This window comes from Bacillus cereus group sp. MYBKT14-1, from assembly GCF_051915185.1.
Taxonomy (GTDB): Bacteria; Bacillota; Bacilli; order Bacillales; family Bacillaceae_G; genus Bacillus_A; species Bacillus_A cereus.
Genome location: NZ_JBQAEF010000014.1, coordinates 57672 through 106878, shown reverse-complemented (window position 1 = coordinate 106878; position 49207 = coordinate 57672). Strand labels below are relative to the sequence as shown.

Sequence of the window (49207 nt, the reverse complement as noted above, 5' to 3'; positions counted from 1 at the left end):
TTTAGGTTTTACTATTTCTTGCGCTTTCGGTTCTTCTTTAACTTTTACTACTTTTGCCTCTTCTTTAGGCTTTACTATTTCTTGTGCTTTCGTTGTTTCTTTCGCTTTTGCTACTTTCTGCGTCTTTACTTCTTTCTTTTCTTTAACTGATTTTTGTACTTTCGCTACTTGCTTCGTTTTCTCTTCAGTTTTCTTTTCAGTTGGTGCTGTACTTGATAGGAAAGAAACGTTTGCATAAGCAGTTTTTCCTTTATACTCAAATTGCAACCATCCGTCTTTTACTTGATGCGTTGATTCAATTACATCATCTTTTTTTAGTCTACCAAGAATTTCTGAATCTGTGTTTGCTTCAGTACGTACATTTAACAAATTCGCCGTTACATGATATACATCTTTTGTAAACTCCGAACTTACAAACACTTCTTTACCATCCAACTCAATTTTTGACCAGCCATCTTCGGTATTTATGACTTTTAACTCTTGCCCATTCTTTACTTTTTCGACCACTTTTGATTCTGTAGTCGGTTTTTCACGTACGTTAAGTACATCTGCTGTTACGATTGTTTCTGCGGTAGCAGTTGTGGTAAACGCTCCCAATCCAAAAACAGTTGCTGTTGCTGCGCCAATTACTTTTTTCATATTAGCCTCCATTAAATTTTTTTGAATTTTATCAAATGCCTCCGTAAAATTGTATAATTTTACATAATATCAAAACATTTGCAACAGTATATTAATATTGTTTAATATACTGTTATTAAAACTCCTTACTCCAATACTATCAAATTCTCATTTCTAATTCTATATATTATAAATCTCCTTATCTTTTATAAAAGCTCCATGCCCTTCTTCACACTAAATAGTTGTGGCAATTCCCGCCAAAAATAAACTTACGATTGCTAAAATTTGAGTAGCGACAATAGCCCCTCTTAAATGAAACTTATAATCTTTATATCCTTTCATACCTTCCGTACTAGGAATCACAACAAACCTTGGAGTAATCCAGCAAAAAATTAGCCAATCAATTATAAGTAAATCTACTAAATTGAAAATCATTAAAATACCAAAAGTGTGTAAATAGGCATCCATATACATTAACTTTTCATGCTTATGTAGTATATATGTAGAAACGAAAGGAGTACCGAAAAGAATAGTATTATATACAATATTAAAATAAATGGTTTGCTTTTTTTCATGAATCGATTTTGGAAAAACTACTTTTTGAATATCTTTCGGATAATCAGTTAACGAAAGTCGAGGATTATAATATAAGGACCCTAAAATCATTACGGATAGTACAATAGACATGATGACACCAACGTACATCATTTGCTCAAATTGATTCATATGCTTCATTCACCCTTTTCTGTAATTACTATGATGGTCATTCACTTAATTACATATTGTATGTACGTACATAATCAAAAATTAACAACTAGCTTTAATAGCGAAGCAAAATTGTTGCAATGCAAATGCAAATTTAATACAGTGGAAGCCTAATTGATACAGATAGGATTGGTGAAACCTATGAAAATTGAACATATTGCAATTTGGGTAAATGACTTAGAATGTATGCGTGATTTTTATATGAAATACTTTAATGGTAAAGCAAACTCTTTATATCATAATAAAACGAAACAATTTGAATCTTATTTTATTACGTTCGAATCTGGAGCAAGACTTGAACTTATGCGTAAAAAAGGGATTGAAAATAAGCCTAATTTAAACATAACCGGCTATACTCATATGGCTTTTTCTGTCGGTAGTGAAGAACGTGTGAATGAACTAACAAAGGTGATAAAAGATGCTGGTTATCCTTTATTAAATGGACCACGTTTTACTGGAGATGGCTATTATGAAAGTGTAATAGGCGATCCAGAAGGCAATCAAATAGAAATTACGATTTAACTTACCCTTTTCCACCACCTCCGTATTTTTCCACAGATTAGGCGGTGCTGTTGTTGAGGTGCCAAATGAGGCAACTGCTTACTTTTACCGAAAGCACTATCAAACATGCCAATATTCGCTACTTGGGAACAGCCAGAAGGTGCTGGTGGAAGTATTCGATGGGTTGAAGACTTCCGCTTAGCAATGCTTCCATTTACAAAAGGTGTCTATGTTAATACTCCTGACCTATCCATTAAAAATTGGCCAGATGCATACTTCAGTTGCAACTTTGACCGATTAATGGAAGTAAAAGCGGAATACTTTGCGAAAAATGTCTTTAACTTTCCGCAAAGTATTCCGCTTTTTTAACTGTTTAAATATTTTTTCAAACTGCTAAATAAACATTCATTTTATATTGTTTATTTAGCAGTTTAGTATAAAGACTCTTTTGTTTACATAATAATATTAAGGATTATTAGATATTACTCTTTTACTTCTCTTTTTACTTATAATTACTCTTCCTATATTAAAAGCAAAAGCGATAAAAAAGATAATACTACCCATTAGAAACACTTCATTATAACTACGAATAATTCCTTGCTTATATTTCTCCTTTAGTTGTTTGTAAATCTTGCTCTCCTCATCAGTTTTTAATACTATCTGTTGTTTTTTATTTATTGCTTGCAATACTTTTTCCCTTTCTAAATTTGACAAATCACTTTTTTTAATCACCGTCACTACTTCCCTATTTATCTTCTCTTTTTCAACTAACAACTGATGATTCAGAAACATCACCAGTATTGCTACCCCAACAATACTTCCAACTGTTCTAGAAATATTACATATACTTGCAGCAACACCTGACTTTTCAATCGGTACACTTAAAACTGCTGTTGTTGTATACGGTGCTAATGTGCACCCAGTTCCAATCCCAACGATTATTAATCGCCAAATATAATCCCATGTAGTAAAATTTGAATCTATTTGACTAAATAAATATGATGCTACGATAAATGTTAATAGCCCTATACTACCTACTAATGAGCTTCCCCGATTTGCTGCAATTGGTGTTACGATTACTGTAACAAGCATTGAAACAATCGCTAGTGTGCTAATTATTAAACCTGACTGTAATTCAGACATACCTTCTACTTGAACGAAATAAAAAGCAAGTATAAACAAAAAGTTCATTAATCCCATTCCAACAAAGAATAAAGAAAAATTCGAGATTGAAAACTCTTTATTTGTGAATAACTTTAATGGCAACATTGGATTTTCACTTTTCTTTTCAATGATAAAAAATAATATAAAACCTATGAGTGAGAGCATAAAAAGAAGTATTAAGCCTATCGTGCTTAAATGGTTTATATTTACTTGTATGAGTGCATATACAAGTAAGCATAGTGCAGATGCAGAAGTAATCATACCTGCCCAATCTATTTTAGAGCTTGCAGCATGATCATAGGATTCCTTAATACAAAGAATCACGAAGATGAAAGATAATATACCAACTGGAACATTAATAAAAAACACCCAGCTCCAATTCAATTTGTCAGTTAAAATGCCTCCAAGTGAAGGGCCAATTGCCGCTGCTAATCCCCCAAAAGCTCCCATGATGCCTCCTATCATACCTTGTTTCTCTCTCGGTACTAAATTAAGACCTAGACCTAGCGGCATAGCAACTGGTACGATAACTGCTGCGGAAATTCCTTGTATTATCCTAAAAGCTACTAATGTATGAAAAGAAGTGGCTATACCACACATAAACGAACTAATAGAAAATCCCAATAAACCAATAATATATAGCTTCTTGCGACCAAACTGATCCGCCAGACGTGCTGCAATTAATAAACACGATACAAAGGCAACATTATAACTATTAGCAACCCAAGAAATTGTATCAATTGAAGTATGAAATGTCTTTGTCATTTCTGGTAATGTGATATTCACAATATTTGAATCTAAAATCGCCATAAAAAAGCCTGCAATTAAAGCTATTAATGCAAATTTATTCCTCATTTCTGCCACCCTTATTCGTTTTATTGATTTAAAATGCCACTCACAAATAAACTTACACATGTCTCTATATACTCTTCTAATTGAATTTCTTCTTCCGATATACTTACATTCATAATGTATAAAAACAATTGTCCATAAAACATATTCGCTATCAAACGGTAATTACAGGTAGAAATGTGTCCTTTCTCACCAAGTTTCTTTAAATATTTTTCTAAGTGATTCACTAGATGTGAATTCAACTCATGTAGTAATGCTTTCATTTCACTATTTTGTCTTGATTCTATTAGCACAGCCCAAATATAATTTAGCTTTGGCAAATTGATTTGAATGTATGTTTCCGCCACTTTCGTCAAATCCTTATGTAAATCACCAGTAAACTGCTCTTCTATTTCCTCTAACAAAGCCACTGGTGTCGTACGTAATATAATGCTCTCCCTAAAAAGATTTTCCTTATTTTTAAAATTACGAAATATCGTTAACTCGTTTACCCCTGCTTTTTCTGCTACTTCACGAATGGTTGTCGCTGTATATCCTTTTTCACCAAACAATAACGTAGCAGCTTCCATAACTTTTTCTCGTGCTGTTAATTTCCCCATCTTTATTCCTCCAATCAATATGTAAGTAAGTACTTACTTACTTACATATTATCATAAAAGAAAAATGAAAGTAACTAGTTACTTTCATTTTTCTGAAATCTCATTCTCTATTCCACCACCGAAAGTAAAACTTTCTCAAGCTCATTTTTAGACAACATACTATCATTTATATACACTTGATATGCATTTCTTCCTTCCCTTGCTGGCACAACTATTTTCATAGCCCGTACATGCGATTCTTTATACTCACCGAATGTAACGTTATAGCCATTTAATTTATATTTCTTTATATCTCCAGTAAAATTAGGTCCTCTTTCAGATGGTTTATCAAATGGTTTATCAATAAAGTAATCTTTATATTCTCCTTCAACAATTTCTAATTGATGGATTGTAAAACCTAATTCTGCATCTGAAGTATGTGGCTGTTTTTTTACATTTTGATTTTCATATCTCATCGTAATAAGCGGCATAGGTTTTCCAAGTGTTGCTTCGGCTTTTACCTCTTCCAATACTAATTGATGTCCAACTGGAATATACGTTGGATGCTTAACCGGAAAACCAGTTATTTGTTCAGCTTGTTCAAATGTATAGGTAAAATGTTGATCTATTCTTTCTTCATATGTATGTAATTGTTCCATTACTTCTCTATCTCCCGTTTCTTCATCAGCATTTAGACGATCGGTTGCTGTATATTGTCTTTTTCCATTCTCTACGACACTTACTTTTTTATAAAAATAGTACGATTCCTGTAATAAAGTTACATACTTATCAAAGTCCTTTTCTGTAAATATACTTTTAGCAATTTCTATACGTTCCATTACGCCATTATAACCATCCTCAGTCATTCCCATATCTTGTCTTGCTTTTTCTGGTGTCCCTACAATTTTATCCATTAATGTTGTACCTGCAAAAGTACCGGTCGGTATTAAAATTGCCGCAGCTACAAAGCCAAGTAATAACTTTTTCTGCATAGAAACCTTCCTTTTCATTTTCGACTGTTGGTATTTATAAAAAGAGGTTTGCACTTTATTATCTAAATTTGGAGACGGCTCTATATTCTCTGCTTTTCTTTTTAGTTCATTTGTTACATATCTTTCAAAATCCATTTACTTCTTCCTCCCTTTCGTTTGGCATTTGCTCCATTTCCATTCTTAATCGTTTTAGTGCTGTGTGTAGTCGAGATTTCACTGTACCAATAGGGGTTTGAAGAAGTGCAGCAATTTCATCCAATCTATATTCATGGAAGTAACGCATAATAACTACTTCACGATGTTTATAAGATAAATTTTGTACAACTTCTACTAATTCACTTCGTGTTTCTTTATGTAAAATAGCTTCATCCATTATGTAAGACCGATCTTGTTCATACATTTTCTTCTTTTCAAAGATTCGAAATCGTCGCCACGATTTACGACGCCAATCCTGTACTTCCTTGACAACTAGTCCATGTAACCAAAAACGAAATGAACGATTCATATCATAGTTTCTTATGGACTTCCACATGTTGATGTACACTTCATTAACTATATCGTCTACATCTTGGTTTTGACTTCCTACTAAAAATACTACTGTTCTATAGATATCTTTACATGTATATTCATAAATAATCTGAAAGGCTTCTTGGTCCCCAGACTCCATTTTATATAGCCATTCTTTTAATTGTAATTCATCCAAAGCTCCGTTCCCCTCTCATAATCCTTCACACTATATTCGCTCGTTTTTCACAAAAGGTTCATTTTACATGAAAATTTATTTATTACAATAAAAATATAAGGTATATTTTTATGAAAAGGAGGAATTCAATAATGAATACAGAGGATAAAATTCACGCTGAAAAAGTGTTAAAAAATCTATTCATCGGATCACAAGTTGATGGATTACAATTTGGTATTTCTCCAGGCGCTATAAAGATTCATTTCACAAACTTTCACGACTCAGTTGATTATGACGGACAATTATATATCAATATCGAATCCAAATGGTGTTTATTTAATAAACCTCAAAAAAGCTACCCATTAAATGAAGATGAATTTGAAGTTTATTCTGAGAAAGAAGAATATGAAAGAATATGTAAGATAAGAAGACAAAAAGTTACCGATATACAACTTGGCTTAGAAAGCCCTCATTTAATTATTACATTAGAGAGTGGACAAATTATTTTTTTAAATGGTTTTCATGATTATTATGAATGTTGGCAAGCTGATGTCCTATGTGAGCAATGGCTTGTAGTCGCTGCACCTGGGAATGAAATCGCCACTTGGGCTCCCGATGAGTTTACCGATAAGTAAACTGTCTTCACGAAGAAGAAACGAAGATATTTTATGAAGTACTATACTAATGAACTACATAATCATTTCTATTACACGTAAACAAAATGACGATTTTACTTTAATAGAACTCACTTTATTAAAGTTGAAAGGATGATAATGATGGCATGTGTCCATGATTTTGGAATAATTGACGATTTTACTTCTCAAAAAAATTACGAAGATTATACACCAGAGAAATATCATTGTATATCTGTTGATGATGATATTATCAGTAGTTTAAATCAAAATTTATCAATTATGAAAACCTACTTCCATACAGTCAAAAATCAGAAATACGGTTTAGCTTATTGTGGTATTACAATTATCCCGCCTGAATCATTAGCAATTTTCTATGAAACAGTTACATCCTCAAAGTTCTTCAGAAAATCTGATGAGCTGAATGAGTTAGCTTCAAAAATTGTACAAGCTGCAGCAGAACAGAAGTACATAATCCATTATGGGGTTTAAATGTAATTCAAAAAATGCTTAGGATTTCTCCGAAGCATTTTTTGTATGTTACTAATACATTTATTCCTTAACCATTTAGTCAATTCTTGAGCCTATGGCCCCATCTTTTACAAGTGAGGGCGCCCCTATTAATCTAAATAAGCGTCTCATTTCCAATCTTCCAGCTAAACCATCTCCCGTGTCCTTCTGTTTCTCCAACCGTTTCACGATATTCGTTTCCGTTAATATAATAATCAATATGAAGGTCACGATCCCACATGTTGTTATACAGGTGGAATACATCACGTTTTGCGCCAATTTCTTGTATTTGTTTTTCTAACTTATGTTTTACTTGTTCTGGTATTTGATTTGCAACATGTGTATGGAAAATACAAATAACAGCTTCTTCACTTATTTGTTCAATAATAGATGATAATAGCTCTACACCGTCTCCTTCTATTAATTGGACAGATTCATTTTTCACTAAAGATGCAGCTTGATCAAACATCTCAAGCCTTTCTTTATGTTCTGGCCAAATTAAAGCACGTAACCATAAATAATCTTCCTCATTATGTAAATCATTCACATGTAAGTCCAGTCCAATTCTTTCTACGACAGATGGGCTTTCTTTTAGAAAATGCGGCACATTTTCCCCTCTTATTTCAGAAGTTACATGCACATTTGAATTTATATTTCCGTACATTTCATCCGTCCCGTACGAATAACTATATTGGTCCCAGAACAGTTGCAACCCAGAACTTGTCCCAATTTCAATTAACGCTAACGGCTTCTTCACTTTGTTAAATATGTAGCAGAAACTTGGGTATAAGTATGCGCACCGTCTTACTTCATTTGTTTGAACGAGTTTCGTTTGTAACAAAGTAATGATTTCTTCTCGGTACTCTTTACAGAAATCTTTAAAATGATTAAAAGCTTTATCTAAATTTGTATCAGCATTTTCAACTAAACTACTATAATACGTTTTTAAATGATGTTCTTTCCCTGCTAGCAATAAATAATGTACTGCACCTAATAGTAAGTTTGGGACTGGTTGACCTACCTGAGCATAGGACGATAGTGTAAGTACTTCCTCATCTTCAGCAATTTTCATTGATAAATATTCATATAAATCACTTGACCCTTTACATTCCTTTATTGAAAAGTTTCGAAATAAGTTTGAAATTTGTTCTTTTGTACACATTAGAGTCCCTCCTTTTTATTTTTCAGAATAATCTTACCATTACAGAAAGAATAATCCTATAAAAAGGTACTCGATTTAGTCACTTAAGGATACGTAAGCTTTTTCGAGATAATTTCAAACTGTAATTTTTTTCTATTTATCACCTTAAAAGAGCTTGTTAAATAAGATTTTTAGCGAATAAAACGTTAAATAGTTTAAAATTATCAGATAACACTAGATATTTTAGTCTATTAATTATTATAATAGAGTATGAGATGGTTATATAATTGAGACAAAAAAGGTATACACCTAGGTGGGGCCTAGGCGGTGTTTCTCTTTTACGGCTTAGACATAGAAAACACCTACACTTTTTTGCCAATATAGGGGATGGAGAGATTATCATGAGCAACATGCAGCAAAAAACAGACGTTATCTTAATTGGTGCAGGAATTATGAGTGCAACGTTAGGCTCATTACTAAAAGAATTAGCACCAGAATGGGAAATTAAAGTTTTTGAAAAACTCGCAAGTGCCGGGGAAGAAAGCTCTAACGAATGGAATAATGCAGGTACAGGGCATTCTGCGCTATGCGAACTGAACTATACTTCCGAAAAAGCTGACGGATCTATAGATATTAGTAAGGCTGTAAAAGTGAATGAGCAATTCCAGCTTTCAAGACAATTTTGGGCATATCTTGTAAAGAGCAAATTAATTCGTAATCCACAAGATTTTATTATGCCACTACCTCATATGAGTTTAGTACAAGGGGAAAAAAATGTTGAGTTTCTAAAAAACCGTTTTGAAGCGCTTTCAAAAAATCCACTGTTTCAAGGAATGGAATTTTCTGATGCTCCTGAAACATTAAAAAAATGGCTTCCACTCATTATGGAAGGCCGCACATCTAATGAACCGATGGCGGCAACGAAGATTGACTCTGGAACAGATGTTAACTTCGGTGCATTAACACGTATGTTGTTTGATTACTTAAAAACAAAAAATGTCGAGTTAAACTACAAGCATAGTGTCGAAAATATTAAGCGCACGAAAAATGGTTTGTGGGAAGTAAAAGTACACGATATGAATAGTGGTAAAATTGAGCATCATACTGCTAAATTCGTCTTTATTGGCGGCGGTGGCGGTAGCCTACCTCTACTTCAAAAGACTGGTATCCCTGAATCAAAACATATCGGTGGATTCCCGGTAAGTGGACTATTTATGGTATGTAAAAACCAAAAAGTTGTAGAGCAACATCATGCGAAAGTGTACGGTAAAGCTAAAGTTGGTGCTCCGCCAATGTCTGTACCTCATCTAGATACGAGATATATAGACAATAAAAAAGCTTTACTGTTTGGACCATTCGCAGGCTTCTCACCTAAATTCTTAAAAACAGGTTCAAATCTTGACTTAATCGGTTCTGTAAAACCGAATAACGTCTTAACGATGTTAGCCGCTGGTGTAAAAGAAATGGGACTTACAAAATACTTAATTCAGCAAGTTATGTTATCACATGAAAAACGTATGGAAGAATTACGCGAATTCATTCCGAACGCGAAAAGTGAAGATTGGGATATTGTAGTTGCTGGGCAACGTGTACAAGTAATTAAAGATACTGATGCTGGTGGTAAAGGGACACTTCAATTTGGTACAGAAGTAGTAAGTGCAGCTGACGGCTCAATCGCCGCATTACTAGGCGCATCACCAGGTGCTTCTACTGCTGTTCACGTCATGCTTGAAGTATTAGAAAAATGTTTCCCAAGCCGCATGATAGAATGGGAAGAAAAAATAAAAGAAATGATTCCTTCATATGGCATTTCACTAACTGAAAATCCAAGATTGTTCCAAGATCTTCACACTTCTACTGGTCGTACACTTGGATTAAACGAAAAAGAAACTGTTCATAATTAATGAAGAAATAAAAAAACGTCCGATATATTCGGACGTTTTTTTGTCTACTAAAAATTATACTTATCAATATTATCTTTCGTAAATACAACTCGTTCTGGTAATACGATAATTCCATTCCCTTCTGCCTCATAATCATATCCTTGAATGGAGTTTGGCTCTACCTTCACTTTTCCAATTCCTTTTACTTCGAAGCTATCCCCTACTTTTAACTTCTTCCCTTTTACAACAATTTCATTTGCTACATACGTTGCGAGAGCACCTTGTTGTTTTACATCCCATAAACCAAATTGTGCTACTGTTCCTCGTTTTACGTAATCACGCATAACGTTTGGTGTAGAGAAGCCAGTTACGACAACCTTTTTATCCATTTTTAAATTTTCAGCTGCTTGTGCCATTGCCGGAAGTGCCGTTGCATCTGGACAAATGACCGCATTAATATCAGGATACGTTTTTAAAATATTCTCTCCTACTGACAAAGACTTTTGCGCATTATTTTCACCGTACTGCGTCGTTACAATTTCCCAGTTCGGATATTTCTTTTTAATAATTTCTCTCGCTTTCGTTACCCATTGGTTTTGATCCGTTACTGTCGGGCTAGAATAAAAGAAGGCTACTTTTCCTTTATCTCCAATTTGCTTTGAAGTCATTTCTATTAATAAATTAGCAAGTTGGTCTGGTGTTCCTTGGCTGATATAAAAAGAACGATCTTTCGGATTCACATCAGAATCCCATGTTAACACCGTCATCCCTTTTTTCTTAGCACGTTGCAGTGATTGCGATAACCCATCCACTGACGTAGATGAAACCATAATCGCATCATAGTTTTGATTAATGAAATTGTTTATATATTTAACTTGCCCTGAAACACTCGCTTCAGACGGTCCATCATACTTCACTTGCACGCCTAACTTATCTCCCATCTCTTTTGCCCCTTCACCACCCGATGTGAAGAAACCAACTCCTGTTAATTTCGGAATAAATGCAAATTTCACATCATCAACCTTTTTCTTATCTGCTGTTTGGCTAGAACACGCAATTAAACCGATTAAACAAATACATACAATCAATACAATCCCCAGTTTGCTCTTCATGACATTTCCCCCTTATGCAAATTCTTTCTTTTCTCCGCTAAGAATTGATGTAATTTGAAATGTCTCATAATAACTGAAAGAATAAGGATAATACCTATTACTACATTGGATTGTTCATTTGTTAAACCCGTCATTTGCAAGCCATACTGCATGAGCCCAATGAAAATACTCGCCAGTACAGTACCAATAATGCTTCCTTTTCCGCCTGTAATAAGTGTACCGCCTAAGACGACTGCTGTAATGATTGGTAAAATTGTTTCACTTCCCATATCAGCACGTGCGGAACCGAAGTAGGCAGTTAAGAAAGCGCCTCCTAATCCACCTCCTAACCCTGAAAGTATGTAAGCAATAATGACTACTTTTTTCGTTTTAATCCCGGTGTATTTTGCTGTATTTTCGTTCGCACCTGTTAATTTTACATGGCGCCCGTATATAGTTCGGTGAAATAATACAGTACATAAAACTGTTAATACGATCAGTAGCCATAATAAATTCGGTATTCCTATAAAACTACCGTTTGCCAGTTGTACAAATGTGTCAGGTAAACCGCTTATTCCTTCGTACCCAGAAGCACCTGCCCCTCCTGAAATGACGAGGGCAATTCCCCCGTATAAAAACATCGTTCCGAGTGTAACGACGAGTGGTTCTACATCCGTCATTTTTATAATGAGTCCGTTTAAAGCGCCTGCTAAACAACTAATTATTAGGGCGATTATAACAGCAAACAAAATAGGTATTCCGTTCATCCAAAGTACACCGATTAAGATTGAAGTGAGCCCCATTATTGAGCCGATCGATACATCAATTCCTCCTGTTACTATAACAAAAGTCATTGGTATCGCCGCAATTGCGATAAATAGGAAATCATTTGTACTAAAAAGGAGATTACTAATATTTAAGAAATCACTATTTATTAAACTAAAAAGGATGAATTCTACAAGAAGTAATACAATTAGAACCCCTTCCCATCTATATACATACTTCATAGATTCATCCTCCTTTCTGCCTTCCACTTTTTCATAACACTATCTAATATGATGATAAGTAATAATAAAAAACCTGAAATAGCATTATTCCAAAATGCTGGTATTTTTAAAAAGACGAGTGAGCTACTTATTGTTTCTAAAAATAACGCTCCTAATGCAGCTCCAAATAAAGATCCTGTTCCTCCTTTTAAATGAATTCCTCCTAGTACAGCGGCTGCGATTACTTGTAATTCTAATCCTGTACCTGTTTGATTTGGCACGAAACCGATATTCATAACAAATATGCAACCAGCGAGCGCAGCGCTTATGCCTGAAATCATAAACGCATATATCTTCACTTTATTTACAGGTATACCAATAAGCCTCGCGCCATCTTCATTATCACCTACCGCATAAAAGTATCTTCCCAATGGCACTTTTCTTAAAAAGAAGTATAGTAGTAGTAAAATAATAAGAACGAACCATACAGTTATAGGTAAACCAAGAATGATGATAGATGACAGCTGCTTAAAATCGTTTGGAATATCTTCAATCCACTTCCCTCCTGTGAAAATTAACATTGTACCTCTAATAATTCCTAACATGCCTAATGTCATAATAATGGCTGGTACCCGAAACTTTGCAACACCAATCCCGTTTATGAAACCAATAATAGCACCGAGCATTATAGCAGCAAAAATTGACAAGAATGCATTATACCCGTTCGTTAACAACATCCCGCAAATTGCCGCGCTTAATCCCATAATTGAGCCAACTGATACGTCTATATTTTTCGTAAATAAAACGAACGATTGGCCAATTGCTAGCACGACTAAAATAACGCTTGATTTCATCAGTAAAGATAACGAGTTAAATTGAATAAAACTAGGGTTTATCATTCCTACAATAGCTATATAAATTAGTAGTAACAGTATGATAGACGTTTCATGCATTTTTAATATATGTTTCATTCCGCTACACCTCCGTATGCAAGGCGCGTAACTTCATTCACACTCAGTTGTTCTTTTTCCATATGAGAAACAAATCGCCCATTTCTCATTACATATACACGGTTTACTAATTGGACAATTTCTTCAACATCTGAAGAGATTAATAAAATTGCGAGTCCTTCCCTTTTCATTTTTTTTATCGTCTCATACACTTCAAGCCTTGCTTTCGCATCAATTCCGCGAGTCGGCTCATCAAGAATAATAATTTTAGGATTACATGCAAGATACTTCGCAAGCACGACCTTCTGCTGATTACCTCCTGATAAAGATGCCAGTTCTTTATTCATATTCTGTACAACAATTCGGAACTGTTCTATAAACGAATTAACTAAAGCGCTTTCTTTTTCTTGATTTATAAAAAAGCGATTATTTTGATATAAACTTGCTGCTGCAATATTTTCTTTAACAGAAGCAATTGAGAAAATTCCATTCCTCGCCCTATCCTCTGGCACATAAACTAGTCCTTCGTCTAGCCTTTTATGCAAAGAACACGTATCAATTGATTTTCCACCCAATAAGATAGACCCTGATTTTATAGTTTTCAATCCAAATATCGCTTCTGCTAATTCCGTTCTGCCAGATCCTATAATGCCAGCAACACCTACAACCTCACCCGCATGTACAGTGAATGATATATTTTCGAATGCGTGACCATTTATATCAACCACTTCTAATATTTTTTTCGTCTTTACTGTCTCTTGAACTACTTCTATTTTCTCTTTCTGCTTATATCCTTTTGGCAATAGTCCCTCCATCAGCATGTCATATGTATAGTCACATACATCACCTTGGCTTACAACCATTCCATCACGTAGTATTGCTACTTTGTTGGCAATTTCAAAGATTTCTGGAAAACGATGCGTAATATAAATCATCCCAATTCCTTTTTCTTGTAAACTTTTCATCAACACAAAAAGACTCTTAATTTCGTGTGTTGTTAATGTCGATGTTGGCTCATCTAGAATAAGAATCTCAGCTTCTCTTATTAATCCTCTAACGATTTCTACTAACTGTTGTTGCGCAATCGATAATGTTCCTCCTAGTTTATTAAGGTCAATATCCCATCCTAAGCTGCTAATCAATTGCTGAATCTGTACTTTTAGTTTCTTTTTCTTTTCTTTTAACCCGATACATATATTTTCTTCAATAGTCATATGCGGAAAAATGAGTGGTTCTTGCGGTATTAAATAAATACCTTTTCCGTGTGCTTCTGATGGATTTGAAAACTGTTGCTTCCTTCCTTTTACATACATCTCTCCATCATCATACGAATATAACCCCGTTAATATTTTCATTAATGTTGATTTCCCGGCGCCATTTCCCCCCACTAAAGCGTATATATCTCCGCGCTCTACTTGTAAGTTCACTTCTTTTAATACAAGTTGATTTAAAAACGCCTTACTCATTTTCTTTACTTGTAATAAAGGTACGTTCTCCACATGATGTCACCTGCCTTTATCCAGAACATTTTTTGAGAAAATGATTATTTGTTCTACTTGTTTTGTAGCATTGTATATTCCTTTTTTTATATCTAGAACACTTTTTTCTACGTACTATTAATCGTTTCAACTGGAATAAACAAAATATATGGTACATATGTTTAAGCTGTGGTCAATTGTTGAAAGGGATGAAGAGTATGACTCAGCTGAACTTTGAAGAAAATTTATTAACTAAAGTAGCTTGGTACTATTATAAAGACCAATTAACACAACAGGAGATCGCGTCACTTCTTCATATTTCAAGAAATAAAGTCGTCCGGTTATTAGATAAAGCGCGGAGTGAAGGTATCGTTACATTTCACGTAAAAGGGACTGGTTTGCACTGTTTAAGTATTGAGCGTGACCTAATGAAAAAATTTCACTTAAAAGATGCTTTTATTATCCCTACCCCAGTAAACAATTATCACGCTTCTCTCGGAAAAGCTGCTGCACAATATTTAGAAACTCATCTCCAGCAAGGCGATTTACTCGGTATTGGCTGGGGAGAAACAATTAGCAAAATGCTAGAAAACATTCATTTTGAAAGTTCTATCAACCTTTCAATCGTAACGCTCACAGGCGGGGTAAATCACTATCTCCCGAGAAAACAAAACTATTTACACTACATGCAAGGCGAACTTCACATTATCCCTACGCCGTTTCTAGCGTCTACAACCGAAATGGCACAAAGTATTCTATCAGAACCGAGTGTAAAAGATATGCTTCAAGTCGCTTCACTTGCTCATACGGCTGTTGTCGGTATTGGGGGATTATCTCAAGACGCTACGATTGTAAAAGAAGAAAAATTAACACTACGTGAGATGACATATATTCGTAGTCAAAACGGTGCTGGCGATATTTTAGGACAGTTTTATAATACAAATGGCGATTTATTAGAACTCTCGCATCACAATCGTCTAATTGGCACGCCCCTCTCTATTTTGCGCAATATGAAGCATGTCGTCGGTGTTGCTGGAGGTACTGAAAAGATAGATGCAATTTATGGTGCCTTAAAAGGAAAGTTTATTCATTCATTAATTACCGATGAGGAAACTGCCCTCTCCTTATTACGAAAGGATGGTGATTGTTAATGTCCCATTTATTAGCTTTCGATGCTGGTACAGGGAGCATTCGAGCAGTTCTTTTTGATTTACATGGTAATCAAATTGCAGTAAGTCAAAAAGAATGGATTCACAAATCTGACCTTCGTTATCCAGGCTCTATGAACTTTGATGTAGTAGAAAATTGGAAGCTAGTACAAGAATGTACGAAAGAGGTGCTTCAAAAAAGCAACACTCCTGCCTCTTCTATTCTTGCTATTAGCGCTACAAGTATGCGAGAAGGATTTGTTTTATATGATCAAGATGGGCAAGAAATATGGGCGTGTGCAAATGTTGATGGGCGCGCATCCGTCGAAGTTAGTGAATTAAAAGAAATTCGGTCACATCTTGAAAAAGATTTATATACAAAGTCTGGTCAAACTTTTTCATTAGGTGCTTTACCACGCCTACTCTGGATAAAAAAACATGAACCCGACGTCTATAATAATATTTACTCTTTTACAATGTTAAACGATTGGATTTTATATAAACTAAGCGGCGTACTACAAATTGATCCCTCAAACGGATGCACGTCAGGTATTTTTGACTTACAAAATAGAGTGTGGGATAACGATGTCGCTAAGGAGTGCGGTCTATCTTTGCCATTTTCACCAACAGTAAATGAAGCTGGTACAGTAATTGGCAACGTTACAAAAGAGTGTGCAGCATTAACTGGATTACGTGAAGGGATTCCTGTCGTCGCCGGGGGTGGAGATGCTCAAATGGCATCGCTCGGAACAGGAATCGTGAAACCAAATCAAACGTTAATATGCGGGGGTAGCTTTTGGCAACAAGAAGTGAATGTTACTGAGCCAATAACAGATCCACATGCTGCGATTCGAGTAAATTGTCACGTCGTTCCGAACCTATGGCAATATGAAACAATCGCCTTTTTCCCAGGTCTCGTTATGCGCTGGTTTCGAGACGCTTTTTGCCAAGAAGAAAAGAAACTTGCTGATAAACTTGGTGTAGATGCTTATGAATTACTAGAAGAACAAGCGAAAGACGTACCTGTCGGTTCACATGGCATTATCCCTACTTTTTCAAACGTTATGAACTACATTTCTTGGCGTCATGCCGCACCTTCATTCTTAAATTTAAGTTTAGACGCTGACAAATGCGGAAAAAAAGAACTGTTTCGTGCTATTGAAGAAAATGCAGCCTTCATTACACTTGGAAACTTAAAATTAATAAAAAATCTAACTGGCACATTCCCTTCTGAAGTTATTTTTGCTGGCGGTGCCGCTAAAGGAAAACTATGGCCACAAATTCTATCAGACGTACTCGGTATTCCTGTAAAAGTACCTGTTGTGAAAGAAGCAGCTGCTTTAGGAACTGCGATTGCTGCTGGAGTTGGTGCTGGCATATATTCATCTATGGAAGAAACTGCCGAAGAGTTTGTACAGTGGGAGCAAACATTCGAACCAGTTACTGAAAATCACGAACTATATAAAGAGTTCTATGAAACATGGAAAACTGTATATGACAGTCAGCTCGCTTTAGCTGATAAAGGGCTCACCTCACATATGTGGATTGCGCCTGGTGCACTGTAACACATTACATAAAGGAGTGAACTGTATGTTAAAAGCGAATGAAAATGACTTCTCCTATCGCTTCGGTGATAACGGGCCGAAATATTTAATACAAGGGCCAAATATTGATCTTGGCCTTGTTGTCATTCAACCGGGCCAGGAGTTTCAAAACCATTATCATACGACGTGCGAAGAGGTCTTTTATGCATTAGAAGGTGAAATAGACTTCTATGTAAATAACGAAAGAGTTCCGATTAAACAAGGTGATGTCCTGCAAGTTCGCCCTCATGAATCTCACTATCTGATTAACCATTCTGACAAACCTTTTAAAGCTGTTTTTATAAAGTCACCACATTTACCAAATAAAGATACGGTACAAACGGAAAATCCAACATTAACGAAGGAGTGATTTTGAATGACTTGGGGATTTAAAAATCGATTAAATACAATTTTACCTGACGGTAGAGCGGTTATGTTAGCAATAGATCACGGCTACTTTTTAGGGCCAATTCACGGGCTAGAACAACCACTTGAAACAGTTAAAAACTTACTTCCGTATACAGACTCCCTCTTTTTAACACGCGGTGTACTTAGTTCCTGTATTCCTGAAAACTGCAGCACACCGATGGTTATGCGTGTATCTGGTGGCGCTACTGTCGTCGGTAAAGATTTAGCGAATGAAACAATTGTTACACCTGTAAAAGAAGCAGTGAAGCAAAACGCAATTGGCGTTGGCGTTTCTGTTTTTGTCGGATCAGACTATGAAACACAAACTGTTACAAATCTCGCAAATGTAGTTTCTGAAGCTCATGATTACGGCCTACCAGTACTCGGCATTACCGCAGTCGCAAAGGAATTACAAAAACGTGAAGCTCGCTTTCTAGCACTTGCTTCCCGCGTATGTGTTGAAATGGGTGCTGATATTATTAAAACGTATTACTGCGAAGGATTCGAAAAAATAACGAGCACATGCCCTGCCCCAGTCGTCATCGCGGGCGGCCCAAAACTAGATTCAATTGAAGACGCATTAAACATTACGTACAACGCACTGCAAGAAGGTGCAATCGGCGTAGATATGGGCCGCAACATATGGCAATCCGAACATCCAGCTGCGATGATTCAAGCGATACATGGTATTGTGAAAAATGGATTGAATGTGAAAGAGGCGCTTGAACTTTATGATGATGTGAAGAATTAATGTGAAAAGACAGACTATTTATTAGTCTGTCTTTTTTACTTTACAGTGAAACTTTCTTAATCCGGCTTCTAATATGATACATACTTAAATTCTATACACCTTCAAATGATTACTCTTGATGATTACTATTAAGCTTTGAAACTTTCTTATCTTCTCTATAATCAAGATAAGACACTGGATTCATTTTCATAACACTTAAATATGTAAGGCAAGATATTTAAGCGTTCCGTCTAAGACTATGCTTAATAAGTCTAATATTTTTTCTATATCCTAGAACGTTTTTTAAATGAATGAAAGTTTTTCTATCATTCCCATCCCCCCAGTAATAAAAAAGAGGATACATGATTACTTCTACAACATGTATCCTCTACTTATATATTACGACTGTTGATAAGCCGATTTCGATGATTTCACATAATAAACCGCATGATCCACATTAATAATATGATCTGGTTTTGGTTTACCGCGGCCCGCTCTATGTCCAGCTAAGTGTTCTTCACTTGTTTCCCAGTTTTTCCATGCTTCTTCAGATTCCCAGCGAATCATTACGACCACTTCTTCGTCTCCTCGTCTTACTTTTTTCACAAGAACACTCAAGTCGATAAAGCCTTCAAATTTTTCAATTATACCTTCTCCAGTAAAACGTTCTACAACTATATTTGATGTACCTTCTTTTACTGTAAATGTTTTCGTTTCGATAAACATATATCCCACTCCTTCTTTGTAATACGAATACTACTATTCTTCCATTATAATTGATTATGATAATTATTTTCAATTGTAAAGTTTTAATTTTTTGAATTATGCTGATTTCTTTTCTATCGCCTCATCTAAAAATTTGAAATATGGAAGTAACATTCCTATTAAAGAGGTGACACATATAATTGCACCGATGATTAAATATAACGCTCTTACTCCCCACATTTCACTCAATATTCCCCCTACTAACACACCTAGCGGCATAGTGGATCGTATGAAAAATAATCGCACTGAAAATACTTGCCCTATCATATTGTTCGGAACTGATTGTTGACATATCGTTGTGTTATGAACATTGAAAAATGCAATACAAATCCCTGCTATTACTTCAATTATTATTGCAATGATAATACTATGATTGAATCCTAATGAAATGTATGTGAGTCCCCCTATAAACAATCCTCCAAGCATAAGTATACGCCGGCTTTTATATGTTACTTTTCCGACTAATACTGAGCCAATTACGTAGCCAAGTGGAAAACCTGCCATGAAATAACCGTACTCTGCATATCCCGCTGACAGCTCGTCTTTTATATAAGGAAGATTTGTGACCATCGTTACCCCTACTCCAAACTGCACGAAAGTAAGAAATATACCGAGCCAAACGATGATTGGTTTTGTGAAAAAATATGTAAAACCGTGAAAAAACTGTTCTAGCCACGTTTTCCGAATAGGTTGCGACGTTCTATTTTCTTTTATATAAAATAAGAAAGTGCCACTAACAAATAAACATATGCATACGAAAGATAATGTAAGTTCTGTTCCAATCAAATGAATGACTACTCCGCCTAATACTGGCGCAAGAAACATCATAAGGCGAGTCATTCCATCAATGTACGCATTTGCATCTTGAAGTTGTTCTTTCCCTACAATGCTCGGTGTAATTGCTTGACTTGCAGGTGTATAAAGTGGTGTAATAAGTCCCACTACAATTTGAACAACATAAATGTGCCAAACTTCTATACTACCCGAAACTAGCATCACCAAAGGTAATAAAAATACGGACGCTCGTATCCATTGTGAAAATATCATAATCCACTTCCGGCTCCATTTATCAATAAATGGGCCACTTATTAATTGCAATATGAGTGATGGGATGAAATATAATAACCACATACTACTTAAAGCCATTTCTGATCCTGTTAACTCATATACTAGAATTGAATTACATAACGTTCCGAAAGCCCCTCCTAATTCAGAGATTGCACTACCAATCCACATAAAAAAGAACGAACGATTTTTCAATATACTCTTCATTATAGCTCACCAACTTTTCTCTTAAATTCCTCCCTTTATGTACATTCTTGTTGCATATTATCTATTCAAAAATGCTTCTAATTCTTTCGCTAACGACTGCACTGCTTTCTTCCTTAATACATACTTTCCATCATGTATATCAACTAACTTCGCTGCACGTAACAATTTCAAATGATGGTGTACTGTCGATTTACCAAGCTGCAATCTTTCCGTTATTTCCTGTAATGTACGTTCTTTTTTAAACAACATTTTTACAATTCGCAATCTCGCCTCATCCCCAAGAGCCTTATGTTTTTGAACTAAAAAATAATTCGGTTCATACGGATCTTCAGGATGAATGCTTTCATTCGCAACTGGATAATGAAATACTTTCGTATCATCAATATCTGCTTCAATATTCCACGGTCTGTACGTCATTTGCGGAATAAGAAGTACGTGATGAACACTTGGCTCTGGCATATAGTTCACGCCACCAGTCGCCCACTCGACAAACTCTTCCGGCTTCATCTTTTTATTCATTTCATTTTTTGCTTCATAATCTCGTTTTAATATAGAAAGTATTTCTTCTTCCTCACTCTTAATTACACTCTCATACCAACCTGTCATTACAGCGATTAAATGAGATTTCAGCACTTGTACATCTACATCACATATAAAGCGAATGTACGTAGAGAAAAACTGATGATCATGTGTTAATTCCTTTAGTTCATGTATTGCAGTTCCATCTCTACTTGCGGCTAAACGTCTTTTTTTCTCATATTTCTCCCCTAAAAACGGTAAACATATATACTTCAAATCTTCTTCTGAAAGTGAATCGATTTTAACATGAAACTGTGATACATCCTGTATGTCTTCTTCATACAACAACTGAAGCAATGCTTTCCACGTATTATTTTCTTCGACAAATTGTAAGTGCTCTCTCATTTCTTCTGTTAATGATTTCTTAATTTCTTCCCATTCATTTTGACTCTTTTCAAGTGTATCAATTAACCTCTTATGAGTAATTGCTGCAATGCCAAGCGCACATTCGAAAAGTATCGAATATTTCACTTGAACATTATAAGTTTCCCTCTTTCTACTCGTTATGTGATAGACCTCCATTTTTATCCCCTCCTTGTTTGCTATATATCAAATTCTATTTTTATCGAATTTAACCTTCTATATTTTTAGAATTATTTTGCGACTTCAAAAAAACTCTAATCAATGAGCAAATAGAGAAAGGTTTATACTCTTTTTCATTCTGACTCAATTAAAGCCTTGATTATTAAGTATCATATTAAAAAGAAGTTTTTTAATGGCTCTTGTTATAAGTTGTCTTTCACCCTCTTGTGCAACTATAGAAAAGGTTTATTGAAGAGAAAAGAGAATTGGTTTTATTAAGAAAAATGAACAGGAGGCTATACGAATGGGAAGAAAAGAAATGTTGCAAAATGGAGTCCAACAAGTTTTTTACGAAGAAGAATGGTACCCACCAATATCAGAAGCGTTAAAGAATCTTACGGCTGAACAAGCATGTTGGCAACCAGAAGGTGCTGCCAGTAATACGATTTGGGAAAATGTGAACCATTTATTAATCTTTAAAGAACGCCTACTTTCCCGCTTACATGAAGACGACACATTTGTTGCTCCACAAAATAATGATGAGACGTTTATCCAAGGTGGACCTAATGATGATGCCGCTTGGCAGCAAACCGTAAAGCGAACGCTTCAAGTACATGATGCCTTACAATCTTCATTAACCGCCCTTCAAGAAGCAGAACTAGATCAACTAAGTCCTTCTCTACCAGTTTGGCAACAATATATGAATATCCTTTTGCATGATGCTTATCATACAGGACAAATTATACAGCTTCGGAAACTTCAAGGTTCATGGCCAACTCACCGTTCTTATTTATAAAGTGAAATTTTAATCAGCTCTTACCAATCGGGATTTTGCGGGCAGCCCATCCCCACCTCACTTCTTTGCTTTCCTTGAATTTTGAGGTAAAAATCTTACTGCCCGTTAATCCGGGATAAACGATGTTTAAAATCGCATACGTTTAATATCCAACAAAACAATTGAAAACAGCTAATTGTTCGATAATTACTGCGATTTCTCAAAATAAAGCAAATTAAAATACATTGATTCCTAACATAACTTACATGCTTCATAACTTCTAATCATAATCCAAATTTGGAAGAATAGATGCTTTTTTATATACAAATAATAACTCTCAAGGAGTTGTTGACATGTATTTCATATTGAATATGTTAGGGATTTTCGTTGTCATATTAATCATTTTCTTATGTTCGCCTAATAAAAAACATATAAAATGGAGACCAATTGTAATTCTCATCCTATTGGAGCTTTTTATTACGTGGTTTATGTTAGGCACAAAGCTCGGCAGTATTATCATTAATAAAATTGCGTCATTTTTCAGTTGGCTACTAGCATGTGCGAATGAAGGTATTCGATTTGCATTTCCTTCAGCTATGGAAAGTCAGCACATTGATTTCTTCTTTAGTGCGTTACTTCCTATCATTTTTGTTATTACTTTTTTCGATATTCTTTCTTATTTCGGAATCTTAACTTGGATTATTGATAAAGTAGGTGCAGTTATTTCAAAGATTTCTCGTTTACCAAAGTTAGAAAGTTTCTTTTCGATTCAAATGATGTTTTTAGGAAACACCGAAGCACTTGCGGTTGTTCGTGATCAATTATCTGTTTTAAAAGAAAATCGATTATTAACTTTTGGAATTATGAGTATGAGTAGCGTTAGCGGATCCATTCTTGGTGCTTATTTATCAATGGTTCCAGCAACATATATTTTTAGCGCAATCCCATTAAACTGTATTAACGCATTAATTTTAGCCAATGTATTAAATCCTGTGGAAGTTTCGAAAGAAGAAGACGTTGTTTACACACCTTCAAAACATGAAAAAAAGGATTTCTTTTCTACTATTTCAAACAGTATGTTAGTTGGGATGAATATGGTTATCGTTATTTTAGCTATGGTAATTGGTTATGTAGCTTTAACAGCATGTTTAAATGGGATTTTAGGATTTTTTGTAACGGGGTTAACAATTCAAAAAATCTTCTCCATTATCTTTAGTCCTTTTGCATTTTTACTCGGTTTATCAGGCAGTGATGCTATGTATGTAGCTGAATTAATGGGGATCAAAATAACGACGAATGAATTTGTTGCAATGATGGATTTAAAATCAAACTTAAAGTCGCTACAACCGCATACGGTTGCGGTTGCAACGACATTTCTAGCTTCTTTTGCTAACTTTAGTACAGTAGGTATGATTTACGGAACTTACAATTCATTATTTGGCGGAGAAAAATCATCAGTCATCGGTAAAAATGTTTGGAAGCTTCTTGTTAGCGGGATGGCTGTTTCTTTATTAAGTGCTATGCTCGTTGGGCTATTTGTATGGTAATTAATTTTTATAATAAAAGACACCCAAGCCAATTGAGTGTCTTTTATTATTATTTTCGAATTTGTCCATTTCCACGAATCACATATTTTGTAGAAGTTAATGCTGGAAGCCCCATTGGTCCTCTTACGTGTAACTTTTGTGTACTGATACCAATTTCCGCTCCGAATCCAAATTCGGATCCATCTGTAAAACGAGTCGATGCATTATGATAAAGTGCCGCGGCATCTACAGAAGTAAAAAACTTGCTGACGTTTTCCTCGTTTTCAGTAATAATTGCTTCAGAATGCATAGATCCATACGTATTTATATGATGAATCGCTTCTTCAACAGTGGAAACCACTTTCACTGCTAGTGTGAGAGATAAAAACTCAGTTTCCCAGTCTTCTTCTGTCGCAAGTAAGATAGAAGAATCAATCGCCACTGCTTTATTATCACCACGTAGCTCCACTCCTCTTTCATTCAAGGAAGAAAACAACTCGCTACCATATTGCTCTGCCCAATTCTCATGAAGTACAATCGTCTCAATTGCATTACATACAGATGGACGCTGTGTTTTTGCATTTATAATAATATTAAACGCCATTTGTTTTTCTGCTGTTTCATCAATGAATATATGACAATTTCCCGCACCTGTTTCAAGTACTGGAACAGACGCTTCTCTCACTACTGTATCAATTAATTGTTTACCGCCTCTTGGTATAAGAACATCCAAGTACTCGTTCAATGTAAACAACTGTTTTGCACTATCTCTCGTTGTATCTTCTATGAGCTGTACACTTTCTGAAGGCAAGCTAGTTTGCTTAAGCGCCCGGTGAATAACGCTAACGATGGCTTTGTTAGAATGGATAGCAGAAGAACTACCACGTAGTATTACTGCGTTTCCTGTTTTTAAACAAATTGTAGCAGCATCAACAGTTACATTCGGTCTTGCCTCATAAATCATCCCGACAACACCAAGTGGTACGCGCATCTCCTGAATAGATAGTCCATTTGGCCTTTCCCATGCACTTACACATTCTCCTACAGGATCACGTAATTCAATTAGCTGCTTAATCCCCTCTGTCATATCAATAATACGATTTTCAGTTAGCAGAAGACGATCAAGGAGTGAATCAGAAAATCCTTTTGCCTTACCTTCTTCAATATCCCTCTTGTTTTCTTCTAAAATATAAGCTGTTTCTAATATTAACTGATCAGCTATTGCGGAAAGTGCTTCGTTTTTTTGCTCTGTAGATTTAAGCACAAGCTCTCTAGCAACCTCTTTTGCTTTTATCCCCTTTGCCAACACTTCATTCATTTTTATTTCCTCCTTTTTAAAGTGAAACCCAATGATCCCTATGGATGACTTCATAACTATGTCTCTCGCCTCTTACTTGAATATCTTGGCTTTGCATACCTTTTACATCTATTAGTTCCTCTGCACTATATGTGCATTGTCCTTTTCCTATTACGCGCCCTTGTTGCGTTACAACCTCTACAACTTCACCCACTTGGAAAAATCCTGATACATTCGTAACACCAGCTGGAAGTAAACTCTTACCATGCTGAATGATGGCAGTAGCTGCCCCAGCATCTACTTCAATTTGTCCGCTAACAAGCGAATGTAAGGCAATCCATTGCTTGTTCATCTTCATTTCTTTTTGAGGAGCATTACCAACATACGTTCCATCACCCTTACCCTTCAAAACATCTACAAACTTTTCCTGTCCACGTCCTGTTCCGATAAATACACTCACACCAAGAGAGAGCGCTGTCTTTGCAGCGTCGATTTTTGATTTCATACCGCCAGTCCCAAGTTTTGAGCCAGCATCTCCTGCAAGAGAAGAAATTTCTTCCGTAACTTCAGGAAGAAAATAATATTTTTTTGCATCCGCATTTTTCTGAGGATTTTTGTCATATAACCCGTTCACATCCGTAAAGATCATAAGCATATCCGCCGAAACAAGCCCGCTTACTAAAGCTGACAGCATATCATTATCACCGAACGTCAGCTCCTCTAAAGAGATGGAATCATTTTCATTAATAATTGGAAGAGCGGAGCGGTTTAATAATTCTCCTAACGTAGCGTAAGCATTACTATATTGTTCTTTTCTAGAAAAATCACTTCTCGTCAGCAAAAGTTGCGCAGTAACGATGCCATATTTACGGAATTCCTCCGTGTACGCCTGCATTAACAAACTTTGTCCGACAGCTGCTGCAGCCTGTTTCCCTTTAATCGTTACAGGTCTGCTAGGATATCCTAGCGCTGAAAAACCTGCAGCGACGGCTCCAGATGTAATTAACACAACCTCGTGCCCATCTTCTTTCAACCGAGCCAATGCGGCAACGTGATCTGAAAGCTGTTCTGTAGAGATGCCTCCGTGACTATCTGCCAAGGAACTACTCCCAATCTTTACAACAACTCGTTGTTTTTTCACTTTTTTATCCCCCAAGTCTAAAATCAAAGTTTTTTATAAATTACACTTCATTCACTTTGTAACTATATCTATTCTCATCAATGCTGCAATGAGGTATTTAAGAGCAAAATAAAAATGACCGCTTCGCCCTTAATAAAATAAAAAGGACGAAACGGTCATTGTTCCGCGGTACCACCTTAATTGATATACATAGATATCCACTTGGTGCCTATAACGCAGGCGAACGCCTAAACTTTCATTTAAGACTCAGGGATAGGTTCGATATATTCTATACGAGGAATCTTTCAGCCGGTGAATTCCACTCTCTTTCGCAAGAAGACATATGTACTAATTCCCTTCAACGATTTTCAATCTAATTTTTTTATATTATGCGATATAGTTCGATTCGGTGTCAAGAGATATTTTTAAAAATAAATAGAGCCGCAAGTTATTTGTATGAAATTATCGCCCTACTGAATGAAAATACAAAATGATATAAGTTTAACTCATATTCATAAACATAAAACCTTTCATTATAGTGTATATATTTACATAATGTCGAATATAATTAATTTTTATCTTTTAGTGTTGCAAAAAGGAATATATTCTCTTAGAATGTTTCTTTATATTGCACAGGGATGTTATTCTTATTCTAAGAAAATAATATCAAACCGATATAATTGATTATAAAAGGAGCAAGATTGAGTTATTATGGATAAACAAATTGGATTCATCGGTTGCGGAAATATGGGAATGGCTATGATTGGCGGAATGATAAACAAAAATATAGTGTCTTCAAATCAAATTATTTGTTCAGATTTAAACACTGCTAATTTAAAAAATGCTAGTGAAAAATATGGACTAACTACAACTACCGACAACAATGAAGTAGCGAAAAATGCTGATATTTTAATTTTATCAATCAAACCAGACCTATACGCGTCAATAATTAATGAAATAAAAGAAGTAATCAAAAACGATGCTATCATCGTAACGATCGCTGCTGGGAAAAGTATTGAAAGTACTGAAAATGCCTTTAATAAAAAAGTAAAGGTTGTAAGAGTAATGCCTAATACTCCTGCTCTTGTTGGAGAGGGAATGTCTGCATTATGCCCTAATGAAATGGTGACAGAAAAAGATTTAGAAGATGTACTAAACATTTTCAATAGTTTTGGTCAAACAGAGATCGTAAGTGAAAAATTAATGGATGTTGTAACATCTGTAAGTGGTTCTTCACCAGCTTATGTATATATGATTATAGAAGCGATGGCAGATGCTGCTGTACTAGATGGTATGCCAAGAAATCAAGCATATAAATTCGCTGCTCAAGCTGTGTTAGGCTCTGCAAAAATGGTACTAGAAACAGGAATACATCCAGGTGAATTGAAAGATATGGTTTGTTCTCCTGGCGGAACGACAATAGAAGCTGTAGCAACATTAGAGGAAAAAGGACTGAGAACAGCGATTATTTCAGCTATGCAGCGTTGTACGCAAAAATCTGTTGAACTATCTGGTCAAACTAAAAAGTAAAACTGTAAAAGAGATCGCGTTAGCTATGAATTCATATGAATTTAATTAGAAATTCACTACATGATAAACGGCCAAACTCATATATACTTGAGTTTGGCCGTTTCAGTTTTAATTATATTAAAATAATTTCATTCAAATCTTCTTTACAGATTCTGTTTTATCCCTTACCTATTCCCTACTATGATTGTGTAATTTTATTAGAAACTAATAATTTTTCAATGCATTTCGGTAACATATCTAATAGCGTTTCAAATGCATAGTTTACATCTAGACGTTCTGTCCATTGATGTGCATCTTTTCCTACCGGCCCCATATTTAATACTGGAACATCAAACTCTTCTAATTCCTGAAGCGGAATTGAATAACCTTTATCCCATAATGGCATATTGTCTACAAGCGAACTCATTGAATCCAGTGGATACTGCAAGCCTACATAACTTAAATCTGAAATCCCCCCAAAATAATTTTGGTTTTCAAATGTAATTTTATGATTGTAGTGTGCATACTTTTCCATTTCTACAACTACCTCTTTTATTAAAGGATTGTTACGTGAACTCACAGCTGGATAGTACGGCGGAGCGAAGAAAAGTACAATCATCGGTGCCTTTTCTTTACATAAAATCGCTAATTTATCTACTAAATCAATCGTTACCGCACGATCATCTTTATCTCCTCTATTTTTTATAATATTAGATTGAATATGATTTATTTTTTCTCGTCCATGTTGCTCAATTGCATATGTGATAAGCTCTTCATAAGTTAATACATTTACTTTGAGATTAGGTGGTATAAATGGATTATATTTAGAAAAACGATATGCATGTTTTTCATACGACTCTTCTATTTTCTCTGCTACTTTCGTTACTTTTTGACGTAACAATGAAACTACATCTGTCATTGATTTTTCTAATAAAAACAAATTAAATAATGTAACTGCACGATGCGGAATTTGTACAGAATAATCCTCTTTTAAGTCCCTTTGAAGTAAGTTAGTTGGCGGAGGACTCGCTTCCCCTTCTACAATATCACAAAGGTCTGTGTTTAACTCTAATTCTGCTGTTATTAATGAAGCCATATAACTCCCATTTAACCCTGCAAAAGGTTCACCTACATGTGTCTCTTTTCCGTAGCAAAGAAAACCAGGTAACACTTTACCAATAGAGCCAGTGTAAATATACTTATTTTGGTCACCAGGATGTCTTGAAAACATAGGCTCTGAGTTTAAGACCGTTTTATAATCTAAGTTATGCTCTCTTGCTAAATCTAACAGTCTCGGAACAGCGGCCCTCATCCCTACAGAATTTACTTCTTCATCTGGTACAGCCAATAAAAGAACATTCCCATCAAATCTTTCTTCGCAAGCTTGCTCGATCATTGCCATTTGTAATGCGAGGCCGCATTTCATATCCATTGTTCCTCTACCAAACAGCCATTCTCCATGTTCTATATCTTCACGTACATGGTCTGGAAGTTCATCTTTATGAGAATAAAACATAGATGTTAACTTTTTAGGATTAAATGCATCTTCTTTCCACATTCCGTAATCTTGTACATCTACAACATCAAAGTGACTTACTAGAATTACAGTATTTTTTGTACTATCGCTTTTCTTTACTAGTGCTGTAACAAAATATCGTCCGTCCCCTGTCGGATTTTTTTGCAAATGGTGCGGGTTTTGTTTGAAATACTGTAAGTCAGATAATTGTTCCACAACAAAGTCTGGCAATATTACTTCAGCTTCTGAACCGGTAATACTAGGAATTTCAACAAGACTGCTTAATAATTGAATCAATTGTTCTTTTGATTGCCACTTTGACATATAAATCCCCCTATTTTCCGCATTATGAAAACTAATTCCAGTATATGAATAAAAAATGACGACAGCTATCAAAATTATAGTTCTGATGTACTGCCGATTTTTATTGATATTTCATGAGCCGCTTGTTTTACCTTGCTAATAAGAAAAGATAGTCGATCATCATTAATACGATGACTAATTAACCCAACACTTAATGCTCCTACTACTTTATGATTAAATCCAATAATAGGTGCAGCTACTGAAGCTGTCCCTTCTGTTTTTTCACCATAACTGACCGCATATCCTTCATTTTTTATTTGCTTTATTTGATTAAGAAGAATTTGCTTTTGTTCTGGTAATGAAGGAAGTAAACACTCTACAATATGTTCCATTTCATTCGTTTTCATATTGGCAAGCATCGTTTTATTTGCAGCACCAATTGAAAGTGGAATTTGTTCCCCTAAGTTATCAATAACTCGAATTTTTAAAGGACTATCAATTCTTTCAATGATAATAGAATGTGTTCCGTTTGGAATATTCAAATAGACACTTTCTTCCACTTCAGAAGCCAAACGTTTCATCACTTCTCTTGCAACAGATCTATAGTCTACCTTCTCCAATTGACGCAACCCTATTTCCATCCACATTGGTCCAATTTTGTACTGTTTTGTCTCTGTAATTTGTGTAACTAACCCATGCTCCATTAGAGAGTTAAGTAATCTATGTACTGTACTAACCGGGAGATGTGTTCCATCAGCTATATCAGAAATAGCCCAATACTCTTTTTCATTTGTAGAATTCAATAATTTAATAATACTTATCGCTCGATCAATGGACTGTACCATAACTCGCCTCAACTTTACTCGTAATATGTTAGTACGCTTAATTAACTATCAATTTAGCAAACATTCGAAATAAAATCAATCTATTTATTTAATTTTCTAACAATAAAAACATATCACTAACAACGAATTGAAAACGCAAACAAAAAAATATTGACTTTTCTTTTTAATTATCTGAAAATTAAAACAATATTTCACATCACGGAATACATTCCATAATACGGAAAAACATCAAACGTTATTCTATCAACTACGAAAGTGAGGAAAACAATGGCGCAAGTAAGCAATACAAACAATGAATTAAAACGCACGATGAAAAGTAGACACTTATTCATGATTGCACTCGGTGGTGTGATTGGAACCGGGTTATTTAACGGATCTGGCTTTATTATAAGTCAGGCTGGACCTGGTGGATCCGTACTTGCCTTTATTGCTGGTGGATTATTAATGTATTTCGTTATGCTATGTCTTGGTGAACTTGCTGTAGCCATGCCTGTTTCAGGTTCTTTTCAGGAATATGCTACTAAATTCATCAATCCTGCAACTGGCTTTACAATCGGATGGTTGTATTGGTTAAGCTGGGCGAATACGACCGGTCTTGAATTTACAACTGCCGGTATTACAATGCAGCGCTGGTTTCCTGATATTCCTGTTTGGGTTTGGTGTTTAATATTTGGCGTTACCATCTTCACTATTAACGCATTATCTGCTCGTAGTTATGCAGAAACAGAATTTTGGTTTTCAAGTATAAAAGTATCTGCCATTATAGCTTTTATAATTCTTGGTGGCGCCGCTATGTTCGGTTTTATTGATTTAAAAGGCGATGAACCAGCTCCACTTCTTTCAAATTTCGTAAATCATGGTGGTTTATTTCCGAATGGACTTGCAGCTATTCTATTAACAATGGTTACAGTCAATTATTCCTTCCAAGGTACAGAGCTTGTTGGAATCGCAGCAGGTGAAAGTGAAGATCCAGCAAAAACTTTACCTCGTTCTATTAGAAATATTATATGGCGCACAATGTTTTTCTTCGTCTTAGCAATCTTTGTTCTTGTTGCTTTAATTCCTTGGGAAGAAGCTGGATTAACAAAGAGTCCATTCGTTGCTGTTTTTGATAATATCGGTATTCCATATGCAGCTGATATTATGAACTTTGTTATTCTTACTGCTGTTCTTTCTGTCGCAAACTCAGGACTATACGCTGCTACTCGAATGCTTTGGTCTTTATCAAAAAACGAAATGGCTCCAGCATTTTTAAAGAAATTATCATCACGTGGGATTCCTCTCAACGCTTTAATCATGACAATAGCTATTTCTGCTTTTTCTCTTTTGACAAGTGTAGTAGCTGCTGAAACTGTTTACTTGTGGCTCATTTCAATTTCCGGAGTCATTACCATTATTGTTTGGATGTCAATTTGTGTTTCTCAATTCTTTTTCCGCAAACATTATTTAGCAGACGGCGGAAAATTAGAAGACTTAAAATTTAAAACGCCACTTTATCCACTCGTACCAATTCTTGGTTTTGGATTGTATGGCATTATATTAATCAGTCTTATTTTTATCCCAGAACAACGACTTGGAATCTATTGCACTGTCCCATTTATCATCTTTTGCTACACTTACTATCACTTTAAAGTTAAGAAAAGAAATTCTACTAACACTCATAGTGAAACTAAAATTAGCGAGACTTCGTAATATTTGACTATACATAAAAGACTACACATGGCGTTTCACTTCATGTGTGGTCTTTTTTCATCATTTTAATATGATTTCATCTGAATTTAATGAATATATCCCCTTTCCTACAAAAGTAGTAGAGTGTTCATTTAAACACTTACTACCTCAGTGGGATTTATCACATTCCAATTTCAATATAATAGTAAATAGGTATATCGGATATAGATGTACATTACTAGGCTTATACATATTTCAACTTTAGAATTATATTCACTATTCAATTGGTAGTTACCAATAAAGAAAGAAAGGAATGATCATAATAATACAGAACATATACGAAACTCATTTACATGTAAGAAATTTAGAGAAGGCAATAAATTTCTATCAAAACAAGCTAGGATTAACGTTAGCAAGAAAACTCTCCAAAAGAAGAGTGGCTTTCTTTTGGGTCGGAGAAAATAAACAACAAATGCTTGGACTATGGGAAGTACATAACATTGAAGACTTTGAGCCGAGACATTTTGCTTTTGGTGTAAATTTAGAGTTTTTAATGACTTCTAAAGCGTGGTTAGAAGAACGTGGAATAGCAGTGATAGGAAGTCAAGGAAAAGGAAATCAAGAGCCAATTGTCCAAAGGTGGATGCCTGCTGCAAGTGTATACTTTCTAGATTGTGATGGAAACAAATTAGAATTCATTTCTATGTTACATGCGAATCCAGATGAATTAGAATATGCGTCCTATTTAAGTGTATGGAATGCGGAACACCAAGAAAAATGAATGGAATTTTCGTTCAAGTCTTTTCTTATTTTTGGATATAATGTTGTACGATCCCCCCTTTTACTATGAATTTGTTAACATAATGCATTTACTGTCATCTTATATTTGTACTTACGTACGAGCAATTCCTAATCTGCTTCAATTACAATTTGAATTATGTAAATTTTCCTCTTATCTGGTCTGGCATCTACTCTTTAAACACAAACTCCCCTTAAATCGAAAATGATTAAGGGGAGTTTTATATACGATGCAATTATAGTTCAGATTTCACTCGAACAGAAACATTATTTTTAATTATATTTTTGACATCTTTAAAGCTAACAAAATTGTTACTTTTCTCATCCCAAAGACGGAAACGTAGTGATTGTAAGCTTGTAGCAAGCGTAATCGTTGGTACATTTTTTAACGGAAGCGTATTATTGTGTGCCTCTTCTAGTTTATAGTTAGGTACCCTTGGGCTTAAATGGTGAACATGATGGAATCCAATATTACCAGTTAAGAATTGCAAAATTTTAGGAAGCTTATAAAAAGAACTTCCTTCCACTGCCGCTTTCACATATTCCCAATCTTTATCCTCTTCAAAATAAGAATCTTCAAATGTGTGCTGTACGTAAAACAGCCAAATCCCTACTGAACCTGCTATTAAGAATATAGTACCATGTACTAACAGAAACGATTGCCACCCAATTGCCCAGCAAAGTATAGCTACTACAGCAACAATTATAATATTCGTCAAATAAGTATTCATACGTTCTTTCTGCCTTGCACCTTTTCGATTAAATCTATTTTTAAGCAAGAAAACATAAATCGGACCTAATCCAAACATAACGAATGGATTGCGATATAAGCGATATGCTAAACGAAGTCTAAATGGTGCAGCTACATATTCATCAACTGTAAGCGTCCAAATATCCCCTGTACCCCTCTTATCCAAATTACCACTCGTAGCGTGGTGAATAGAATGTTCATGCCCCCACTGATCAAATGGGAATAATGTTAAAACACCCATACACGTTCCAACTATTCTATTTGCACGTCGACTTTTAAAGAACGAATAATGGGTGCAATCATGAAAAATAATGAAAATTCTTGTCATAAATCCAGCGGCTAACAGTGCTGGAACTAATGTTAACCAATAAGAAACTGACAAACTTTTATAAGCAAGGTACCATAAAATAATAAATGGCACGATTGTGTTGATCAGTTGCCAAACACTTTTTTTAATCGTTGATTTTTCAAAAGGAGCAACTTGTTTTTTTAAATTTTTAGTATTTTCTAAGGTCATTGTTCTAATTCCTTTCCTTTTTGTTGCTAATTCATATTATAGCACACTATTAGTATCAGGTGTTAAAAGTAGCTATAATAAATATTATATACTATGAAAATCTCTTTTTTCTTACTCATTACTTACAAATTACTTACGCCCAAAATAGCTTCTATAATTGGACAGGCGGAGTATTTTATTTATAAAAGAAACTTCGAATTTTTCCAATAAGTACATAAAAAAACAGCAAGTTTTTTCACAAGAAGAAAAAAGCTGCGATAAGTCAGTTTCACCGACTTATCGCAGCTCCTCTTCGTTTTACCTTATTTTATCGATGAAGCCACACTGCACCTGCAGACTTGTCTTCAGCTTGGCCTACCACTTCAAACTTCAGTCCTAGTTTCGGTAACTTACGTCCTGCATCAGGAATAATGCTGTTGATGTATTGCTTAGAATCATCAAATTTTGCCACTCCTGGTAATCCTTTATAATCGAAGATACCGCGAGTTGGTGAATTTACTTTCCATGCTGGTGTTTGATCAAATGAGAATGCCGCATCGGCAATTTGGTAACGCGTACTGCTCTTCACAGTAGGTTGTCCGTTTAATGTCCCTACAATTGCCTCTGGATGAGAATCTACTACTCCTAAGAACCCTTCACCTGGATGAACGCCTACCCAGTTATCTGTAAAGCTTTGATCCGCATACCATACAACCATTCCTGTATTAAATACTGGGCCACGTGCATGTTGTAACGCAGTGTCAGAACCAGCGTAATTTCTCCACTCTACATAGTAATTATGTTTTTTCTGTTCAAATCCGTTAGACACAGTAAAGCCTTTTAACGTCATTGCTGGCTGACCTTCTGCATCATCAGAGAAAACAACTTTTCCATCTACAGTTAATGCTGCATTATCTAATGCAAACCCTTTATAAGCTACTGCAATATCTGTTAAGTACTCAAATTGCAGTTTTACTTTTTTTCCTTTGAATTGGCTTAAATCGTATGATTTATCAACCCACTTACCATCAGTTGTATCCGCGCCGCCTTTTACATCTTTTTCGCCCATTCTATCAATGCGTGTCTTCGTTCCATCTTCTGCAATCGCATATACGTCAAGGAAATCATACTTCGCTTCAAGTTCGTAAAATGCCTTATAATCGAACTTAGCATCCTTTGCATTTGTTAAGTCAAATACTGGTGTCTCAAGTGTTGTATGAATGTCATTTCCTTTTGTACTGTAATAGAACTTCTTACCAAACGCTGATTCGATATTTTTTATATCTTTGTCCGGCAAGTTAACACGAACGATTCCAGGTCGTTTAGATTTTGTAGTACTTTGATCTACATATGTCGCAACACCGATTCCTTTGCTAAGTTTGTCATAATCTACTTCAAGGATATTCGCCCAGTTCCCCTTCATATTCTTTTGGAAAAATTCTTTATTTTGTGGTGAGAAACTCGTTGGCTCTGTTCCTGCAATTTTTCCAGCCCAGCTACCACCACTCATAATAGACCATGACTCAACAGGTTCACCTTGTCCTGAGTACTTTGTATCATATTCATCTGGTAAGCCTAAATCATGGCCATACTCATGTGCAAACACACCAACTGCCCCGTCTTCAGGCTCGATTGTATAATCATATGCAGCCATCTTTCCGCCCCAGTTCGAAACAGAAGATTTCGTGCCATCAATTGCATATGGTTTTGAACCTAGTTTTGAACGATGTGACCAAATCGCATCATCTTTCAATTTACCGCCGCCAGCTTCTTGACCAACGCCAGCATGTACAACCATTAAATGATCAATAATGCCATCTGGCTCATTTTTATTTCCATCACCATCTTGATCGTATTGATCAAATTGGTCATAGTCTGCTAAATTGATTCCTTTTGCTACCGCTGCTTTTAATGCTTCTTTCACAAAATCTTTTGGTCCTAAAGGCCCCTTGTTATCATGCCCAGTACCCGCATCAGCACCATAATCTGATGCTTTTCCTGGAACAGTAAGCCATTCTGTTACAGTCCCATCAACTGTGTAGCTACCACCAGATTGTTCTTCATAATATTGCTTAAATGTGTTAATCTTCGATCCATCAAATAAAGTAAATGGTTCATCACCAAATAACATTTTTTGATAATGTTCACGATTAAAGTCTTTAGAATACATGTATCCTGGCTCTTGATCAATATTGTTATGCTTAAAATCGCTAAATTCTACAAGTAAAACAAGTACTTTATCTTTTCGAACAGCTCCATTGTATTCTTCTTGCTTCGCTGATGTAGTAGGTACTTTTCCATTTAATTTCCTAGGGTTCAATGCTGCACCTTGTCCAGCTACTGGGCCTACTTCAGGCTGCTGCGCCTGTTCATTTTCCTTCATTTTTGCATCTTTTACTTTTTTCATAAAATCAGAAGCTTCTTGCGTAAGACTATCTCCTGTTAAAATTTCTTTCCCAGGGTTTTCCCCTTTCTTTTTCTCAACATATTTTTCGACAGCCTTTGACGTCTCAGCTTGCGATGCAGATTGATCAATTACCCCCCGTTGTTTTAGCGCTTCAGCCAAGCGCTCCTCCGGTATTAAGTGCTCATCTATTGGTAGAGATGATGTTGGTGTCTCAGCATGTGCTGCGTGACCTCCAAAAGCAAACGTACTACTTAGTACTGCTGCTGTTGTTAATACCGCTAATGGTTTTAATTTCTTTTTCTTTTTCAATGTATTTCCTCCCCAGTGTCTGCAAATTATCGTTTTTCGCCGATAATAACATAATATTCGTTATAATACGAATATTCAATCTTTTTCAACAAATAAAATGTTGAGAAATATTTTTTATGCAGGGTGAAATACATACGATAGAAAAACAAACTCACCTATAAATAACAGTGAACTTTTTTAGTAAAAATAAGAATTAAATATTCTCTATACTATTTAATCTATGGGTTACCATATTACTCACTAATCTCATTATTACAAGCTAATAGTGGTTCGTACATCATTATAGCGTGATTCTCTGTTACATATTGATCTTCTATTAACTGTTTCTGTAGATTATATACTTTACGTTGAATCACATTATGTCGTATATAACCGCCCCAGTATGCAGGTTGAATTGAGTGTTCTTTCTCATACACTTCATATTGATAAAGTTGCGGATAGACTGTTCTCCATTCACCAACTAAATGTTCATCTGTCATATAAAGGTGAAGTTGATACGGTTGATCCGTTTCATTTTTAATTTGTAAATCCAAATAGTTATAGGAACAAGTTGCCCCACTCCCAAACGGTTGAGTTCGCCTAGAATCAGGAAAGACATCAAAGCTATGACGATATCGTTCGGTTACTGTCAGTGGTGTATGTAGAGTCATCCAATATATTAAATTTGAAAGCTGACAAAGACCTCCTCCAATACCTGATTGAAAAGATCCGTAGTGTAATACCATACCTTCTACATACCCTTTTTTCCTCGTTGGCTTACCTATTAAACGCCAGTAAGAAAATGTTTCTCCCGGTCTAATGACGATACCATTTAGTTTTTTAACAGCAATTTTCAAATTAACAACCTTATTCTGTTGATACCACATATCTACATCTTTGAGCTTACGAAGTAATATTGTTTGGTGCTGAATTGCTGTACAAGGTAGCTTTTCTTGTTGGAACCTTTTTGCATATGTTTTTCCGTCTGCTAACCACTGAATGTGCCTCTTTGTAGAGTAATACCACTTACCTAGCATAATGCGATACTTAGACCGCTGTTTAGGACGTAAGTGCACTATATTCATTTTATTCCCTCTCTCTTTCTTCAACTAAATTCTAATATATTTCTAATTCAATAAATTACAGTTTTCTTAACTGCATAATAATTTCCGCAAAAAAATAATAAATTTACTCTAGTGGAGATTTTATTTTGATGATTGCTTTATAATTATATAAAACTGAGCTTCAATACAATAAATTGAAATAAACACATTATAAATATAACGGATAACCTTAAATAAAAAATAATGAACATTAAAGAAATTCTAAAGTATTAATATATTTTTCGTAAATATTAATTGATAACCCATTAGACTTTACTATATGTATAACTTCTTATTCTACAAAACGAAATTTTTTAATGTAAGAAAAAACTATACTTTCCCTTTAACATTGATACCAGTCTCATATGGAAAACTTTACAAAACAATCCGAACCCTTATATTTAGAATAAACACAAAAAATTGCCACCAGTTAGCTTAACTGGTTGGCAATTTTTTAACTAGAATGCTTTACAAATAGTTGAATTGCTTCTTCTGGTACATAGCACTTTCCATTACTCTCTACAATAATACTTCCTAATTCATACCCTTTACCATTGATACGAATTATATTTTTGTTACCAAATAATTGTGCTTCTACTTTATTATGTTTTACTACGAGTAACGGGTTTGCTCCTTCGGTTTTGTCGGCTGTTACAGTTGCACCGATTTTCTTAAAGGCTTGTTCACTCTCTAAAAATATTTTATTCGTTACTTCTTCTAAGTTAAAGCCCATCGCTTTCGCCATCGTCTTCGCAATGTCTGTATTTTGGATTAAGCCTTCTGGTTTTTGAGGTCCATAAGAATGTAAGAATACATCCTCACCTGTATGTCCTCCTGTCGTAAAGCCGATATTTGCACGATTAGCCAATAATGTAGTAAGAATTCGTCCTACATCCATTTTCTTTTTTGCCGCTTTTAATTTTTCTTTTTCATCATGAGTTAGATTATCCAAACCGTATAGTTTAGCTACATCTTCTACATTTGATAAATCAGATTTCAGTTTATTTATAGTTCCTTCAAGTGTCATTTTCGCCTTTTTCAATGAATCAATGTATGCAGAAACCGGTGTAGTATTGTATCCTTTTGTCGTATTTCTATTCCCTATAGAGATACCGCTGTTACCATGATCAGTTAAAGCTATGAGCATCGTATCCCCATCTTTCTTCGCAAATTGTAACGCCTTTGCTACCGCTTCATCAAATGCCAATACATCACTAATCATCCCAATTGGATCATTAGCATGGGCTGCCCAATCAGGCTTACTACCTTCTATGAATAAAAAGAAGCCATCTTTATCTTTTGATAATGTTTGAATTGCTTTTTCTGTCATTTGAGAAAGTGTTGGTTGTTCTGGGTTTGTTGCTATACGATCCATATCAAACGCAAGAGCATGATGTGAGAAAGAGCCCCAAATTTTATTAGATTTGGAGTTCAATAACGCATCTTTCGTTTCAACGAAATCGTATCCTTTGTCTTGAATCACCTTCACTAAATTTTCACCATCTTTTCGGATTCCATTACTTTGCATAGGTAGCAGCGCTGCTTTTCCCCCGCCTAATACGACATCTATATTTTGATATACTTGCTGCTTCGCAATTACGTCAAATTGCTTGCGATTGACATGGTGAGCCGAGAATCCCGCCGGAGTAGCATGCTGAATTTCAGATGTAGCAACAATTCCAGTTGCACGACCAGTACGTTTTGCACCTTCTAATACGTTTGCGACCGGCCGTAACTTGTCCTCTTCTTTTATTGGCTCTAAGCTAGGCGAACTTACAATAGAAGGTAATACACCTACATATCCTGAATTTGATTTATTTCCAGTTGCTAATGCTGTTGCTGCTGGCGCTGAGTCTGTAATAGCTGATTCCGCCGAAAACGTACGAACTCCTCCTGTTACAATTTGATCTAACGTAAGCGGTGCCCCTTTATACCAGCGAGCCAATGTTGTCGCCGTTGAACTCGTTCCGTCCATAACCATCATAATTATATTTTTAGGCTGATGTTCTACTTTTTTCACCTTAGCTTTGGCCGCATGATAATTCATCATACTTTCCGTACTTAATACGCTTACTATTATAGCTGCCACTAATAGCAACTTTTTCATCTTCACACCATAATTCAACATGATTGTTCCTCCATAAACTTTGCATTCATTTAAATACACACTATTTCCTTTTCCATACCAAAACCTACATATGTTTTATTAGTTCCCAATTCTCATAAAGCTAACAATAGTTACTTTCCCTTTCTTTCCTTTATTAAATATCGGTATGTATCATCTATCTTATAAAAAAGATTTAACATCCTTTTCATTAATTACTTGTTTAACAATAAATCCTCGATCAAAAGAAATAAAAATTTATTGTTAAACAATAAATTTCGTGTTAAATTAATAAGATATTAAATAAATGAGGTGCTTTTTATGAAACAAGGATCCACACTCTTTTTAAAGACCGTTGTGATTCTGATTGGAATCCCCGTTCTTGCTATGTGCATTTTTTTAGTCCCTAAAATAGGAGCTTTCGCTGCAGAATTATATCCAGATATTGCATATATTAAATATCTTGTATTTATCAATTTATATGCAACAGCAATACCTTATTACTTCGCACTGTACCAAACATTTAAGCTTTTAAACTATATTGATAAAAATAACGCATTCTCAGAGTTATCTGTTCAAGCGTTAAAAAATATTAAGTACAGCGCATTGGCAATTAGTGTATTATATGTATTAGGTATGCCACTTTTCTATCTCGTGGCAGAGAGAGATGACGCCCCTGGCATTATTATTATCGGAATGATTATGATTTTTGCTTCAATGGTAATCGCGGTCTTTGCTGCCGTTCTCCAAAGACTATTAAAAGATGCTATAGATATAAAATCAGAAAATGATTTAACGGTCTGAGGTGAATAATATGGCAATTATTATTAATATTGATGTAATGTTAGCGAAAAGAAAAATGAGTGTAACAGAGCTTTCGGAGAAGGTTGGAATTACAATGGCTAACCTTTCTATCTTGAAAAATGGAAAAGCAAAAGCAGTCCGTTTTTCAACTTTAGAAGCAATATGTAAAGCATTAGAATGCCAACCGGGGGATATTTTAGAATATCAACCTGAAGATACCGAGTAAAAAGAGTCCTTCATACGAGAAGGACTCTTTTTATTACACATTACGGTGCAAAACTAATTTGACCAGTAAACAATAGGATAATTGCTATGATCCAAAATATAAAAAATGATGAGGACAGTATTAATGAAAGAATAGCAATTCCCTTCTTCTCTGTTCTTTTCGTCATTGTGATTATTGAAAGTATGATACCTACACCTGTCAGGGCAATTGTAATATAATCTCCAACTATATTACCTGCATTGGCTATCCTTGTTGGCGTTATAAAAACGAATAGAAAACACAAAATGCCGATGAGTAAAGATACATAGCTTATTATACTGTACTTCTTTTTAGGAACTATTTCAGTTTTCATACTAACCCCACCCCTTCTATATAGCTATGAATTCATATCAACATGAATAACCATAATTTGGTTAAAATATAAAAAAGATAAAGTAGACGCTATCACTTTATCTTTCGGTTTATTTCTATCTAACAATTAACCTGGCTACTTCCTTAATAAAGATGGACGATCATTCTTTAACCTCTAGTAATTATTATATACAGAAAATAAAGTGAAACTTTAATCAGTGGAGGTTTTGTTCACCCTTCACTGATTATTAGTTGAACCAATCAGGCTACCCGTTAATGCGGAATAAAATGAAAGAGTTCTAAAAAATAAAGACTGTACCTTTAAAATGAAAGATTCCGTCTTTATTAATAACTTTTTTTATAAAGAAAACTCTCTATCACTCACTATCTTAAAAAACTCCGAGTAATGTGATAAAGAATAATCCGCTACATCACAATCACCTTGAAACATACATGTTGAAATACCTAATTCTTTTGCAGGTAATAAATCTAATTCTCTATCTCCAATAGCTAAATCAATATTATGTTTTTTATGTAAATGATTATAAGCTAAAGAGTTGGGCTTTCGTGGAAAGCCATCGTCAATTGTAACCATATCTACAAAGTACTTTTCCCAGCCGTAATATTTAAAAATGTCCATAACCCCTGCCCTATGTTTATGGGTCATAATCACATTTTTATTTGCAAATTTCAAAACCTCTTCGACACCTGCAAAAGGTTTCATATCTTTTGGCGTGAATTTCCCCTTCAAAACTTTAATCTTTTCTTCCTGCTCACATGAAATATTATAATACTGAATTGCATGAGAGTATGATATTTTTAAGTTTTTGTATATTTCTTGTTTTTCTACTGAATCACCTAATATTTCAGAAAGCATCATTGTATATGCAGGATACGTATCAAATAACGTCCCATCAAAATCCCATAAAATATTCATTCTATTCACCTTCTATTTTCAAATCATTCAATGACTAAATCCGCCCTATCCCTCGGCAATTCCGTTTTTAAGTAATAATCCTCTGCTTTCCAATACCTATTTTCAAACTTTGAAAGGTTTTTCTGCGTTTTTTCACTCTCACGTAGAAACCTTGTCTCTCTTGGACAGTCCAAATAGACCATATAATGAAAAAAATCTCTCCATTCTTTTCGCTGCAGAAAAACTCCTTCAATAACAATTACGCCTACAATAGGAATCTGTACTTTTTCCATTTCACATATATCTGTTTCTTCATGAAAGAAAGGTAATTTCAATTTTGTTTCATGTTGTAGCTTTTGAAAAAATTTCCGCCTTAGCCATTCAATGTCCCATTGTAAATAATAATACTCATACCATTCTTCATATCCAGTATGATATCGTTTATTACGCTCCACTATATGATCATCAATATGGAAAATACGAAACGGAATGCCTTCTTGTTTCATATTTTCTTTTAAATTGGCTACGAATGTTGTTTTTCCAGATCGACTTAAACCATCTATACCTAAAATGAATCTATTTTCCCTATGCTTCTTCATAATCGTTATAAGTTCGTTTGTACTCATTACTTCTTCCACTCTTCTTTTAATAAAGAATATAAAATGGTATCATGAGCAACTCCATTTTGAATCATATGTTTTCGAAGTAATCCTTCTTCTTGAAATCCTGCTTTTATTAATAATTTTTGAGAAGCTTTATTTTCTACATATACAACCGCTGCGATTCTTATTAGTTGCAGTATTTCAAATCCGTAAGCTAAAATTGCTTGTAATGCTTCCAATGCATATCCTTGTCCCCAATATGTATCATCTAATTCATAACCAATTTCAGCTCGTTTATGATGATTATTAATTAAATGAAATCCGCACGTTCCGATTAATTGGCCCGTCCCTTTTTTCTCGATTCCCCAGCGAAATACACTGCCCTCTTCATAACGATTTTTGAACGTTTGAATCATTGTTTTCGCTTGCTCAATATTTTGGAAAGAATCCATTCCGAAATAACGTATAACTGATTCTTTCGAAAAATATTGGAACATCGTTTCTGCATCTAATAGTGTAAGTTCTCTTAAGAATAAACGTTCTGTTTCTAGTTTCGGAAATCCCATTTCTCTTTCTCCCTCTATTCTAATGAACTGCAAATTTCAATATAATTTCCATCTGGATCAGCAATGTAGGCAATTGTTTGTCCCCACGGTTTTACAATTGGCTCCACTAAAATTTTAATACCTTGCTCTCTAAATTGCTCAATCGTTTCTTGTACATTCTCAACAACGAATCCTAACTCGAAATGAGAAGACTGTAATTCACCTTCTGTAAGCGGTAGTCCTGTTAATTCTTTCACATCTTGCCGCGTATTCATCGCTAAAATGGTAGTTCCAGTATTAAATTCAATATATGTGCCGTGCTCTGCTTTTATAGGTAACTGTAAAATATCTTTATAGAACTTTAAACATTCCTCAAACTTTTCTACATATAAAATGATGTACTTCATTTTCAAATTCATTTTACATCCCCCTTTGTATCTATCCCTAAAATTTCGACAAAAGTCTCATAAAACCTTGTTCCTTGTAGTAATGAGCAAAAAAAATGAGGCCGATTTCTCGGCCCCCCAGCTTATTGGCATAAAACAGGAGATTTGGTTTGGACATAACCAGTTCGTACTTTTATTATATTTTATTTTTTCTGAATTTTAAATACATTAAACACCTATTTATATTGAGAAAGTTTTTTGCTTGCATAAAATTAAAGATTTTAAGAAATGATACAAATGGAGGTGTATACATATGGAACCAATGCTATGTCCAAGTTGTAAAACGAACCGTACTCGCTTTAATATTCTTGAGCAACAAGTAAAACCAGTCAAAATAAATCCACAAACTGGTCAAGTGGAAGAAGAATACACAAATGAAACGATGAATGCTTTTCATATGGCCTATCAAGGACCTACATACCGTGTCCAATGTGCTGTATGCGGACTTGTTGAAAACCCTGAACAATTTATTAAACCTGCGCAAAATCAGTCTTTCTAATAAAAACATGATTATCCCTTGTAGAAATAGATTTTTCTATAAGGGATTTTTTCGTTTAATACGTTAATTAAAAATGTATTTCTTCCTTATTATATGTTAAAATCCACACCATTTTAGTAATATTTACATAAGGGAGGTGAAACAAATGATTTTAAATAAAAAGATAATGCTTCCATCAACATTTCTACTATTAACTTGTCACATAATCCTCTTTTACTTTTGGATTTCCGATTGGAAGAAAATCTCAACTTCTTACGGTTTAGCTATATGGATACTTTCTACTATTTGTGGTCTTTTACTTTATTTCCTTTATAAAAAACAAAAATCTAATAAAGTGATATTCATTGCTAGTTCGTTATTATTAATTACTTCTTCATTTATGATTTTTTTAGATATTGTTACTGGTATCATCTTTGTAACTGTTAGTTCTATGCCTTAAATATATAATGTTTTATTATATAAAAAATAGTCAACAAAATAGAATTACATAAAAATTAAAGAAGATAATGATGTCATTGTTCATTGTCATCATTATCTTCTTCTAGGGTCTAATCTTTATTATAATATTTCACTTTTCAATTTCTTGATTTTCCAAAAAATCCTCATGAAGAAATAAGCATACATACAACCTACAAGCCCTGTCATAACTTTCGCCCAAATTGGCACTCTTGATTCTGTTGAACTTAAAAATACGCTATACATTGAGGGTAATATAGTTATTGAAATCAATGCGAAAAATTGTAATAATTCCTTCATTTTTTGTACCTTCGTGTCCTTCTCTGAATATATGTCAGGTAACTCAATTCCCTTCTCTACTTCCTTACAAAAATAATTCCATCTTGTAAAACTTGTGACACGTTTCCAACCAGACATTTCATATATTTCAAAGTACTCCTGTTGTTTTTCTTTTGAATCCCTATAAACCAATCTAAAATCCGCTTTATATATTACATCTTTCGGTTCTGTTTTCTTAAACGTATACAACAAATTATATCTTTGTAACGCCCAACCTTTTTGATGCATTTTCCGTAAAAAAGCTTCTTCTTTTTCTAAACTCCATGCCATGAAAAATTTAAATACCTTCTTTGTCTCCATCTCTCATTCACTCCCCTAATATACTATTTCCATTCCTTACAGATCTCTGTAATCTGTTATACTCGAGCTCTAACACTTCTCTCCCAAACGGCGTTAACTCATAGCACTTCTTTCTGTCTGTAGAGGCAACTTCAACAATTAACTTCTCTTTTAGTAATTTCGTCGTATTTCCATATAAAGTACCAGGGCCGAGCTTTACTTCCCCATTTGTCATCTCTTCTACCATTTGCATAATTCCGTAGCCATGCAACGGCTTCACGAGTGACAATAATATGTAATATGTCGCCTCAGTTAACGGAATATATTTTTGCGCCTTCGCATTCATTATAACTACCTCCGATACATCGTTTTATGATATATCGATTCACGATACATCGTATATCGATATTGTATAATTATATTCCAAAATATGCAAGAGCAATTTAATAATTAAATATCCATTTCTTTGAATTAAAAAATCATACCAATTTTCTGAATAATTTGTTAAAATATAGAAATATTAGCTCTTTTATAATGAAAGGAATGGTACATATGATAAATAAATTGAAAGAAAACATCGGATCTGTGTTTGTTGGTAAAGAAAATGTTATTGATCTACTGCTCGTTTCACTTCTTGCTGATGGACATGTACTACTCGAAGACGTGCCTGGTACTGGGAAAACGTTACTGGCGAAAACCATTTCAAAAAGTATTGGTGGTAGTTTTTCTCGCGTTCAATTTACCCCTGATGTACTTCCAAGTGATGTAACAGGTATTGAATACTTCAACCCAAAAACAAGCGAATTCGAATTAAGAATTGGACCAGTTATGACAAACATTTTGCTAGCAGATGAAATTAACCGTACAATGCCGAGAACGCAGTCGAGTTTGTTAGAAGCGATGGAAGAACGACAAGTGACGCTGGAGAAGCAGTCAACTCATCTTCCGAAACCGTTCTTTGTTATTGCGACGCAAAACCCAATTGAATCACAAGGGACTTTCCCTCTTCCAGATGCACAGCTTGATCGCTTTTTAATGACGATTTCAATCGGTTATCCAACTCCTAAAGATGAGTTACAAATGATGCGACGTTTTCGGAACGATTTACCATTAGAAAGTGTCACATCTGTCATCTCATTAGAAGATATTTTAGAAGCTCAAAAACGAGTAAAAGAAATATTTGTTTCGGAACCGTTAGAACATTACATTATTAAACTTGCTCATGCTACAAGAAATCATGATTATATCGCTAACGGTGTAAGCCCACGTGCCACATTAGCTTTAGTACGTGCTGTTCAAGCTTTAGCCTTTTTACGCGGGAGAGAATATTGCACACCAGAAGATATACAATTGTTAGTTCCTTCTGTTTGGAATCACCGTATCGTCTTATCAATGGAAGGTGCCCTGCGTACGACAAAGAATGATATTATGCAAAGTATTTTAAAAGAAGTTGACGTACCTGTGGAGATTGAACAAGCATGAATGGACAGCGTGTTGTAACTGTGCCTTTATTTTTTCAACTCCATATTATTCAACTAACCGTTCCAATCGCATTACTTTTCACATTCTTTTTCCCGCAACGAATGCTTATGTTTCTCTTTTTCTTCTATTATTTATTTGCGATTTTTATTTATAAATATGTCGCTTTCATAGAGAAGAAGTTTCAAATCATAAATGAGAAACAAACTACACGGATTTTTCCTGAGGAATCTGGACAGTTTTTTATTCATTTAAAAAATGGATCCAGCATACCGATCGTTAATGGTGTTTGTTACTTTCATTTAAATTCGTCCCTTATACCGCATAAAGAGCAAGGCATTGAACAAATATCAAAAACGTTATTCTCTTTCCCATTTTCACAACCTGCACATTCGACACAAAAATGGGGGTTAACATTAACCGCCACGAAGCGTGGTGTGTTTCAAATTGAACAATTTGAATGTGTATTAAAAGATCCATTTCATCTATTAACTGTACATTTACCTGTTTTTGATAAATTAAGGACTGAAATTATTGTGTATCCTTCTCCTAAAGAAGTAGCAGGTTTGCAAGAACTTCAGCAACTTTTGAATGGATCTTATCGAACGAATTTTTCTTTTTACAATGATGAAACATCTATTATCGGTGTAAAGCGATATGAGCGTGAGTCTTTCCGCTCTATTCATTGGAAGGCATCTGCTAAAATGCAACAATTACAGGCGAAGCAATATGAACCTGTAAAAAATTATAGTTGGACGATTTGTCTTTCTTTAGCTGCCGATCGTGGATTTGGTTGGAAAGATAATGTAGAAGAACTTATTTCATATGCAACATACATTTTCCAGTATGCAACGAAGCACCACATTCCGTTTGAATTGTTTATTAGTGTATTAGCAGAAGGCGGTGCATTACATGTACCGTTAAATGAAGGACAAACACAATATGCAAAAGCTTTAGAAGAATTAGCCCGTATTTCAGATGATAGTACGTTACTTCCGAAACAAGGATTCCTTCATTATGTAAAGAGAAAAAGAGAACGATCGTCTACAATGATATACATTGGTTTAAAAAGAAATGAACTCCCTCTTCTCTCGCAGCCAACGTTTCTCATTACTAGTGAAGGGATGGTGGAACCAGTTGAAAACTTGGCTATATCACATTCATGATTTCATTCTGCTCCTTCTACTTTCATTATTAACAGAAAGAGATGAACTAATTAGTATTGCAATATTTTTAACAACAGGCTATATTGGAGTATTTCTTATTCATAAATTTATGCAGAAAAAAACAACAGGATTTGTAATACTTTTAGTTCTTCAAATCGTTCTTTTCTCTTTATTTTTACCTTTTTCTCTATTTGGCACAATCATATTACCACTATTTTTCTTTATCGTACATGTGGTCGGACCTGGATATCCAGTTCAAAAATCTTTAGGTGGTATTGTATGGTTTGTCGTTTCAGCTATATTTTATGCACCCTTTCCACCGTTGTGGAAACTATTAATGTTAGCCTTGCATCTTATGATTACATTTTGGTTAACCGGGGCAAATCGCAAACAACAACTATTACGTTTTTCTTCTATCATTACGATTGGCTTAATGAGTATATTAATTGTTCATGTATTTCCTTTCATTCGACTTATTTTTGGTTTTATAACGGAAGTAGTCGCATTAGGCGTCGGCTATGCTTTAATGCCATTAATTAAAGCAGCGGAATTAAAAGATACTGAAGATGTTTGGGCAAATAAAGGACATCTCTTAAAACCAAAAATTGAAGACGGAAAAAAAATTCCTGATTTTGATCCAATACTCATAAATAGCACTACAATAATAGTCTGTACAGCTATCGCTATTTACGTCGTTTGGAAAATAGTAAAAAAACGAAAACATTTAAGTTTACCAAATATGCCCGCCTTCGAATCTACT

At 34.8% G+C, this 49207-nt stretch carries 49 protein-coding genes, 1 pseudogene and 1 other annotated feature (1 of these 51 running past the window's edge); of the genes and pseudogenes, 21 read left to right on the top strand and 29 right to left on the bottom strand.

The window, feature by feature from the left end:
- Nucleotides 1–639, bottom strand: a 639-nt coding sequence (locus tag ACTFO4_RS24825; RefSeq protein WP_440014280.1) for an SH3 domain-containing protein, incomplete at its 3' end; no start/stop codon positions are given.
- A gap of 213 nt (nt 640–852) precedes the next feature.
- Entirely contained in the window at nt 853–1344 is a 492-nt protein-coding gene (locus ACTFO4_RS24820) for a hypothetical protein (protein WP_001071244.1), read from the bottom strand.
- Nucleotides 1345–1524: 180 nt separating this feature from the next.
- On the opposite strand from ACTFO4_RS24820, the gene ACTFO4_RS24815 reads away from it, so the two are divergent.
- Nucleotides 1525–1905: a VOC family protein gene (locus tag ACTFO4_RS24815; RefSeq protein ID WP_000687535.1), complete on the top strand. Its 381-nt coding sequence runs from the start codon at nt 1525–1527 to the stop codon at nt 1903–1905.
- Between the two features lie 4 nt (nt 1906–1909).
- Nucleotides 1910–2253 (top strand): annotated as a pseudogene (locus tag ACTFO4_RS24810) (BBE domain-containing protein); the annotation flags it as partial.
- Nucleotides 2254–2349: 96 nt separating this feature from the next.
- Here ACTFO4_RS24810 and ACTFO4_RS24805 read toward each other — a convergent pair.
- The 4 genes from ACTFO4_RS24805 to ACTFO4_RS24790 all read right to left on the bottom strand — a co-directional run bounded on the left by ACTFO4_RS24805 (nt 2350) and on the right by ACTFO4_RS24790 (nt 6173).
- Entirely contained in the window at nt 2350–3903 is a 1554-nt protein-coding gene (locus ACTFO4_RS24805) for an MFS transporter (protein ID WP_440014278.1), read from the bottom strand.
- 20 nt (nt 3904–3923) lie between these two features.
- Nucleotides 3924–4499 carry a TetR/AcrR family transcriptional regulator gene (locus tag ACTFO4_RS24800; protein ID WP_000517409.1) on the bottom strand — a complete coding sequence of 192 codons (576 nt, stop codon included), beginning with the start codon at nt 4497–4499 and terminating at the stop codon, nt 3924–3926.
- 107 nt (nt 4500–4606) lie between these two features.
- Nucleotides 4607–5605, bottom strand: a complete 999-nt coding sequence (locus ACTFO4_RS24795; protein ID WP_078421375.1) for a hypothetical protein — start codon at nt 5603–5605, stop codon at nt 4607–4609.
- Nucleotides 5595–6173: a sigma-70 family RNA polymerase sigma factor gene (locus ACTFO4_RS24790; RefSeq protein WP_000343948.1), complete on the bottom strand. Its 579-nt coding sequence runs from the start codon at nt 6171–6173 to the stop codon at nt 5595–5597. Before ACTFO4_RS24790 ends, ACTFO4_RS24795 begins: the two co-directional genes overlap by 11 nt.
- Before the next feature lie 131 nt (nt 6174–6304).
- Here ACTFO4_RS24790 and ACTFO4_RS24785 point away from each other — a divergent pair, with 131 nt between their 5' ends.
- A complete protein-coding gene (locus ACTFO4_RS24785) occupies nt 6305–6787 on the top strand; it encodes a hypothetical protein (RefSeq protein ID WP_440014277.1) in 483 nt (160 codons plus the stop codon).
- Nucleotides 6788–6925: 138 nt separating this feature from the next.
- Nucleotides 6926–7276, top strand: a complete 351-nt coding sequence (locus ACTFO4_RS24780; RefSeq protein ID WP_440014275.1) for a short-chain dehydrogenase — start codon at nt 6926–6928, stop codon at nt 7274–7276.
- A gap of 133 nt (nt 7277–7409) precedes the next feature.
- Here the strand turns inward: ACTFO4_RS24780 and ACTFO4_RS24775 are convergent, their stop codons facing one another.
- The gene (locus tag ACTFO4_RS24775; RefSeq protein WP_063220891.1) at nt 7410–8456 is read right to left on the bottom strand and encodes a DUF2332 domain-containing protein; all 1047 of its coding nucleotides are present in this window, start codon (nt 8454–8456) and stop codon (nt 7410–7412) included.
- Between the two features lie 380 nt (nt 8457–8836).
- Between ACTFO4_RS24775 and ACTFO4_RS24770 the strand changes: the two genes are divergently transcribed.
- Entirely contained in the window at nt 8837–10339 is a 1503-nt protein-coding gene (locus tag ACTFO4_RS24770) for a malate:quinone oxidoreductase (RefSeq protein WP_000069137.1), read from the top strand.
- Nucleotides 10340–10386: 47 nt separating this feature from the next.
- Here the strand turns inward: ACTFO4_RS24770 and lsrB are convergent, their stop codons facing one another.
- The 4 genes from lsrB to ACTFO4_RS24750 are packed head-to-tail and all read right to left on the bottom strand — an operon-like array spanning nt 10387 to nt 14844.
- Nucleotides 10387–11430 carry an autoinducer 2 ABC transporter substrate-binding protein LsrB gene (gene lsrB / locus ACTFO4_RS24765; RefSeq protein ID WP_440014273.1) on the bottom strand — a complete coding sequence of 348 codons (1044 nt, stop codon included), beginning with the start codon at nt 11428–11430 and terminating at the stop codon, nt 10387–10389.
- Nucleotides 11427–12416, bottom strand: coding sequence for an ABC transporter permease (locus ACTFO4_RS24760; RefSeq protein WP_000878521.1), 990 nt, complete (start codon nt 12414–12416; stop codon nt 11427–11429). Before ACTFO4_RS24760 ends, lsrB begins: the two co-directional genes overlap by 4 nt.
- The gene (locus ACTFO4_RS24755) at nt 12413–13366 is read right to left on the bottom strand and encodes an ABC transporter permease subunit (RefSeq protein ID WP_440014271.1); all 954 of its coding nucleotides are present in this window, start codon (nt 13364–13366) and stop codon (nt 12413–12415) included. The genes ACTFO4_RS24760 and ACTFO4_RS24755 overlap by 4 nt, the downstream gene beginning before the upstream one ends.
- Nucleotides 13363–14844, bottom strand: a complete 1482-nt coding sequence (locus ACTFO4_RS24750; RefSeq protein ID WP_431139814.1) for a sugar ABC transporter ATP-binding protein — start codon at nt 14842–14844, stop codon at nt 13363–13365. The genes ACTFO4_RS24755 and ACTFO4_RS24750 overlap by 4 nt, the downstream gene beginning before the upstream one ends.
- 197 nt (nt 14845–15041) lie before the next feature.
- On the opposite strand from ACTFO4_RS24750, the gene ACTFO4_RS24745 reads away from it, so the two are divergent.
- The 4 genes from ACTFO4_RS24745 to lsrF are packed head-to-tail and all read left to right on the top strand — an operon-like array spanning nt 15042 to nt 18713.
- The gene (locus ACTFO4_RS24745; RefSeq protein WP_000192709.1) at nt 15042–15974 is read left to right on the top strand and encodes a sugar-binding transcriptional regulator; all 933 of its coding nucleotides are present in this window, start codon (nt 15042–15044) and stop codon (nt 15972–15974) included.
- Complete coding sequence (gene lsrK, locus ACTFO4_RS24740; RefSeq protein WP_000018815.1) at nt 15974–17536, top strand: autoinducer-2 kinase; 1563 nt, start codon at nt 15974–15976, stop codon at nt 17534–17536. Before ACTFO4_RS24745 ends, lsrK begins: the two co-directional genes overlap by 1 nt.
- 25 nt (nt 17537–17561) lie before the next feature.
- Complete coding sequence (locus tag ACTFO4_RS24735; protein ID WP_000909986.1) at nt 17562–17924, top strand: cupin domain-containing protein; 363 nt, start codon at nt 17562–17564, stop codon at nt 17922–17924.
- A gap of 6 nt (nt 17925–17930) precedes the next feature.
- Nucleotides 17931–18713 (top strand): 3-hydroxy-5-phosphonooxypentane-2,4-dione thiolase, encoded by a 783-nt coding sequence (gene lsrF, locus ACTFO4_RS24730; RefSeq protein ID WP_000219782.1) that lies wholly within the window; start codon nt 17931–17933, stop codon nt 18711–18713.
- Between the two features lie 378 nt (nt 18714–19091).
- On the opposite strand, the gene hmoA is transcribed toward lsrF, so the two are convergent.
- The 3 genes from hmoA to ACTFO4_RS24715 all read right to left on the bottom strand — a co-directional run bounded on the left by hmoA (nt 19092) and on the right by ACTFO4_RS24715 (nt 21830).
- On the bottom strand, nt 19092–19418 hold the full coding sequence (gene hmoA / locus ACTFO4_RS24725) for a heme-degrading monooxygenase HmoA (RefSeq protein WP_000469498.1): 327 nt from the start codon (nt 19416–19418) through the stop codon (nt 19092–19094).
- A gap of 96 nt (nt 19419–19514) precedes the next feature.
- Nucleotides 19515–20729, bottom strand: a complete 1215-nt coding sequence (locus tag ACTFO4_RS24720) for an MFS transporter (RefSeq protein ID WP_000836098.1) — start codon at nt 20727–20729, stop codon at nt 19515–19517.
- Nucleotides 20730–20786: 57 nt separating this feature from the next.
- Nucleotides 20787–21830, bottom strand: a complete 1044-nt coding sequence (locus ACTFO4_RS24715) for an ArsR/SmtB family transcription factor (RefSeq protein WP_000454563.1) — start codon at nt 21828–21830, stop codon at nt 20787–20789.
- A gap of 304 nt (nt 21831–22134) precedes the next feature.
- On the opposite strand from ACTFO4_RS24715, the gene ACTFO4_RS24710 reads away from it, so the two are divergent.
- Both ACTFO4_RS24710 and ACTFO4_RS24705 read left to right on the top strand, forming a co-directional pair.
- Nucleotides 22135–22626: a DinB family protein gene (locus ACTFO4_RS24710; RefSeq protein WP_000532727.1), complete on the top strand. Its 492-nt coding sequence runs from the start codon at nt 22135–22137 to the stop codon at nt 22624–22626.
- 332 nt (nt 22627–22958) lie between these two features.
- The gene (locus tag ACTFO4_RS24705) at nt 22959–24152 is read left to right on the top strand and encodes a NupC/NupG family nucleoside CNT transporter (protein WP_000273596.1); all 1194 of its coding nucleotides are present in this window, start codon (nt 22959–22961) and stop codon (nt 24150–24152) included.
- Nucleotides 24153–24201: 49 nt separating this feature from the next.
- Here ACTFO4_RS24705 and ACTFO4_RS24700 read toward each other — a convergent pair whose 3' ends face one another.
- Nucleotides 24202–25449, bottom strand: coding sequence for a glutamate-5-semialdehyde dehydrogenase (locus ACTFO4_RS24700; RefSeq protein ID WP_078421372.1), 1248 nt, complete (start codon nt 25447–25449; stop codon nt 24202–24204).
- 16 nt (nt 25450–25465) lie between these two features.
- Nucleotides 25466–26569 carry a glutamate 5-kinase gene (proB, locus tag ACTFO4_RS24695; RefSeq protein ID WP_000744803.1) on the bottom strand — a complete coding sequence of 368 codons (1104 nt, stop codon included), beginning with the start codon at nt 26567–26569 and terminating at the stop codon, nt 25466–25468.
- Nucleotides 26570–26708: 139 nt separating this feature from the next.
- Nucleotides 26709–26919 (bottom strand) — a binding site (T-box leader).
- A gap of 340 nt (nt 26920–27259) precedes the next feature.
- Here proB and proC point away from each other — a divergent pair.
- A complete protein-coding gene (gene proC, locus ACTFO4_RS24690; protein WP_000360725.1) occupies nt 27260–28078 on the top strand; it encodes a pyrroline-5-carboxylate reductase in 819 nt (272 codons plus the stop codon).
- A gap of 178 nt (nt 28079–28256) precedes the next feature.
- On the opposite strand, the gene ACTFO4_RS24685 is transcribed toward proC, so the two are convergent.
- On the bottom strand, nt 28257–29897 hold the full coding sequence (locus ACTFO4_RS24685) for a M20/M25/M40 family metallo-hydrolase (RefSeq protein ID WP_135277782.1): 1641 nt from the start codon (nt 29895–29897) through the stop codon (nt 28257–28259).
- 74 nt (nt 29898–29971) lie between these two features.
- The gene (locus tag ACTFO4_RS24680) at nt 29972–30721 is read right to left on the bottom strand and encodes an IclR family transcriptional regulator (RefSeq protein WP_440014267.1); all 750 of its coding nucleotides are present in this window, start codon (nt 30719–30721) and stop codon (nt 29972–29974) included.
- 267 nt (nt 30722–30988) lie between these two features.
- Here ACTFO4_RS24680 and ACTFO4_RS24675 point away from each other — a divergent pair, with 267 nt between their 5' ends.
- Both ACTFO4_RS24675 and ACTFO4_RS24670 read left to right on the top strand, forming a co-directional pair.
- Nucleotides 30989–32413 (top strand): amino acid permease, encoded by a 1425-nt coding sequence (locus ACTFO4_RS24675; RefSeq protein WP_000079991.1) that lies wholly within the window; start codon nt 30989–30991, stop codon nt 32411–32413.
- A 301-nt stretch (nt 32414–32714) separates the two neighbouring features.
- Nucleotides 32715–33173 (top strand): VOC family protein, encoded by a 459-nt coding sequence (locus ACTFO4_RS24670; RefSeq protein ID WP_061457374.1) that lies wholly within the window; start codon nt 32715–32717, stop codon nt 33171–33173.
- Between the two features lie 253 nt (nt 33174–33426).
- Here the strand turns inward: ACTFO4_RS24670 and ACTFO4_RS24665 are convergent, their stop codons facing one another.
- The 4 genes from ACTFO4_RS24665 to ACTFO4_RS24650 all read right to left on the bottom strand — a co-directional run bounded on the left by ACTFO4_RS24665 (nt 33427) and on the right by ACTFO4_RS24650 (nt 40363).
- The gene (locus ACTFO4_RS24665) at nt 33427–34458 is read right to left on the bottom strand and encodes a fatty acid desaturase (RefSeq protein WP_000171504.1); all 1032 of its coding nucleotides are present in this window, start codon (nt 34456–34458) and stop codon (nt 33427–33429) included.
- A 307-nt stretch (nt 34459–34765) separates the two neighbouring features.
- On the bottom strand, nt 34766–37153 hold the full coding sequence (locus ACTFO4_RS24660) for an immune inhibitor A domain-containing protein (protein WP_000727441.1): 2388 nt from the start codon (nt 37151–37153) through the stop codon (nt 34766–34768).
- Between the two features lie 233 nt (nt 37154–37386).
- Complete coding sequence (locus ACTFO4_RS24655) at nt 37387–38217, bottom strand: VanW family protein (RefSeq protein WP_001028236.1); 831 nt, start codon at nt 38215–38217, stop codon at nt 37387–37389.
- A gap of 472 nt (nt 38218–38689) precedes the next feature.
- Complete coding sequence (locus ACTFO4_RS24650; RefSeq protein WP_440014265.1) at nt 38690–40363, bottom strand: alkaline phosphatase; 1674 nt, start codon at nt 40361–40363, stop codon at nt 38690–38692.
- A gap of 297 nt (nt 40364–40660) precedes the next feature.
- Between ACTFO4_RS24650 and ACTFO4_RS24645 the strand changes: the two genes are divergently transcribed.
- Nucleotides 40661–41143: a DUF2975 domain-containing protein gene (locus ACTFO4_RS24645; RefSeq protein WP_000809113.1), complete on the top strand. Its 483-nt coding sequence runs from the start codon at nt 40661–40663 to the stop codon at nt 41141–41143.
- Nucleotides 41144–41153: 10 nt separating this feature from the next.
- On the top strand, nt 41154–41369 hold the full coding sequence (locus ACTFO4_RS24640) for a helix-turn-helix domain-containing protein (RefSeq protein ID WP_000974619.1): 216 nt from the start codon (nt 41154–41156) through the stop codon (nt 41367–41369).
- Nucleotides 41370–41409: 40 nt separating this feature from the next.
- Here the strand turns inward: ACTFO4_RS24640 and ACTFO4_RS24635 are convergent, their stop codons facing one another.
- From ACTFO4_RS24635 to ACTFO4_RS24615, 5 genes are all read right to left on the bottom strand, one after another.
- Entirely contained in the window at nt 41410–41721 is a 312-nt protein-coding gene (locus ACTFO4_RS24635; RefSeq protein ID WP_000845558.1) for a hypothetical protein, read from the bottom strand.
- A gap of 357 nt (nt 41722–42078) precedes the next feature.
- Nucleotides 42079–42657 carry an HAD-IA family hydrolase gene (locus tag ACTFO4_RS24630; RefSeq protein WP_119683587.1) on the bottom strand — a complete coding sequence of 193 codons (579 nt, stop codon included), beginning with the start codon at nt 42655–42657 and terminating at the stop codon, nt 42079–42081.
- A 23-nt stretch (nt 42658–42680) separates the two neighbouring features.
- Nucleotides 42681–43262, bottom strand: coding sequence for a kinase (locus ACTFO4_RS24625; protein WP_000106114.1), 582 nt, complete (start codon nt 43260–43262; stop codon nt 42681–42683).
- The gene (locus tag ACTFO4_RS24620; RefSeq protein ID WP_000506638.1) at nt 43262–43804 is read right to left on the bottom strand and encodes a GNAT family N-acetyltransferase; all 543 of its coding nucleotides are present in this window, start codon (nt 43802–43804) and stop codon (nt 43262–43264) included. Before ACTFO4_RS24620 ends, ACTFO4_RS24625 begins: the two co-directional genes overlap by 1 nt.
- Nucleotides 43805–43818: 14 nt before the next feature.
- Complete coding sequence (locus ACTFO4_RS24615) at nt 43819–44202, bottom strand: glyoxalase/bleomycin resistance/dioxygenase family protein (RefSeq protein WP_001049849.1); 384 nt, start codon at nt 44200–44202, stop codon at nt 43819–43821.
- Between the two features lie 280 nt (nt 44203–44482).
- Between ACTFO4_RS24615 and ACTFO4_RS24610 the strand changes: the two genes are divergently transcribed.
- A complete protein-coding gene (locus tag ACTFO4_RS24610) occupies nt 44483–44728 on the top strand; it encodes a hypothetical protein (RefSeq protein WP_000433602.1) in 246 nt (81 codons plus the stop codon).
- Between the two features lie 145 nt (nt 44729–44873).
- The gene (locus ACTFO4_RS24605) at nt 44874–45167 is read left to right on the top strand and encodes a hypothetical protein (RefSeq protein WP_078421365.1); all 294 of its coding nucleotides are present in this window, start codon (nt 44874–44876) and stop codon (nt 45165–45167) included.
- 119 nt (nt 45168–45286) lie between these two features.
- On the opposite strand, the gene ACTFO4_RS24600 is transcribed toward ACTFO4_RS24605, so the two are convergent.
- Nucleotides 45287–45823 carry a DUF2812 domain-containing protein gene (locus tag ACTFO4_RS24600; RefSeq protein WP_000448417.1) on the bottom strand — a complete coding sequence of 179 codons (537 nt, stop codon included), beginning with the start codon at nt 45821–45823 and terminating at the stop codon, nt 45287–45289.
- Between the two features lie 7 nt (nt 45824–45830).
- Nucleotides 45831–46148, bottom strand: a complete 318-nt coding sequence (locus ACTFO4_RS24595) for a PadR family transcriptional regulator (protein WP_000991882.1) — start codon at nt 46146–46148, stop codon at nt 45831–45833.
- A 206-nt stretch (nt 46149–46354) separates the two neighbouring features.
- On the opposite strand from ACTFO4_RS24595, the gene ACTFO4_RS24590 reads away from it, so the two are divergent.
- The 3 genes in view from ACTFO4_RS24590 to ACTFO4_RS24580 are tightly spaced (each overlapping or abutting the next) and all read left to right on the top strand, a layout consistent with a single transcriptional unit that may run on beyond the window.
- Nucleotides 46355–47284 (top strand): MoxR family ATPase, encoded by a 930-nt coding sequence (locus ACTFO4_RS24590; RefSeq protein ID WP_326235032.1) that lies wholly within the window; start codon nt 46355–46357, stop codon nt 47282–47284.
- Nucleotides 47281–48447, top strand: a complete 1167-nt coding sequence (locus ACTFO4_RS24585) for a DUF58 domain-containing protein (protein WP_078421362.1) — start codon at nt 47281–47283, stop codon at nt 48445–48447. The genes ACTFO4_RS24590 and ACTFO4_RS24585 overlap by 4 nt, the downstream gene beginning before the upstream one ends.
- Nucleotides 48419–49207, top strand: partial view of a DUF4018 domain-containing protein gene (locus ACTFO4_RS24580; protein WP_078421361.1) — the 5' portion only. The gene runs 321 nt beyond the window's last position; only the first 789 of its 1110 coding nucleotides appear in the window; it begins with the start codon at nt 48419–48421; its stop codon lies off the right edge, out of view. The genes ACTFO4_RS24585 and ACTFO4_RS24580 overlap by 29 nt, the downstream gene beginning before the upstream one ends.

What these genes read in the sequence shown, in the direction of transcription:
- ACTFO4_RS24820 (WP_001071244.1), bottom strand. Translation starts at nt 1,344, where the DNA reads ATGAATCAATTTGAGCAAATGATGTACGTTGGTGTCATCATGTCTATT.
- ACTFO4_RS24815 (WP_000687535.1), top strand. Translation starts at nt 1,525, where the DNA reads ATGAAAATTGAACATATTGCAATTTGGGTAAATGACTTAGAATGTATG.
- ACTFO4_RS24805 (WP_440014278.1), bottom strand. Translation starts at nt 3,903, where the DNA reads ATGAGGAATAAATTTGCATTAATAGCTTTAATTGCAGGCTTTTTTATG.
- ACTFO4_RS24800 (WP_000517409.1), bottom strand. Translation starts at nt 4,499, where the DNA reads ATGGGGAAATTAACAGCACGAGAAAAAGTTATGGAAGCTGCTACGTTA.
- ACTFO4_RS24795 (WP_078421375.1), bottom strand. Translation starts at nt 5,605, where the DNA reads ATGGATTTTGAAAGATATGTAACAAATGAACTAAAAAGAAAAGCAGAG.
- ACTFO4_RS24785 (WP_440014277.1), top strand. Translation starts at nt 6,305, where the DNA reads ATGAATACAGAGGATAAAATTCACGCTGAAAAAGTGTTAAAAAATCTA.
- ACTFO4_RS24780 (WP_440014275.1), top strand. Translation starts at nt 6,926, where the DNA reads ATGATGGCATGTGTCCATGATTTTGGAATAATTGACGATTTTACTTCT.
- ACTFO4_RS24775 (WP_063220891.1), bottom strand. Translation starts at nt 8,456, where the DNA reads ATGTGTACAAAAGAACAAATTTCAAACTTATTTCGAAACTTTTCAATA.
- ACTFO4_RS24770 (WP_000069137.1), top strand. Translation starts at nt 8,837, where the DNA reads ATGAGCAACATGCAGCAAAAAACAGACGTTATCTTAATTGGTGCAGGA.
- lsrB (WP_440014273.1), bottom strand. Translation starts at nt 11,430, where the DNA reads ATGAAGAGCAAACTGGGGATTGTATTGATTGTATGTATTTGTTTAATC.
- ACTFO4_RS24760 (WP_000878521.1), bottom strand. Translation starts at nt 12,416, where the DNA reads ATGAAGTATGTATATAGATGGGAAGGGGTTCTAATTGTATTACTTCTT.
- ACTFO4_RS24755 (WP_440014271.1), bottom strand. Translation starts at nt 13,366, where the DNA reads ATGAAACATATATTAAAAATGCATGAAACGTCTATCATACTGTTACTA.
- ACTFO4_RS24745 (WP_000192709.1), top strand. Translation starts at nt 15,042, where the DNA reads ATGACTCAGCTGAACTTTGAAGAAAATTTATTAACTAAAGTAGCTTGG.
- lsrK (WP_000018815.1), top strand. Translation starts at nt 15,974, where the DNA reads ATGTCCCATTTATTAGCTTTCGATGCTGGTACAGGGAGCATTCGAGCA.
- ACTFO4_RS24735 (WP_000909986.1), top strand. Translation starts at nt 17,562, where the DNA reads ATGTTAAAAGCGAATGAAAATGACTTCTCCTATCGCTTCGGTGATAAC.
- lsrF (WP_000219782.1), top strand. Translation starts at nt 17,931, where the DNA reads ATGACTTGGGGATTTAAAAATCGATTAAATACAATTTTACCTGACGGT.
- hmoA (WP_000469498.1), bottom strand. Translation starts at nt 19,418, where the DNA reads ATGTTTATCGAAACGAAAACATTTACAGTAAAAGAAGGTACATCAAAT.
- ACTFO4_RS24720 (WP_000836098.1), bottom strand. Translation starts at nt 20,729, where the DNA reads ATGAAGAGTATATTGAAAAATCGTTCGTTCTTTTTTATGTGGATTGGT.
- ACTFO4_RS24715 (WP_000454563.1), bottom strand. Translation starts at nt 21,830, where the DNA reads ATGGAGGTCTATCACATAACGAGTAGAAAGAGGGAAACTTATAATGTT.
- ACTFO4_RS24710 (WP_000532727.1), top strand. Translation starts at nt 22,135, where the DNA reads ATGGGAAGAAAAGAAATGTTGCAAAATGGAGTCCAACAAGTTTTTTAC.
- ACTFO4_RS24705 (WP_000273596.1), top strand. Translation starts at nt 22,959, where the DNA reads ATGTATTTCATATTGAATATGTTAGGGATTTTCGTTGTCATATTAATC.
- ACTFO4_RS24700 (WP_078421372.1), bottom strand. Translation starts at nt 25,449, where the DNA reads ATGAATGAAGTGTTGGCAAAGGGGATAAAAGCAAAAGAGGTTGCTAGA.
- proC (WP_000360725.1), top strand. Translation starts at nt 27,260, where the DNA reads ATGGATAAACAAATTGGATTCATCGGTTGCGGAAATATGGGAATGGCT.
- ACTFO4_RS24685 (WP_135277782.1), bottom strand. Translation starts at nt 29,897, where the DNA reads ATGTCAAAGTGGCAATCAAAAGAACAATTGATTCAATTATTAAGCAGT.
- ACTFO4_RS24680 (WP_440014267.1), bottom strand. Translation starts at nt 30,721, where the DNA reads ATGGTACAGTCCATTGATCGAGCGATAAGTATTATTAAATTATTGAAT.
- ACTFO4_RS24675 (WP_000079991.1), top strand. Translation starts at nt 30,989, where the DNA reads ATGGCGCAAGTAAGCAATACAAACAATGAATTAAAACGCACGATGAAA.
- ACTFO4_RS24665 (WP_000171504.1), bottom strand. Translation starts at nt 34,458, where the DNA reads ATGACCTTAGAAAATACTAAAAATTTAAAAAAACAAGTTGCTCCTTTT.
- ACTFO4_RS24655 (WP_001028236.1), bottom strand. Translation starts at nt 38,217, where the DNA reads ATGAATATAGTGCACTTACGTCCTAAACAGCGGTCTAAGTATCGCATT.
- ACTFO4_RS24650 (WP_440014265.1), bottom strand. Translation starts at nt 40,363, where the DNA reads ATGTTGAATTATGGTGTGAAGATGAAAAAGTTGCTATTAGTGGCAGCT.
- ACTFO4_RS24645 (WP_000809113.1), top strand. Translation starts at nt 40,661, where the DNA reads ATGAAACAAGGATCCACACTCTTTTTAAAGACCGTTGTGATTCTGATT.
- ACTFO4_RS24640 (WP_000974619.1), top strand. Translation starts at nt 41,154, where the DNA reads ATGGCAATTATTATTAATATTGATGTAATGTTAGCGAAAAGAAAAATG.
- ACTFO4_RS24635 (WP_000845558.1), bottom strand. Translation starts at nt 41,721, where the DNA reads ATGAAAACTGAAATAGTTCCTAAAAAGAAGTACAGTATAATAAGCTAT.
- ACTFO4_RS24630 (WP_119683587.1), bottom strand. Translation starts at nt 42,657, where the DNA reads ATGAATATTTTATGGGATTTTGATGGGACGTTATTTGATACGTATCCT.
- ACTFO4_RS24625 (WP_000106114.1), bottom strand. Translation starts at nt 43,262, where the DNA reads ATGAGTACAAACGAACTTATAACGATTATGAAGAAGCATAGGGAAAAT.
- ACTFO4_RS24620 (WP_000506638.1), bottom strand. Translation starts at nt 43,804, where the DNA reads ATGGGATTTCCGAAACTAGAAACAGAACGTTTATTCTTAAGAGAACTT.
- ACTFO4_RS24615 (WP_001049849.1), bottom strand. Translation starts at nt 44,202, where the DNA reads ATGAATTTGAAAATGAAGTACATCATTTTATATGTAGAAAAGTTTGAG.
- ACTFO4_RS24610 (WP_000433602.1), top strand. Translation starts at nt 44,483, where the DNA reads ATGGAACCAATGCTATGTCCAAGTTGTAAAACGAACCGTACTCGCTTT.
- ACTFO4_RS24605 (WP_078421365.1), top strand. Translation starts at nt 44,874, where the DNA reads ATGATTTTAAATAAAAAGATAATGCTTCCATCAACATTTCTACTATTA.
- ACTFO4_RS24600 (WP_000448417.1), bottom strand. Translation starts at nt 45,823, where the DNA reads ATGGAGACAAAGAAGGTATTTAAATTTTTCATGGCATGGAGTTTAGAA.
- ACTFO4_RS24595 (WP_000991882.1), bottom strand. Translation starts at nt 46,148, where the DNA reads ATGAATGCGAAGGCGCAAAAATATATTCCGTTAACTGAGGCGACATAT.
- ACTFO4_RS24590 (WP_326235032.1), top strand. Translation starts at nt 46,355, where the DNA reads ATGATAAATAAATTGAAAGAAAACATCGGATCTGTGTTTGTTGGTAAA.
- ACTFO4_RS24585 (WP_078421362.1), top strand. Translation starts at nt 47,281, where the DNA reads ATGAATGGACAGCGTGTTGTAACTGTGCCTTTATTTTTTCAACTCCAT.